The organism is Streptomyces sp. NPDC014991 (genome assembly GCF_043080665.1).
Classification (GTDB): Bacteria; Actinomycetota; Actinomycetes; order Streptomycetales; family Streptomycetaceae; genus Streptomyces.
Window position 1 is genome coordinate 56,971 of the sequence record NZ_JBIBVY010000003.1, and the last position, 57,671, is coordinate 114,641.

Here is a 57,671-nt window from a genome sequence, read left to right on the forward strand (position 1 = left end):
GTCGAGGGCCTGCCGGATCTGCTGGTCGCCTTCCTCAACGTCGGGCTGCTGCTCGCGGACGAGAACCCGCCCCGGCTCGCCGAGCGACTGGAGGCGGAGCTGCGCACGCTGGTCGACGCCTACGACAGCAAGGCGCTGGGCCGGCCCTATCCGGTGTTCGTCGAAGAGACCAAGAGGCTGTGCGGAGAACAGGCCATGGCTGGGTGACTCGGCCGGTGCCGGGATGCGCACGTAAGGACGAGAAAGGAGACCGGACATGGCGGATGTGGTCCTGCTGACCCCCCGGGAGATCCCCACCGGCGCCGCGAGCCTGAACAACCAGAACGTCCTGATCAACGACGAGGAATACCTGTCCCTCGACCCGGCGATGCGGCTGTTCTACAAGCGGGTCCGGGAGAACCTGGGCGTGGCCTGTATCGCGGGCCACCTGAGGTCCTGCGGATATTCGGTCCGGGCACTGAACCTGCACGGGCGCAACCCCGCCGACGAGGCGATCGTCGATCTGATCCGGCGTGAGCGGCCCCAGTTCGTCGGCATCAGCATCATGTACGACCTGCACATCATCGACGCGGTCCGGCTGCTGCGCTGCGTCCGCAAGGCCGACCCCTCGGTCTTCGTCGCCATCGGCGGGGCGTTCTGCACGTACAACGCCAAACTCATCGCCGAGCGCATCCCGGAAGCCGACTGCGTGGCCTTCGGCGAGGGCGAGCTCACCGTGGAAGGCGTCATGGAGTGCCTGGCCGCGGGCCGGGACTGGCGCGGTGTGCCCGGGCTGTGGTTCTGGCAGGACGGCCGGGTCCGCAGCAGCGGCGTGCCGAGGCTCCCCGACCTAGCCGAGGAGCCGTGGCCCGCCCGTGACCTGCTCGTCCACCACCGCAGGAACGGCATCCCCACGCCGCGCGCGTCGACGTACACCAGCCGCGGCTGCCACGCCAAGTGCACCTTCTGTTACGCACCGCGGCAGCCTGGAGTGGTGGACGGGTACTGGCGGGTACGGCCGGTGGGGGACGCGGTCGACGAGATCGAGTTCCTCCAGCGGGAGTTCGGCACCCGGTTCCTCTGGTTCAACGACGACAACTTCGGTGGTGCTTTCCAGGACGGCTACAACCACGCCGTCGGCTTCGCCGAGGAGATCCTCCGCCGCAACCTGGAGATCTCCTTCCACTGCGAGTTCCGCGTCGACACCGGTCTCATCGACCGGGAGGCGTTGCGCACCCTGCGCAGGGCCGGCATGGACCTGGCGCTCCTCGGCATGGAGACCGGGTCGCCCGGCATGATGAAGCGGTTCCGCAAGGGAACCACCGTGGAGTACAACTTCGACGCCGCCCGCATGTTCAAACAGGAGGGCATCGAGCTCGAACCCGGCTGGATCATGATCGAGCCGGGTACGACCCTCGACGAACTCTGGGAGAACCTGAAGTTCATCGTGGCCGCCCGGGTGCACGAGAGCGAGAACCCGTTCTTCCTGATCAACCGGGCCATCGCGCTCCGCGGAACCGAGATCTACGACAAGGCCACACGGTACGAGGAGCCGAACATCCCCGGAGTGGAGGGCGCCGCCTGGGAGGTGCTGCGCCACGCCCGCCGCGACTACCGCGTCGAGGACGAGCGTGTGGAACACCTGTGGACGGCCTGGAGCCGGGTCTCCTCGGAGATCAACGACCGCAAGGAGAACGAGGTCCCGTTCCTGGCGCAGAGCATCGCGGACGCCGTCCGTGCCCGGCGCGGCACCGGCGCCGAGTCCCTGCGCCCCCTGCTGGGCCGGCTGCGCCGGTGGGACCAGGGGCTCGCCGGGCTGCTCGTCGCCTTCCTCAACGCGGGGCTGCTGCTCGCGGACGAGAACCCGCCCGGGCTCTCCGACCGGCTGGAGACAGAGCTGCGGGCCATGATCGCCGCGTACGACCGCGAACACCTCGGCCACACCTTCCCGGACTTCGTCGTCGAGACGGCGAAGGCGTGCGGCGAGCACGCCCTCGCCCAGGTGAGGGGCTGACCGATGACCCGCGAGAGGATCCGATTCGCGGCCGTGGGCTGCGGAAGGGTGTTCCAGCGCTACCACCTGCCCTGCGTCGACGCCCGGGACGACATGGAACTGGTGGGTCTGGTGGACACCGACGTGGAGCGGGCCCGGGCACTGATGGCGGACCGCCCGCAGGTGTGGACCGGCACCTCCGTCGACCGGCTCGTCCGGGAGACGCGGCCGGACGTGATCAGCGTCTGTACGCCCAACGACGCTCACGCGCAGCCGGTTCTGGCGGCGCTGGACGCCGGCATCGCGGTGCTGTGCGAGAAGCCCCTCGCCGCCACGGTCGCGGAGGCGCGGCGGATGGTGGCCCATCCGGCGGCCGGGAAGCTGCTGGGGGTGAACATGCCGTTCCGCTTCCACCCGCTGCTGGAGGCGTTCGCCGACGTGGCACGGTCCGGCGCGCAGCGTGTCGACTTCACCATCGCCACGCCCGGCAACAGGGTGTGGCGGGCCTGCACGCCGTGGTACGGCGACGCGCAGCGGGCCGGCGGCGGCGCGCTCCTGGATCTGGGGCCGCATGCCATCGACCTGCTCATGACGGTCTTCGGCCGGCCGGACGTCGAGGCGTGCGAGGTGGACGCGCCGGGCGTGGAGGAGCGGGTCCGGCTGGAGCTGTCGTTCCAGGGCGTGCCGGCGACGCTGCGGATCGATCGGGCCGCGCGCAGACTGGAGACGTCGGTCACCGTCACCACCGCGGACGGTGACCATGTCCTGGATCTGCGCCGCAACGAACTGCGTCTGGCGGACGGCACGGTCCAGGCGGCCGGACAGCGACCGGAACTCGCGGCGATCTCGGCGTACTTCGACATGCTGGTGGGCACCGCCGCCCCGGACGGAAAGGTGACCGCCCAGGACGCCCTGAAGGTCCAGCTCGTCGTGGAGTCGGCCTACGAGCACGCCGGAGGCGCGAACGCTTCCCTCATGCAGGGCCGCTGAAGGGGGTCATCCGAGGAAGCGGGCCACCTCGCGGCAGAAGCGCTCAGGTTCGGTGCGATGCACGTAGTGGCCCGCGTCGATGGCCAGCAGCCGCCCCTGTGGCACCGCCTCGGCGACCTCGGCCAGCAGAGACCGGGGCACGGGGCTGGACAGCCCCCCGCTGATCACCAGCGTCTCGGCGGTGACCTCCCCGAGCCGCCGCCACCACCCGGGATCCGCCTTCCTGAGGCCGTCGATGACCGGGCGCACCGCGGCCCTGTCCAGTTCTCCCGCCCTGCGCAGCTCGCGGAACTCCTGGTACAGGGAGATGACCGGTGCCTGGTCACCGGCCGACCGTGACCGCGCCCGCAGCTCCGCCTCGGCCGCCGCGTCCCGAGGGGGCGGCGGCGTGTCCTCGATCACCAGCCTGCGGACCCTGGAGGGATGGTGCTGGGCGATGAGCCAGGCGACATGACCGCCCATGGAATGCCCTACCAGATCGACACGGCCCAGGCGGTGGCGGTCCAGCAGGGACATCACGTCCCGGTACATCGACTCGAAGGTGTAGACGTCGGCCCTGGGACTCTGCCCGTGTCCGCGAAGGTCCGGCACGAACAACCGGCGTCCCCGGGGCGCCAGCGCGGAGACGAGCCGGTCCCAGCTCCGTGCGGTGTTTCCCAGGGCGTGCAGCAGAACCGCCGGTCCGCCCGCCGGATCGCCGGTGATCCGGCAGTTCAACGTCAACGGTGCGTCAATGGTTGCACCCTGACCCAGCGTCTGATCCGCGTCCCGCAGCACGCCGCGATGCTATCCGTCGACGGCCCCGAGAGACAGAGGACCCCTTGCCGGTGATCCACCTCGCCACGGCCGACGTCGCCGCCCCCCACGGCCCTCACGAGCAGCACAGGGCCGGGCGTACGGCGGCAGCGGGCGCGCTGCGGCGAGCCGGGAGCACGACCGTGGAAGTGGGCCGGCGTTCCGACGGCGCGCCCGCATTCCCGGCCGGGTTCGTCGGCTCCATCGCGCACACCCGACGGCTGGCCGTCGCCGCCGTATGCCGGGCCGAAGAGGCTCGGGGCATCGGCGTCGATCTGGAGACGGACACCGTGCGGGAACACCTGCACCGCATCCTGTTGCGGGAGGGGGAACGCGAGAACCTGTGGATACCAGCCGACGAAGCCACGTTGAGGGGGCTCTTCGTCGCCAAGGAGGCCGCGTTCAAGGCGTTCTCGGCGTGCGAGGAGCGGGTGGCGCGGACGTTCTGGCGTGTCCGGCTGGAACGGCCCGTGTCCGGGGCCGGCGGTCTGCTGGCCCGGGCCGGCGACGAACGCGCATGGGTCCGGGTGCGGGCGGACGGCGACGGGGCCTGGGCGGTGGCCGTACTGCTGAGGCCGCAGCAGGCACCCGACCGGGGGCGGGCGGGGTGTGGGCGCGGCGGGACCGGAGCCCGGCCGGCCGGGCCGACGGCCCGGCCGACCGGAATCGGTTCCTTCTGTGACTCCTCCTGTGGCTCAGGAGCGTGTACTGGCCACGAGGTAGTCCACGATGGCCGTGACCGTCTGCTGATGCCAGACCAGATTGGCCGGGAGCTTGCGCTCCAGCAGCCGTTCCAGCCGACGGCGAATGACGATCGCCATCACGGAGTCCATGCCCGTCCTCAGCAGTGACCGGTCCGGATCGAGCTCCGCCGGATCCAGCTTCATCTCGCTGACGATGACGGAGACCGTCTGCTCGTGCAGCAGATCCCGGAGCGCGTCCTCGGACAGCTCCCCGAGATCCCGGGCCGCGACCGTGTCCTCCCGTACCGACGCCGTCGGTTCGTCATCGGCGATGTCGCGCAGCAGGCCCGGTCGGCGCGCGCCGTCCGGGAGCGGCACGGTGCGCAACACCGCGAGGGAGGCGGCACCGACCCGGCTGGCGTGTTCCCAGGCGCCGAAGGCCTCGGACGCCGTGATGTCACCGACCCCATGGGCCTCGAGCTCGGCGTCCACCGCCGCGTTGGCCGCCATGCCCATACCCCGCCAGGACGTCCACGCCAGACTCATGCTGCCGACGGCACCGAGGGTGTGGTCGTACGCGGCCATGGCGTCGAGGAACGCGTTGGCGGACGCGTAGGCGGCCTGGCCGGTGAGGCCCAGGAACTGCCCGCACGACGAGAAGTGCACCAGGAAATCCAGGGATCCCGGTGGGAAGAGCCGATGAAGGGTCAGGGCACCTCCGGCCTTCGGCCGCATCACCGCCGCCAGGGCGTCCACGCCGAGTCGGTCGACGAGCTGGTCCTCCAGCACTCCGGCGGCGTGAACGACCCCACGGATCGCAGGCATGCCCAGAGCGTCCGGGGTCAGGACGGCCGCCGCCGCCTCGGCGTCGGACAGGTCGACGGACACCACCCGTACGGTCGCCCCGGCGGCTTCGAGCCTGCGGACGGTCTCGATGCGGCGTGCCTGGACCCCGTCGGTGACGGCGTCCCACTCCGACCGGGGCGGCAGGGCACCGCGTCCGGCCAGCACGAGGCGACGTGCCCCCCGCTCCACCAGCCACCGGGCGATCTCGCCGCCCAGGCTGCCCAGACCGCCCGTGACGAGATAGGTGCCGTCCGGCCGGCACCGCAGCGGGGCATGGTCCGCGCCCGCACCGGAGCGGACCAGCCGGCTCGCCCGGGCCCCGCCCTCACGGATCGCGACGACGTCCTCGCCCGGGTTCCCGGCGATGACGCCCAGCGCGGTGACGAGGTCGTCCCCCGTGGGCCGCCGGCCGAGATCGAGCGTCCCGCCCCACAGCTCGGGGTGCTCGCCCCCGACGACCCGGCCGAGACCCCACCGGGCCGCCTGAGCCACGGCCTCGAGACGGTCCGCCTCGCGGACACCGGAGGTCACCGACCAGAGCCTCGCCGTACCCGGCGGCCATGCGCCGAGCCGCTGCGCCGCACACGCGAGCAGCCACGCCTCCCGCACGGCGCGCTCCCCGGCCTCCTGCGCCGGCCGGTCCGTCAGCGGCAGCAGGATCACGTCCACGGGTCCGGACAGCTGATCGCGCAGGGCTGCGAGACCGTCCGGATCCTCCGTCGCCAGGCACGGGATCCCCAGGCCGTCGGCCGTGGCCATGAGTGCCGCCGGCAGTTCTCCGTCCGCGCCGATCAGCACCAGCGGCCGGGGTGGCCGGGGGGCGCCGGAGCCGTCGAGGGGCAGGGGCTTCCAGTCCATCCCGAACAGCAGCTCCCCGGGTGCGCCCGGACGTGTCCCGGGCTCCGCGCCCGCGTACCGCACCCCGGCCAGTACGGCCACGGTCCGCCCGTTCTCCGCCGCGACACGCACGTTCACGGTGCCGCTGGCGTCGGTGACCGGGCCGTCGACGCGTGCCTCGAGGCGGGCGCGGGGCGGCGGCTCGCCCGTGGTCCACACCCGGCCCACGCCGGCCACCACCCGCAGGGCGGGGGGTCCGGGGAACGCGACGGCTCCCATGGACAGCGCGGCGTCGAACAGCGGGGCCCATGTGGTCGGGGCGGAGGCCGGCTCGTCACCGGCGACGACGTCCGCGCGCAGGCCCTCCCGGACGCGCTCCAGCCGCTCCACCCGCCAGGGGAAGGCCATGCCCGGCACGCCGACCGAGGCGAGGCCGGCGGCGATCCGGTCCGGGGGAAGCCTCGTCACCGGTCCGGCGTCGGCGGGTGGAAGGGGTGGCGGCAAGGGGCTGTCGGACACGGAGGCCACCGCGTGGGTCAGCCACGGCTGCCCGCCCGTGCCCGGATCGCCCGTGCCCGGATCGTCCGCGCCGGTGGTCCTGGACAGCAGGCGGACCACGCCGTCCTGCGCGATCACGTCGATGTCCCGGGCCGTGGCCAGGGTCAGCGGCAGGTCGAACGACACGTCGGTGAGGCCGTACGGTCCGTCGCCCCGGCCTGCGGCGTCCAGGAACGTCTGGAGGACGACCGCCGCCGGGATGATCTCCACGCCGTGGATGGCGTGGCTGCCCGGATACGGCCGGGACTCCATGTCGACACGGGTGCGCCAGAGGTCCAGCGGCGTGGTCCCCGACAGGGTGGTACGCGGTCCCAGCACGGTGCGGCTCGCCATGTCGTGCCGTCCGCGGTCGGCCCTGCGGACCGGCAGGTCGCGCCAGTACCGCTGGCGCCGCCAGCTCCGCACCGGAAGCGACAGGGGTTCCGCGTCCGGGTCCGAGGGCCGGTCGAGGGTGACGCCGTGGCAGTACAGCGCCCCCGCGTTCGCCAGCAGCTGCTCCCGCTCCCCGGTGTCACGGCGCAGGGACGCGGCGACACAGTGCCTTTCGGCCCCGACCGTGTCCAGCGTCTCCTGCACGGAGTGCTGGACCACCGGATGGGCCGACACCTCCAGGAAGGTCCTGAACCCGTCCTCTGCCGCCGCGGCCACCGCCCCGGACAGCCGTACCGGGCTGCGCAGATTGGTCGCCCAGTAGGCGCCGTCACGGTCAGCCGCGTCCCGCGGATCGTCCAGCGCGGTGCTGTAGACGGGGATCCGGGGGGCGTTGACGGTGAGCTCGGCCGCGGCCTCGGCGAGCTCCTTCGTCAAGGGCTCCATCTGCGGGCTGTGGAAGGCCACATCACTGTCGACCCGGCGCACGAGCAGGGCCGGGTCCCCCGCCAGCTCCCGCGCGAGGGCGTCGATCTCCGCCACCGCGCCGGCCACCACGGTCTGCGTGGGCGAGGCGAAGACCGCCGGCACCACGGCGTCGGTGCCCTCCAGCCGGGCGGCGGCCTCGTCGGCGGGCAGGCCGATCATCAGCATGCCGCCCGCGCCGGCCACCCGTCGCAGCAGGACACTGCGGCGGCACACCAGCCGGGCCCCGTCCTCCAGCGACAGGACTCCGGCCGTCGCGGCGGCCGCGATCTCCCCCATCGAATGGCCGATGACGGCCGCGGGCCTCACCCCGAGCGACTGCCAGACGGCGGCCAGACCCATCTGGACCGCGTAGATCATCGTCTGGGCGATGTCCACGCGGGTGACGTCACCCTCCTCGATCATCCGCCGGGCGGTCGTGCCGATCTCCTCGGCGAAGACCGGTCCGATCCTGTCGATCACCTCGGCGAAGACGGGATCCGTGGCGAGCAGTTCGCGGCCCATGCCCTTCCACTGGGCACCGGTTCCGGAGAAGACCCACACCACTTGGTCCCCGCCCTCGTCCGCCACCGTGCCCTCGGCGATGCCGGGTGCCGTGTCACCCGCGGTACCCGCGGCGAAGCGGCGCAGCCTGCTCTCCAGCTCCGCGTGGCCGGCGGCGACGACGGCGACACGGCGGTCCAGGTGGCTGCGCCGGGCCCCGAGGTTCTGCGCGAGCGAGGCGAGCGCAACGCCCGCGCCCGGTCCCTTCAGCCAGTCGGCGAGCCTGGCCGCGTCCTCCCGGAGGGTCGTCCCGGACCGACCGGAGAGCGGGAACAGGCGCGGCAGGGCCGGATCGTCCCCGGACGCGGTGGACGGCTCGGGGCGTGCCGGTGCCTCCTCCAGTACGACGTGGGCGATGGTGCCGCCGTAGCCGAAGCTGGAGACACCCGCCCGGCGGGGACGGCCGCCACGGCGCCACGGGGTGAGCTCCTGCGTCACCCGCAGCCGTGACTCCGCCCAGGGGATGCGCGGGTTGGGGGCGGAGAAGTGCACGCTGGGCGGGATCTCCTCGTGCACGAGGGCGAGGATCGTCTTGATCATCCCGGCGATCCCCGAGCCGGCCTCCAGGTGCCCGATGTTGCCCTTGACCGAGCCGATGAGGCAGGGGCTGCCCGCCGGCCGGCCCGCGCCGAAGACCTCGGCGAGCGCACCGGCCTCCAGCGGGTCGCCCGCGACGGTCCCGGTGCCGTGGGCCTCCACGTAGTCGACGGTGTCCGAGGCGATGCCGCACCGCGTGTACGTCCTGCGCAGCAGGTCCGCCTGAGCTTCGCCGTTGGGCGCCATGATGCCGGCGGTGCGCCCGTCCTGGCTCACCCCGCTGCCGCGGATCACCGCCAGAACGCGGTCTCCCGCCCGCTCGGCGTCCGACAGACGCCTGAGGACGAGTACGCCCGCTCCCTCCCCCCGGCCGTAGCCGTCCGCCGAGGCGTCGAACGGCTTGCTGCGGCCGTCCGGTGAGGTGGCGCCCGCACGGTCCAGGGTCACCGAGAGGCCGGGCGCGACCATGAGGTTCACCCCCGCGGCCAGGGCCACGCCGGACTCCCCGCAGAGCAGGCTCCGGCGGGCCAGGTGGACAGCGACCAGGGAGGCCGAGCACGCGGTGTCCACGGCGAGACTGGGGCCGCGCAGGTCGAGGCTGTGGGAGATGCGGTTGGCGGTGGCGCACAGGGCCGAGCCGATGCCGGTCCAGGCCTCGATCCGGGGCAGGTCCTCCAGCAGCCGGCGTCCGTAGTCGTCCGAACCGACGCCCACGAAGACGCCGCAGTCGCTGCCGCCCAGGCTGAGGGGCGGGATCCCCGCGTGTTCCAGGGCCTCCCACGCCAGCTCCAGCAGCAGCCGCTGCTGCGGGTCCATCAGCTCGGCCTCGCGCGGCGAGATACCGAAGAACTCCGCGTCGAAACCGGCGATGTCGGCGAGGAAGCCGCCGCGGCTCGTGGTGTTCCGTACGACGGCCGCGTGATCCTGCCCGGTGTCCGCGTACGGCGCCCAGCGCTCCGCTCCGTCGCCGGTGCCGTCCCGGCCCCGCACGAGCAGATCCCAGAAGGCGTCGGGGGAGTCGGCGTCACCGGGGTACCGGCAGCTCAGCCCGACGACGGCGACGGGCTCCTCGCGCCCGGCGGCACCTTCCTCCTTCGAGGCTCCCGGGCCCGTCACGCCTGGCTCCCTTCAGCGCCCGCAGCGCGCCAGGCGGGGGACTCCAGCACCGTGACCACCGCGGCGGTGAGCATCAGTCCGGGTCCGGCGCTCAGCAGGAGGAGGTGGTCGCCGGCGCCCACCTGCCCGTCCTCGACGAGGTGGTTCAGCTGGAGCCCGACGTCCGCGGCGCCCGCGTGACCCACGTCGCGGAAGAAGTCCACGGCGCCCAGCGACGCGTCCAGGCCCATCGGCCGCAGGTGGCTGTCGAGGAAGTCGGCGGTGCCCGCCCCGAGGTGGAGCACCTTCGACAGGTCCCCGACGGTGATTCCCGCCTCGTCCGTCACCTGGTCGATCAGCTTCGCCCCGCTCGCGGCGTACTTCTGACCGATCTCGGACGCCTTCGGGCCCAGTTCCTCGACCATCGCCTCCAGGTGCTCGTTCATGTCGAGCTTCCGCCCGGTGGTGACCGCCGGGGGAAAGATCGGGTCATGCCCGCGGTTGAGGATCTCGAACTGGGGGAGTGACACCGACTCGATGGAGCGCAGCGCGGCCCAGCCGGACCGCTTCGACAGGACGACCGCGGTGGCCGCGTCGGCGAGCACCGCGTCACGGTGTGCGTACCACCGGTCGACCGAGGGGGCGCCGAAGTTGTCCGCGCTGCTGACCACGGCGCCGTTGCGGGACGGCGCGCACAGCAGATACTGGGTCGCCATCTCCACGGCGGCGAGGAACGCGTTGCATCCCTGCTCCACCGTCAAAGCCGGAATGGGGGAGTCGAGGGTGGAGCGCAGGATGTAGTGCGGCGCCGACCAGCCGTCAGGGCCCTGGTGGTACGCGCAGGAGTGGACGAGGATGTCGATGTCGTCCCGGCCGAGGCCCGAGCGGTCCACCGCCTGCCGGACGGCCGCCACCGCCATGTCCGGCGCGGACGTGCCGTCGGCCACTGCGATGTTCCGCCACCCGCAGGCATCCATCCGTTCTCTGTCGTAGGCGCCGCGCCGGACCGCCCCGTCGACGCTGACCCTGGGCGGAATGTACGCCCCGGTCCCTGCCAGGAAGATGTTCTCGGTTCTCACTCTCACGGTTCCTTACTGACCGGTACGGGGCCTGAGGACCTTCCCAGTCTCGGTGGTCGGCAGTTCCGCCACGGAGGCGAAGGCATGGGGGACACAGGAGGGCGACAGCCGCTCCCGGCAGAAGCGCTCCAGCTTGTCGAGGTCCACGGTGTCGGGTGTCACCGTCGCGCTGATCCGCTGTCCGAGGACCGCGTCGTCCACCCCGGACACCAGACACGAGGCGACATCCGGGAAGGCGAGCAGAACGGCTTCGACCTCCTCGGGGCTGACCTTGGCGCCCGCGACGTTGATGCTGGTGGACAGGCGCCCGGCGAGGACGAGTTCCCGCCCTTCCCACCGGGCCAGGTCGCCCGTGGTGAATCCGTCCCGCAACGGCGTCGCGTCGACGGTCTCCCCGACGGCGTAACCGAGCATCATCGACGGCGAGGTGACGGTCACCAGCCCCGTCACGGCTTCCCCCGGCACCGCCGGGGAGCCGCCGGCACCGTCCCCGGCGACCCCCGGGACGGGGGACAGGCGGACCTCCACACCCGGCAGGGGCGAGCCGGGCCCGGAGGTGCCCGGCTGCCACGGGGCGGGGCTGCTCACGCAGATCGGCCCGGTCTCCGTGGTCCCGTAGACCTGGCCGACGTGCCCGCCCAGCCGGGTCGCGACCAGTTCGGCGGTGTGCGCGTCCAGCGCCATGCCGGCGGAGAGGAATCCGACCGTACGGCCGTCGTGCGGCAGGTCGCGGGCGGCCTTGGCGAGCAGGCGCAGCATGGGGGGCACCCCGACGAAGAGCGTCACGTTGCAGGAGGCGAGCTCGCGCAGCAGCAGGCGCGGCTTGTCGGGCGTCAGATAGCGGACAGGCGCACCCGCCAGGGTCGCGGCGAGGGCGCACAGCCCGAAGCCGTACGCGTGCTGGAGGGGTATGGGGCACAGCAGCCGGCTCTCCGGCCCCAGCCCCAGGACCGTACGGTAGCTCTCCGCCTCGGCCAGCAGGGCGGCGGCGGAGCGCAGCGCGACCTGGGGGTACCCGGTGGTTCCCGACGTGATCTGTGCCGTCGCTGCCTCGTCGAAGGCGTGGTGCCGCGCCGCTTCCCGGCCGGGTTCCCGGACGCCGCTCAGCGTCCGCGCGCCCCGGTCCCCGGCCGGGACCGGCAGGGTCAGCGGCGACTCGTACGGGGCCGAGAGGAAGTCGAGTGCGCAGCGTTCGCGGATCCGCCGGAGCTCCCACGGTGTCGTCCGGCGCGAGAGCGGAACGGCGACCGCCCCGGCGGAAATGATCGCGAACACGTCGCTGACGAACTCGGCCGCGGGCCAGGCGACGGTGCCCACGAGGGTGCCCGGTCCGACACCCGCCTCCTGCAGGGCACGGGTCCTGGCGTCCACGCTTCCGACCAGCTGCCCGGCGCTGGTGGTCCCGTAGGCGTCGCTGATCAGCGGCGTATCGCCCGGACGGGCGCCCTGTTCACGCAGCAGGGACAGCAGCTCGGCGCGCGCGGCGGTCATCCGAGGTCGGTCAGTGCGCGTCGCAGTGCCCCCGCCGCCTTGTCGAGGACGTCCCCGGTGTGCGCGGTGCTCAGGAACCAGGGTTCCAGCGCGTTGGGGTGGAAGTAGACGCCCTCCCTCTGGGCCAGTACCTGGAACCGGCGGTGCCGGGGGAAGTCGATGGCCTCGGCGAGGTCGCGCAGCGTGTCGCGCTTCTCCAGCGGCTTCTTCAGCAGGGCCACGCACATCAGGGTGCCGACCCGGTTGATGTGCACGAGCTGCTTCTCCGCGGCGAAGACCTCGCGCAGGGCGTCCTCCGCACCGGCGCCGATGCCCTCCAACTCGTCGTAGAGGCCGGGCAGCGCGCGGATCTTGGTCAGTGTGCTGACGACCGCGCGTAACGCCGCGTGGTTCCCGGCGTAGACGCCACCGTGGTACGCCTCGTTCGTGGCGAACATCCGCATCGCGGTCTTCCGTCCGCCGAAGGCGGCGACGGGGAACCCCCCGCCCATCACCTTGGACAGGACCGTGAGGTCGGGCTCGACGCCGTAGAGCTCCTGAGCGCCTCCTCGGGCGACCCGGAAGCCGGTGATCACCTCGTCGAAGATCAACGTCGCGCCGCTGCGAGAGGTGAGGTCGCGCAGCAGCTCGAGGAAGCCGGGTACCGGGGGGATCACACCGGCATTGGTCTGGACCGGCTCCAGGATGATCGCCGCGATTCGGCCGCCGTCGCGCGCGAAGAGCTCCTCGACGGCCTCGGCGTCGTTCCACGGAACCTGCACGGTGTGGGCGAGCGCCTGGGGGATCATTCCCGGCGCCCCCGGGATGACATCCGTCGGCCGGGTGCCCTCGGTCCGGAGCGTGGTCTTGCCCGCTCGCAGGATGGTCTCGCTCCAGCCGTGGTAGTGCCCTTCGAAGGTGACCACCAGTGAGCGGCCCGTGGTGGCACGGGCGAGCCGCAGCGCGGAGGCGACCGCCTCCGTGCCGGAATTGGCGAACCTGACCTGCTCCACGCCCGGCACCAGTTCGGCTACGAGGGATCCGGCCTCGGCGTCCAGCTCGTGCGGCAGGCCGGTCATATGGCCCTTGGTGAACTGGTCGGCCACGGCGTCGCCCACATCGCGGTCGGCATAACCGAAGAGGTGGGGACCGTAGCCCATGTTGAAGTCCACGAGCTCGTTGTCCTCGACATCCCGGAGCAAGCAGCCGTCGGCACGCCGCACGACGAGTGGCAGGGGGACGGCCGCCGCCCGCATGCTGCTGCTGACACCGCCGGCGATGACCTCCTTGATGCCCTCCAGGCAATCAGCATTCGTCCGACGTTCTGCGTCCATGGTACCCACTGAATACCTCCGGCTTCGTCGGCCTGATCCGGCACCACAGAATGCCTCAGGGCTTTCACGGCCAACAACGGTGATAGCCGGAATGGCCGGATCAAGGGGGTGATCGGCCTGTCTTGGATGGCAGGATCGAACGGGTGATCAATCCGTGCTCGGGAAGGGGAATATGATGTCGTCTCGGGGCGTCGCCGTGGTCACGGGGGCGGGTTCGGGCCTCGGCGCCGCCATCGCGGTACGGCTGGCCGCCACCCACGATCTGGTGCTGACGCATCTGACGCGGGACTCCGGGCTCGCCGACACCGCCGACCGGGTGTCAGAGGTCGGTGCGAACGTTTTCGCCACGGTGGTCGGAGACCTCACGCACGAGGGAACCATGGCTCGCCTGAGGGAATCCATGGCCGCGTGCGGTAAAAGGCTCGACGTCCTCGTGTGCAATGCCGGGGCGTACACATATGCGCCATGGCAGGACCTCACGTGGGACGACGTGCGCTCGGCCCTGGACGTCAATCTCCTCGCGCATATCGCCTGCGCACGGGCCGCCACACCCCATCTGGTGGCGCGCGGGACGGGCCGGATCGTGGCCGTTTCCACGGTGCTCACGCGGGTAGGGCGCGTGGAACTCGCCCCGTACATCGCGGCGAAAGGCGGCCTGGAGGCATTCGTCCGTGCCCTGTCTCGCGAACTCGGCCCGCACGGCATTACAGTGAATTCCGTCAGACCGGGTTCGATCGAGCTGAGTACCGAGCAGAGGTCTCACCCGGATTATCCGTCCTGGCGGGAACGGGAATTCGCCCGGCAATGCATCAAGCGGCATGGGCGTCCCGAAGACGTGGCCGCGGCGGTGGCGTTCCTGGCTTCTCCCGAAGCGGGTTTCGTCACAGGTCAGAGTCTGACCGTCGACGGCGGCTGGGACTTCAACTGACCTGCACGCGCAGGCCGATCCGAGGACCGTCACGCGAATGACGTACGAACATGAACAGAACTCCGTCACCCGTGTGTGGCTGGTGCGGCATGCGCAATCGCATGCCAGCGTGAAAAGACTGATCGCGGGTTCTCGTACGTGTCCCGGACTCACGGAACTGGGCCGGGAACAGGCCGCGCGGCTCACGGCACGACTGGAAGCCGAACCACTGCGGCCGCAAGCACTGTTGACCAGCCCGGTCCCCAGGGCCCGCGAGACGGCTGAGGTCCTGGCGAACGGCCTGGGACTCCAGGCGCCGGTCGTCGAGACGCGGCTGCGCGAGCTCGACTTCGGGACGGCCGACGGCCTGACCATTGACGAGTACCAGCGCGTCCACGGGGCGTTCGACATGACGGTCCATCCCGACCGGCCCTTCGCGCCCGGCGGGGAGACGTGGAACCAGTTCCAGAGCCGGGCCGGCCGTGTCGTCGGCGACCTGACCTCCCGTCATCGTGGCGGCACCGTCCTCGTGGTGTGCCATGCCGGGCTCATCGTCGCGGCGATGTCAGCGCTGTTGGACGTCGTCCCACCGGTGTTGTTCACGGACGCGACACCGGCGGCGACCTCGATCAACGAATTCGTCCACGACGGCTCCCGGTGGCACCTGCTCCGGTTCGACGACGCGAAGCATGTCGACGGGACCGAGTGAGGAGGCCGAGCCGGACGGAGACCAAACGAGCATGGACACAGACCACTTGACGTGCGTTGGCTCCCTCGGCCGACCTGTGACGACCAGGCTCCCCGCACGGCCGCGGCGGGCCACCGTCCGGAGGACGACGCGCCCCGACGCCCTGACCCAAGGCGTCGGCTTCAGTGCTGCGGGCCGCGCTTGCGTTCCATCATGTGGCGGCCCAGCGCCTTCTTCCGCTTCCAGTTCCGCAGGATCTCCTCGTTCAGCCGCGCATCGCTCCGGGCGGCGATCCGCTCGTTCTCGCGGAGCAACTTGTGATAGTTCTCGAGCCGTCGCAGGGGCAGGGTCCCCTCCTCGGCCGCCGCGAGCACCGCGCACCCGGGCTCCGTCCGGTGCGAGCAGTCGTGGAAACGGCAGTCCCGGGCAAGGGCCTCGACATCGCTGAAGGCCCGGGCCACGCCGCTGTCGGCCTCCCACAGTCCCACTCCGCGCAGCCCCGGTGTGTCGATCAGGACACCGCCACCCGGCAACGGCAGGAGATCGCGGGTCGTCGTCGTGTGCCGCCCTTTGCCGTCGCTGTCGCGCGTGACGTCGACCCGTTGCACGTCCGCTCCCGTGAGCGCGTTGGCGAGAGTGGACTTGCCGGCACCGGACATACCGAGGAGAGCGGCCGTCCCGCCGCCCTCTCCGTCTCCTCCACCTCCGCCGCCGATGAGGCTCGCGAGGGTGTCCATGCCCTGCCCCGTGGCCGCGCTGACGGACAGCACACGCGCTCCGGGGGCCACCCTCCGGGTGTCCTCGGCGAGATAGGAGAGAGTCACCGGGTCGGGGACGAGGTCCGCCTTGGTGAGGATCACCACCGGCTGCCCGCCGCTCTCCCACGCCAGGGAGAGGAAACGCTCGACGCGCCCGAGATCCAACTCGTCGGCGAGTGAGACGGCGACGAGTACCTGGTCGATGTTGGCGGCCAGGACCTGGCCGTCGGACCGTCGCGAGGAGACGGCCCGTACGAACGTGGTGCGCCGTGGCAGCAGCGCCCGGACGACCCTCTGGTCCAGGTCGAGGGCCACCCAGTCGCCGGTGCAGGGATTCCGCACGGGATCGGGCGAGGCCACGGGCCCCGTGCCCGCCCGTACGGACGTCACCTGTCCGTCCTGGGCGACGACGGCCTCGCAGCTGCCGCGGTCGACCCGCACGACCCGGCCGGGCCGGAGGCCGTCGGCCTCGTAGGGGGCGAAGCCGGCCGCGAACGCGTCGTTCCAGCCGTAGCGGTGGAGGGGATGTGAGGCGGTGGGTGGGGTCACGCTCGCCCCCTCACGGGGTGCCGGGGCAACGGAACCGGCCACGCATGTTGGCGTACCGGCGGCTCAGGCCGGCAGTCTAGCCCCGAACAGCGCGCGGAGGGTGCGGGCCGGACTACCCGTCAGGCGTGGCCGCACGGCCCGAGTATGCGTGGCGGACGACGTGTGATCTTCGTATATGCAGTGCGTGCTAGCCTGCCCGCGGTCACGATCGGATGTGTACGGGGGAGGCACGGTGGGCTCGGACGGCTACCAGGTAAAGGCAGGCATGACCGGGCAGGCCCAGCAACTCGACGACGCCGGCACGGACATGGACGGCGTCAGCTCGGCCGTCAAGTCCCGCACGAGTTACTCCTACGACGATGCCGGCGGCGACGACGCCGCGTCGGCGCTGAACGCGTTCGTCAAGGCCTGGGAGGCGGAGGCCAGGACACTGGCGTCGGCGTTGCACGAGCTCGGTGGCAAGGTGCAGTTGGCCAAGAAGACCTACCACGGCACCGACGGTCTGGTGAAGACGCACGCGGACAGCGTCCACGTCGGCGGCACGAGCAGCCTCACCGACACATCGACGCAGGGCGGGCGCACCTCGGCCCTGTCCGGTTACTGAGGAACGGGCCGGTGTCGTTCTTCTCCTCTCCCCTCGACTCCCCTTCCTTCCGCCTCGCGTGGCTCGCCGGACTGTCCAAGAAAATGCTCGGTGCCGGGAGCAAGAACGAGCTCCTCGACCTGATCGACGACGCCCTCTCGGTGCCCGAGCCGGGCGGCGACCAGGCCGTGCTGGAGGGCCTGGCAGGGCTCTACCGCGGCCAGGTCGACCATGTCGGCAGCGTCTTCGACCAGGTCGACCGGGTGGGCCGCAAGGGTCTTCCGGAGGTGTGGGTCGGCGACACGAGCGTCCTCGCCTCCGACGTGGTGAACGCCGCCGGGCGGTCCGTGACCCAGATGAGCGAGGCGTTCCGGAGTGGTGCGACGGTGCTGCTGACGCTGGCCGACGCGATCGGCGCCGCGCAGCGCAAGGACGAGCAGGGCCGCGGGCAGCTGCTGGAGCAGAAGAAGACGCTCGGCGGCAAGGACGGTTTCTTCGACGACCTGCACGAGAACGACGAGGAGGAGTGGGACCGCAAGAACGCCGCCCACTTCGGCTCCTACGCGGTCGACCTGATGCACGCCGCCGTGGCCGACGCGCAGGAGGCCACCCGCGTCGCGGCCCGGGACCTGAACAAGTGGGCCGCCGAGGCACGGGCCGGGAAGATGGAGACCAGCGAACTCACCGCCGTCGACAAGCTGATGCTCGCCGACACCGGCGTCGCGGGCGCCGACACCGAGCTGAACGAGATCCTCACGGCCGGTGACCTGGCGCGCGCGTCGACGCGTATGGACCAGCTGAGTCTCGACGACGAGACGGCCATGGAACGGATGCTGGCGAAGTCGGACAGCCCGCAGGAGCGGGCCTACCTCATGAAGGCCCTGGCCGCCGGCCACAGCGTCGCCGAGATCGGCACGTTCCAGGGCAAGATCCACGGCAAGGACCCCGACTGGATGCGCCGGCACCTCACTCCGGTGGTCACCGCCGCGGACAGCATGAACGACGAGGGCCTGGCGCCGAACGGCTCGAACAACAACACGGACTACGTCAGCTTCGACGGCCAGCGGTGGATCCAGGGCGGCGACGGCCGCGAGGGCACCTGCGTGGCCTCGTCCACCGTCACGTCCCGCGCCATGGTCGACCCCCTCTACGCGCTCGACCTCACCGGCGGCCCCGACGGGCAGCAGGACGACCCCAACGCCTTCAAGGAGCGCCTGGTGGCCGAACAGCACCGGCTGCACACCGAAGGCGACGGCGGTAAGAACTGGGGCGGCATGGGGCCCGAGGGGCAGGAACGGATCAACGACGCCGTCGTAGGCAGTGCCACCGGCAGTGACTACCAGCGCCAGGACCTGAACAGCGACGCCGACCGCAGGGCGGTCCTCACCGAGGTCGAGAACTCGGTGGCGCAGGGGCGGCCGGTGCCGGTCGACGTCTCGGGCAAGGAGGGCGCCCACGCCATGACCATCATCGCCCAGGAGGGTGACATGCTTCAGGTGTACAACCCCTGGGGCTCGACCACCTGGGTCAGCGAGGACGACTTCATCAACGGCCACATGGGCAAGGCTTCCACCAGTGATCTCCCCAACGCGTACAGCGTCTATCTTCCGCGGTAGCAGGGGCGGTGCCGCGATCGCGGCGGCCGCGCTCCTCGCTCTCGCCACGGGGTGCGGCTCGGGCACCGGCGAACCGGCCGGTGGCTCCACGAGCACCACGAGCCGCACGACGAGCCACTCCGTGAAGGACACCAGCATCACCGCCGAGCCGGGCGAGCGCTTCACGCTCACCGTCGACCAGAACGCCTCCACCCGCGAGTACTGGTACCTGGTCGACCCCCGGCCCGACAGCTCGGTGCTGGTCAGCCGCGGCCGGCACTACGCCTCGCACTCCGGCGACGAGCCGGTGGACGGTGCCGGCGGCCGGCTCACCTTCACCTTCGAGGCCAAGGGCGAGGGGACCACCCGGTTCACGCTGCTGCACTGCACGTTCACCACCTGCCAGGGCAACACCTCCACCCTGCCCCCCGAGACGACCGGACCGTCCGCCACCCCGACCACCGGGGCGGCCACTCCCTCCCAGGCCCCCGAGCGCATCACCTACACCGTCACCGTCGGCTGAGCCGCAGCGGACCAGTCAGATGAGACGAGACACCCGAGGCCCCGCCATGAACGACGACGCCCCGTACCCGCCGGACCGCACGGACGACGAGCTGGCCCGGCTCGACATCACCGTCCTGCTGCGTTACGGCCTCGCCGCCGAGCCCGGCCCCCGGCGCACCGCCCTGTTCGGCGACGGCGCCGCGGCCGCGGCCGTCATCCTCGACCGCCTCGGCACCGAGCCGCGCTCGGTCGCCTTCCTCGCCGACATCGTGCGCGCCGGCGGACTGGCCCGCGCCGCGGAGCTGCCCGAGCCCCTGCCCCGCCGGGAGGCGGCCGTCCTCGTACGGGAGTGGCTGCGGGCCGGCACCGAACTCGCAGGGGGGATCGCCGCCGACGACACCGCGGCCACCTGGCTGCGCGCCGTCGCGACGATCATCGAACTGAAGCAGCTGACCCGGGCGCGGGGCGGGAGTACGTGATCTGAACAGCCGGTCCGAGTACGGCGGCGGGTGCGGGGCCACCGGGCGGCTGCCTGGGCAATGGGCAGCGGGGCTCAGGACGTTCCCCGGCCGTCCCAACGGTCCCGGAACCACGTCAGTGTCTCCGTGAGCAACTTGCGGTTGCGGTCCTTCTCCAGCAGGGCCAGCGGGATGTTGGGGCGCAGCTCCAGCTTGCCCTCCGGGATGTCGACGCCGTCCAGCGTGTTGAGACGGGCGAGGAACTCGGCGCGCAGTGTGCGTTCGATGAACGGCTCCCGAGCGGCGAGGTACTGGAACACCACCTCCGCCGTGCCTCCGCGTCCCGTGCCGGGGTAGAGCGTCAGCGGCCAGATGCCGCGGCCCGGGCCGCCTGCCTCGCCGAGCATGAGGTACGCGCTGGTGGTGACGTGCCCCGCGCCGTGGCCGATCCAGCCGCCGAGTCCCTCCCAGTGGGCGAGGACTGCGCGTACGGCTTCGACCGTTTCGGGGGAGTCGTCCGCGCTGAGCTGGCGGAAGAACCGTTCGGCGCGCGTCTCCTCGCCCGGTGCCGCCACGGTGTTGTTGTGAGCGGTGTTCTCGCCGTCCGTGTCGTCGTCGTCCGTACCCGCGAGCAGCGCGGCGAGGTCGTCGGCGGTGAGCCGCTGGGCGGGGTCGGCCGCTCCGGTGGCCGTGAAGCGGACGCCGTCGGCGGCCAGTCGGGCGCGGACGTCGTCGCTTTCCGCGTTCTGGGGAGTCGCCCAGCGGAAACCGTCGGAGACCTTGCCCTCGGAGGTGAGGACCCGGTACGCGTACGCCACGCCGGGGGTGTTGGCCAGGTGGTTGCCCACGGCCTGGGCGCCGGAGCCGAGGAACGCGGCGAGGTCGCCGTAGGAGGTCCAGGTGCCCTGGGGAAGTGCGGCGAGGACCTGGTGGGCGAGCTGCCAGTCGCGGCTGCGTTCCGCGCGGCCGACCCCCCGCAGTGGTGCCGGCCACAGAGCGATCGCGCGGTCGGCGAACTCATCGGCGCGGGCCAGGATCTCGCGCACGCCCCAGCGTTCGGTGGCGGCGATGCGGCGGTTCATCTCCAGGTGGCTGCCGTTCAGCAGATCCTGCTTGCGCTCGAAGGGGTGGTTGGACAGCTCCGAGTTGACCGCGGTGAGCGTCAGGTTGCCGAGGGTGTGCTGGAAGAGGGCGTGCAACTCCTCCGCGGTCTCGTCCTCGGCCGCCTCCTCACCCAGCTCGCGCAGCCACTCGTCACTGGGCGACTGCGGCATGACGTGTTCGATGGTGAGTTGCGCGACGGCGAAGTCGACCGGTTCGGGATGCTCGTAGCTCTCCTCCAGCCGTTGCAGCACCAACTTGCGCTGCTGCCACCGGCCGTACTGGTAGAACGGCGCCTTTCGGATCTTGTCGCGCAGTTCGGCGTCATCGGGCCAGAAGCGGTTCTCGGAGGAAAGGAGCTGGTGCAGCCCCTCGGCGACGGGCACGTCGCGCGGGAGTTGTCCGGGCACGGCCTGGAAGATTCGGTTGAGGTTGTTGGTCGGGACCCGGCAGATCATCCGGCGCACGAGGAAGCTCTCGATGTACGCCAGGGCGCGGACGGTCTCGGAGGAGTCCAGCTCGCCGCGCTCGCGCCGGTCGAGCAGCAGCATCAGGGCGGGGTAGGTGACGGCCGCCTGCCACGCGTCCAGGCGGCGGAGCGCGGCCCGGACCGGGGGACTGGGTTCCTCCTCGGGGTGCAGCAGTCGGCGGAAGAGGGCGCTTCGGCGGTGGAGTTCCCTGATGTACGCCTCGATCTCCCCCTCACCCGTCCTCGGGTTCTCGAAGCGCTTCTGCTGGGCGGCGTACAGGTCCTGACGGCGGACCCGGTCGTCCCCGTCGAGCACGAGCTGCAGCCACATGAGCTGTTCCAGCTCGTCATTGCTGAGACTGTCCTGCAGCGGCAGCCAGTAGGTCTCGTAGACGTGTTCGCCGCGCGTCCGAAGCCGCATGAAGAGGTAGTTGCGCAGCAGGTCGGCCTGGCTCAGCTTGAGGCCGGTGTTGTTGAGCGACTCGAAGATGCGGTGCACGTTGTCGCCGGGTTCGGCGGTCACCGCCACCAGGGTGAGCCGGGAGGTGATCGCCTGCTCGATGCGGAACACGTCCTGGGGGGCCGCCGGATCGTCCACCTCGACGAGCTTCTTGCGGAAGAAGGCGTAGGCGGTGGCGACACCGCTGCCGACGACCTGATCGGTGAGGGTGCCGCGGACGCGGGCGGCGAACTGGGGGCGGTCCGCCTGCGTCGGCAGCAGGCGGAGATGGTCGTTGCCGCTCTTCCGCTTGTTGATCAGGTATTCCTCGTTGATGCGCTCGGCCTCGTCCGGCTGGGTGTCCGCGACGTGGTCGCGGATGGCGGCCAGGGCGAGTGACAGGGTGGTCAGCCGCTGCTGGCCGTCGACGACGAGCCAGCGGGGGAACGTCGCCTCGTTCTGCGGTGAGGGCGCGAGCACGATTGAGCCGAGGAAGTGCGTGCTCGCTTTCTCCTCCTGCGACTCGAGCAGTCCGGCCTGCTCCAGGATGTCGCTCCACAGCTGCTTGAGGTGTTTCTCGGTCCAGGAGTACGTCCGCTGGTAGAGAGGCACCTGGAACTGCTGGGCCCGCCCCTGCACGAGATCGGCGAACAACGTTTCCTTGGCCTGCACAGGGCCCCCCTTGCTCCTCGGTCGTCCGCCGCCGATTACATCAGGCGCGACCGGCCTCCGTATCGGAAAAGCCCCATGATGTGTGGAACCACCGGAGATCCGGTCACACCACCGTCCGTGAGCGGAGTCGACACGTGTGCCCCGCGTCGACGTCGACGCGAGTGAGGCCGCGTGCTGTTTCAGGCCGACGATGCGGCCCGTGGACGGCCCGGAGCCCGGCAGTCGGTACCTGAGCGGCAGCGACCGCCGCCTCGGTGCTCCTGCGGTCGGTGACTCCTGCCGTGGGTAGGGTGACCGGCGTGGACATGCTGCACCTGCGCTACTTCGTCGCCGTGGCCGAGGAACTCAACTTCTCGCAGGCGGCGCGCAGACTGCACATGGCGGCTTCTCCGCTCAGCCAGCGGATCAAGGACCTCGAACGCGAACTCGGTCATGAGCTCTTCGAGCGCACCACCCATCATGTCGCTCTGACCCCGGCGGGCGCCGCGCTGCTCCCGATGGCGCGCGACGCGTTGGAGCGCGTCAACTCGATCCCGTGGCGGCTGAGCGAGGCTGTGCGCCCACGGCTGGAGAGGCTGTTCATCGGGATGCCCGCGGGAGTGCACCCGCTGCTGCGGGAGCGGGTCAGGCTGCTGGAGGAGGCGTGCTGCGAGGTGTGCGAGCTCAAGCGCTGGCCCGGCACGTCGGCGGACCTGGCGGACGCGGTTCGCGACGGCAGGCTGGCCATGGCGCTGGCCCGGCTGCCGGTCTCCGACCCTGCGTTGAAGATCATCGAGGTGATGCACGAGGTGCTGGGTGCCGCGGTGCCGGCCGACCGGTTCGGGGGGCGGTCGTCCGTCACTCTGGAGGAGCTGGCCGACCTGTCGTACGTGGCCACGCCGAACGACGCCACCCCGGCCTATTTCGAGGAGATCGACGCCCGTCTCAATTCGGTCGGCGTCAAAAAGAGAATCCGCATCAAAATGGCGGACTATTCCGGCAGCTCGGAACTGATCTCCTCCGGCCTCGCGTTCTCGATGACCATGCTCTCGCCGGAGAGCCCCATGCATCTGTACCGGTTGGACAACGTGGCTGTGCTGCCGGTGGAGGACTTCCGACCCACCCTGATCACGGGCCTGTTGATGCGCGCTGATCGGGCGGACGCCGACGGCGACCTGGGCGAGGTCGCTGTCCGGGCCCGCCGGATCTTCAACGAGGTCATCACCGTCTGACTGATTTCCGGATTCCCTTTCTGGGGAATTCCGTATTCGGTGTGACCGCTGTGGTCATACCCTTGTTCGGCACTTGATCATTCCCTTCCGGTCCGTTCACGCATAACGTCGTCGGTGGAAACATTCGACATGAAATTACTGCGTGAACAGGAGTGATGATGGACATCACGGCCGCCGGCACCACAGGTCCGCTGGACGGGGTGCGGGTGATCGATCTGTCAACGGTGGTGATGGGGCCCTACGCGGCGCAGATCCTGGGCGACCTCGGTGCCGACGTCATCAGGATCGAGTCCCCGTCCGACACGGTTCGGGTGGGTCCGTACCGCACCACGCCCGGAATGACCCCGCTCAACCTCAACGTCAACCGCAACAAGCGCAGCGTGACGTTGAACCTCAAGGAAGACGCCGACCGCGCACGGGCCCTGGAACTGATCGACAGCGCCGACGTGTTGGTCACCAACATGCGCCCGGGCGCGCTCGCCCGCCTCGGCCTCGGCCACACCGACGTCGCCGCCCGCAACCCCGGCCTGGTCTATGCCCACGCCCAGGGCTTCCGCAGCGACTCCGACCGGGCCGGCAACGCGGCCTACGACGAGACCGTGCAGGCCGCCTCCGGTCTGGTGGACGTGACGAACCGGGCGCTGGGCACCCCGGCGTACCTGCCGACGATCATCGGCGACAAGGTATGTGCGCTGACCATCGTGTACTCGGTGCTCGCCGCGCTGGTCCACCGTGACCGCACCGGCGCCGGCCAGTACGTCGAGATCCCGATGACCGACACGCTCATCGCGTTCAACCTCGTCGAGCACCTGGCGGGCCATGTCTTCGAACCGCCCGAGGGGCCGACCGGGTTCCCGCTGTCCATGAAGAGGGGGCACCGCGCGGTGCCCACCCAGGACGGCCTCGCCTGCGTCATCCCGTACAACCCGCAGAACTTCCGGGACTTCTTCCTCGCCGCCGACCGCGCCGATCTCGCCGCGGACCGGCGTGTCAACGGCGAGTCCATCGCCGATGACGACGTCGATGCCCTGATGGAGCTGGTGGCGGAGTGCTCGCCGAGCCTGACCACCGAGGAGTGGGAGCGGGTCTGCGCCGAGCACAGCATCCCGATGGCGCCCGTGCTCGAACTCGACCGGGCCGCCGAGGACCCGTACGTGAGCAGTGGCCGACTGCTCGACGTGGTGGAGCACCCCAGTGAGGGCGCCATCCGCTCGGTCGGCATCCCGGTGCGGTTCTCCGCCACTCCGGGTTCGGTCCGCCGGCTCGCCCCGCTGCCCGGCCAGCACACCGAAGAGGTCCTCCAGGAACTCGCCGCCGGCCGCCGACCGGCCGTCTAGCAAGGACGCACACCATGCACAGCACCACCGAGGTGCGGACCGAGACCATCGGTTCCGCACTGCTCATCACCATCGACCGGCCGAAGGCGCGCAACGCGGTCAACGCGGCCGTCGCCGCCGGACTGTCCACCGCCCTCGACCAGCTGGAGGGGGACCCCGGCCTGCGGGTCGGCGTGCTCACCGGCGCCGGCGGCACATTCAGCGCCGGAATGGACCTCAAGACCGCGCTGGCCGGTGAGTCGCCCGAGATCCCGGGGCGCGGCTTCGGCGGCCTGACCCAGGCCCGCACGACCAAGCCGCTGATCGCCGCGGTCGAGGGCTGGGCCATGGGAGGCGGCTTCGAACTGGCCCTGGGCTGCGATCTGATCGTCGCCGCGGTCGATGCCAGGTTCGGGCTCCCCGAGGTCAGCCGCGGGCTGATCGCGGCGGGCGGCGGAGTGATCCGGCTGCCCAAACGCATCCCCTACCACCTGGCCATGGAACTGCTGCTGACCGGCGAGCCGGTCACCGGCGAGCGGGCCGGGCGGCTCGGCATCGCCAACCGGGTGGTGCCGGCCGGGGAAACCGTCGCTGCCGCCCTTGAGTCGGCCGAGCGGATCGCGCGGAACGCCCCGCTGGCACTGGCCGCCGTCAAGGAACTCGTCCGCGCCGCCGACGGCGCGCCCGAGGAGGAGGCGTTCGCCGTACAGGCGCGGCAGATGGCCCGGCTTGCCGCCTCCGCCGACGTACGCGAGGGCATGACCGCCTTCACCGAGCGCCGTTCCCCGGTCTGGCAGGGCCTGTAGGCCCCGAGGGAGACACGATGCATCAGTTCGACGTACCCCGGCACATCGCGGCGCCGCTCACCAACCCGGCCTATCCGCCGGTCGTGCCGCGGTTCACCGACCGCGAGTACCTCAACATCGTCTACCGCACCGACCACGAGGCGCTGCGCGCCGTCGTGCCCGAACCGCTGGAGATCGACGAGCCACTGGTGCGCTTCGAGGTCATGCACATGGGTGACGTCAGCGGCTACGGGCCGTACACCGAGTCCGGCCAGGCGATCCCGGTCCGCCACGAGGGCGAGCGGGGCGAGTACCTGCACGCCATGTACCTGGACAACCTTCCGGCCATCACGTCCGGCCGCGAGGCCAGTGCCTATCCCAAGACCGCCGGATCGCCCGCCCTCTACGTCGACCACGGAGCGCTGGTCGGTGTCCTCGACGTGGGCACGCTGCGGGTGGCGACCGCCACGATGGGCTACAAGCACCACGAGCTGTCGGTCGAGGAGGCCGTGGACCAGGTCGGTGTGCCGACCTACATGCTGAAGCTGGTCCCCGGGTTCGACGGAGCGCCGCAGGTGGCGCAGTTGGTGCGCACCGAGATCACCGACATCACGGTGAAGGGCGCCTGGACCGGCCCCGCCCGGCTGCAGCTCTTCGAGCATGTGCTGGCACCGCTGGCCGATCTGCCCGTGCGCGAGATCGTCTCCGCCACCCACATCCTGACCGACCTGACCCTGGCGCCGGTCAAGCCCGTCCACGACTACCTGGCCCACCCCGCCCACCCCGTGCGGTGAGCACGGCCACGCGGTCAGAAGGAAGAGCAGAAGGAAGACATGTGATGACCGAGTCATTCACCACCGCCGCAGTGGTCGGCGCCGGGACGATCGGCCTGTCCTGGGCCGCGCTCTTCGCCGGCCACGGCATGCAGGTACGCGTCACCGACCCGCGGCCGGACCTGGCCGAGGCGGTCGCCGAGGCGCTCGACCGGGCGGCCGGGCAGCTGGCCGCGCAGGGCCTGGATGTGCGCGGCCTCGCCGAGCGGGTGCACATCGCCGACGATCTCACCGACGCGGTGCGCGACGCCGACATCGTCCAGGAGAACGGGCCGGAGAACGCCGGCTTCAAGCGGGAGTTGTTCACCACTCTGGTCGGCGCGGCCCCCGCACACGCGCTGCTGCTCAGCTCCTCCTCGGCGATCCCCGCCACGGTGTTCACCGACACCGTCGAGGAGGCCGACCGGATCCTGATCGGCCACCCCTTCAATCCGCCGCACCTGGTACCGCTGGTGGAGGTGGTGCCGGGGGAGCGCACCTCCGAGGAGAGCGTGGCGCGGGCCGTGGATTTCTACCGCTTCGTCGGCCGGGTCCCGGTCGTCGAACGCAAGGAGATGCCCGGCTTCGTCGGCAACCGCCTGCAGAACGCCCTCACCCGGGAGGCGATCTACCTGATCGAGCAGGGCGTCGTCAGCCCGGCGGAGCTGGACACCGTGATGGTGAACTCGCTCGGCCTGCGCTGGGCGACGGTCGGACCGTTCCTCGGGGCGCACCTCGGCGGCGGCCCCGGCGGCTACCGGCACATGGCCGAGCACATCGGCGTGTCGATGCAGAGGATGTGGGACTCGCTAGGCCGCCCGGAGCAGAGCCCCGAACAGACCGAACGGCTCGTCGCGGCCGTCGAGGAGGCCTACGGCTCTCGTTCCTACGCCGACCTCAGCCAGGAACGCGACACCAAGCAGATCGCCGTGCTGTCCGCCCGGGGACAGCGCCACCGGCCTGGAGAAGGAGACCCGGTCATGACCGTCCTGCTGCCCGAGGAGGCATCGGAGAAGGCGTCCGTCGACGAGCGGCCGGCCGCGGACTTCTACGACTTCGAGTCGCTGCTGCCGCCGCACGAGCACGAACTGCTGCTGCGCGCACGGTCGTTCATGCGCACCGAGGTCAAGCCGCTGGTCAACGAGTACTGGGCGAAGGGCGAGTTCCCCCGCGAGCTCATCCGCGGTTTCCGCGGGCTGGGACTCGCCGGCGTCCCCTACGAGGGCTACGGCGACCCCCTGCCCGCCGGAAGCAATCTGCTGGTCGGCATGCTCTCGATGGAGTACACCCGCACCGACGCCTCCAGCGCCACCTTCTTCGGCGTGCACAGCGGACTGGCGATGTACAGCATCTACCGCGGTGGCGACCAGGAACAGCGGGACCGCTGGCTGCCCTCGATGGCCGCGTTGGACACCATCGGCGCCTTCGCGATGACCGAGCCGCTCGGCGGCTCCGACGTGGCCGGGGGCATGCGCACCACGGCCCGCTGGGACGGCGAGCACTGGGTGCTCAACGGCGCCAAGCGGTGGATCGGCAACGCGACCTTCGCCGACCTGGTGGTGGTCTGGGCCCGCGACGAGGCGGACGACAAGGTCAAGGGCTTCGTGGTGGAGAAGGGCACCCCGGGGTTCTCCCCGGTGAAGATCGAGAACAAGATCGCCTTCAGGATCGTGGAGAACGCCGAGATCACCCTGACCGACGTCAAGGTGCCCGAGGCCAACCGGCTGCAGAAGATCAACTCCTTCCGTGACGTGGCGGAGATCCTGCGCGCCACCCGCAGCGGGGTCGCCTGGCAGGCCCTCGGCGTGATGATCGGCGCCTACGAGCTGGCGCTCCACCACGCCAAGGAACGCAGGCAGTTCGGCCGCCCGATCGCACGGTTCCAGATGGTGCAGGACCTGCTGGTCAAGAGCCTCGGCAACATCACCGCCTGCTGGGGCATGCTGGTCCGGCTCGCACGGCTGCAGGACGCCGGGGTCTTCCGCGACGAGCACTCGGCACTGGCGAAGGCGTACGTCACCTCGCGGATGCGCGAGGTGGTCGCGTGGTGCCGGGAGATCTTCGGTGGCAACGGCATCGTGCTCGACTACGACATCGCCCGGTTCTTCGCCGACGCCGAGGCGATCTACTCGTTCGAAGGCACCCGCGAGATGAACACCCTCATCGTCGGCAAGGCGGTAACCGGCGAGAGCGCCTTCGTCTGACCCGGACACCCCACGACCCCGCGCCGGCCCCGAGTGAAGCGTGCCTCGGCGCCGGCGCGGACCAGTGCGGGCGTGCCGCCCCGACTTCGTGCGCCGCGCACAAGTCCGGCCGCGAGCGTCGTCGTCCGCGCCCATGGGCCGCAGGCCCCGCCGATTCGTACCGTCTCTCCTCATGCACCGGACATCCGTCCCGCCCCGGGACGGGCACCCCCGGCCGCCCGACGTCCGTCGACGTACCACGAGGAGCCGACATGCACATCGCGGAACTGCCAGATCTGCGGGCCCGACGGGACGCGGAAGCTCCCTGCCTGACTGACGACACGTCAGTCGTGCACAACGCGGCGTTCGCCCGCCGGGTCCGCCGGGCCGCGGCGGCCCTGCGGGCGCGGGGGGCCGGGCGCGGGGACGTGGTGGCACTGCTGCTGCCCAACACGGTGGACTTCGTCGTCGCGCTCTTCGCCGCCTGGCGACTCGGCGCGGCGGTGACCCCGGTCAACCCGGCGCTCACCGAGGACGAGGTGCGGTACCAGCTCGGCGACGCGGGTGCCGCGATGGTCGTCACCGCGGAGCCGTCGCCACTCGGGACGCTCACGGTGGCCGAACTGGGCGCCGCGGCCGAGGACACGGCCGTACCGGAGACGGACGCGGACGCGCTTGCCCTGCTGATCTACACCAGCGGCAGCACCGGGCGCCCCAAGGGTGTCATGCTCGACCACGCCAACCTCGCCGCCATGACGGGCATGATGATCGAGGCCGCCCGGCTCTCCGAGGCCGACCACAGCCTGCTCGTCCTGCCGCTCTTCCACGTCAACGGGATCGTGGTCGGCGCGCTGTCCCCGCTGCTGGCCGGTGGGCGGGTCACGGTGGCCGGGCGGTTCCAGGCCGCAACCTTCTTCGACGTGGTCGCCGCCGCACGCCCGACCTTCTTCTCCGCGGTCCCGGCGATCTACTCGATGCTCGCCGAACTGCCGCAGCAGGTACGGCCGGACACCTCGTCGGTGCGGTTCGCCGCCTGCGGGGCGGCCCCGATGCCGCCCGCACTCGTCGAGCGCTTCGAGCGCCGCTACGGCATCCCGGTACTGGAGGGCTACGGCCTCTCCGAGGGCACCTGCGCCTCCACCACCAACCCGCTGGACGGCCCGCGCAGGCCCGGCACGGTCGGACGGCCGCTGCCCGGCCAGCAGGTCGCCGTGATGGACTCCCAGGGCCGGATCGTCCCGGCGGGGGAGACCGGTGAAGTGGTCGTCCGCGGACCCAACGTGATGCGTGGCTACGTGGGCCGTCCGGAGGAGACCGCCCGCGCCGTGGTCGACGGCTGGCTGCACACGGGTGATGTCGGCCGTTTCGACGAGCACGGCTATCTGGTGCTGGTCGACCGCATCAAGGACGTGATCATCCGAGGTGGCGAGAACATCTCTCCCAAGGAGGTCGAGACCGTCCTCGGCGATCACCCAGAAGTGCTCGAAGCCGCCGTGGTGGGCGCCGCCGACCGGCGGCTCGGCGAAGTACCGGTGGCGTTCGTGGCGTTGCGCCCGGGCGCGGCGACCGACGCGGGCGAACTGCTCGACCATTGCCGGGCCCGGCTGGCCAGGTTCAAGGTGCCCACCGGGATCACCTTCGTCGACCGGCTGCCCAGGAATCCCGTCGGCAAGACGGACAAGCCCGCGCTGCGGGCCAGGGCCACCGCCGTCACCGTGGCCGGCTGAGCAGGGGGGCGGGAGAGCAGTCATGGGATTTCTCGCACCGAACACGGCGGACGTCGACATACAGCAGTGGCGCAGCCGCCCCTACCAGCAACGCATCAGGCCGCTGGCCGAGCACTGGACCATGCACGGCTTCGGCACCCCCGGCATCGTGCACCTGCTGTACCTGGTGAAGATCACCGCGTACGCGCTCGGCGGCATCGCGGTCGTCTCCGCCACCCCCGGCGCGGGCGGCATCGCGCACTTCGACTCCTGGTGGGCGGAACCGGTCGTCTATCAGAAACTCGTCGTCTGGACACTGCTGTGGGAGGTGCTGGGCCTCGGCTGCGGCTCGGGCCCGCTCAGCTCACACTTCCTGCCGCCGGTAGGAGCCTTTCTGCACTGGCTGCGCCCCGGCACGATACGGCTCCCTCCCTGGCCCGGCCGCATCCCGTTCACCGCCGGGACCCGGCGCACGGTGGCCGATGTGGCCCTGTACGGGGCGCTGCTGGGGACGGCGGTGTGGCTGCTGTGCTCACCGGGCGAGGGAGGCGACCCGGGCGCGTCCGGCGTACTGGCTCCGTGGCGCGTCGCCGTCCTCGCCGCGCTGCTCGCGCTGCTCGGGCTGCGCGACAAGACCGTCTTCCTCGCCGCTCGCGCGGAGCACTACGGTCTGACGCTGGTGATCTTCCTCTTCCCGGTGAGCGACACGACCGCCGCGCTGAAACTGGTCATGCTCGCCCTGTGGTGGGGCGCCGCCTCCTCCAAGCTCAACCGCCACTTCCCGTTCGTGGTCGCGGTGATGATCAGCAACAGCCCGCTGCGCCCGGCCTGGTTCAAACGCCGGCTGTACCGCCACCACCCCGACGATCTCAGGCCGTCCCGATTCGCCGCCGCGGCCGCGCACGGCGGCACGGTCATCGAATACGTGGTGCCGCTGGTCCTGGTGCTCTCGCACGGCGGACCCGTCACCACGATCGCTCTGGCCGTGATGGTCGTCTTCCATCTGCACATCATGTCCACCTTCCCGATGGGCGTACCGCTGGAGTGGAACGTCTTCTTCATCTACTCGGCGCTCGTCCTCTTCGGCCACGACGCGGCGGTCGGCGCCTTCGCCCTGCACTCCCCGCTGCTGGCCGCGGTGCTGGTGCTGAGCCTGGCCGTGGTCCCGCTCCTCGGGCACGTCCGCCCCGACCTGGTGTCGTTCCTGCCCTCGATGCGCTACTACGCCGGCAACTGGGCCACCAGCCTGTGGTGCTTCCGCAAGGGCACCGAGCCCCGGCTGGGCGAGCACGTGGTGAAGGCGTCCGGTCTGCCCGTGGACCAGCTCACCCGCCTGTACGGAGCCGAGGCCGCCGAGCTGGTGCTGCACCAGGGGCTCGCCTGGCGGGCGATGCACAGCCACGGCCGTGCGCTGGCCGGTCTGCTGCCGCGGGCCGTGGACGACGTGGAGTCCTACGATGTGCGGGAGGGCGAGACCGTGGCGGGAGCAGTCCTCGGCTGGAACTTCGGCGACGGCCATCTGCACAACGAGCAGCTGGTGGCCGCCGTACAGCAGCGGTGCGGTTTCGCACCGGGCGACCTGCGCGTCGTCGTGCTGGAGTCCCAGCCGACCCACCGGCAGCGCCAGCACTACCGCATCGTGGACGCGGCGAGCGGCCTGATCGAGGAGGGACATGTGAACGTAGGGGAGATGGTGACCCGGCAGCCCTGGCTCGACGACGAGAGCCCCGCGATCCCCGTCGAGCCCGTCGCGCGCCCGCGACCGCCGATCGAGGCGGCGGCCGCACATGACTGACGCGATCGTGGTGGGGGCCGGCCCGAACGGCCTGGCCGCCGCCGTCGCCCTGGCCCAGCGGGGGCTGAAGGTGACCGTCCTGGAGGCCGCCGACGAGATCGGCGGCGGCACCCGAAGCAGCGAACTGACCCTCCCCGGCCTCCTGCACGACCACTGCTCCGCGGTCCACCCGCTGGGCGTCGGCTCGCCGTTCCTGCGTACCCTCGGCCTGGAGCGGTACGGCCTCGACTGGGCGTGGCCCGAGGTCGATCTGGCTCACCCGCTGGACGGCGGGCGGGCCGGGGTGCTGCTCCGTTCCATGGAGCGGACCGTGCGCGGGCTCGGCCCGGACGGCCCCGCATGGGAGCGGCTGTTCGCCCCACTGACCGACGACTTCGACGCGCTCACCGAGGATGTCCTGCGCCCGGTGCCTCATCTGCCCGCCCACCCGGTGGCGCTGGCCAGGTTCGGGCTCAGGGCACTCCAGCCCGCCACAGCGGTGGCCCGGCGCTGGCACACCGAGGAAGCCAGGGCGCTGTTCGCGGGAGCGGCGGCACATCTGATGTATTCACTGACCGGGCCGGCCGGTTCCGCGGTCGGGCTGATGCTCGTCGGCGCCGCACACCGCTTCGGCTGGCCGGTCGCCCGCGGCGGGTCGCGGACCGTCACAGATGCGCTGGCCGCACTGCTCGCCCAGCTCGGCGGGACCATCGAGACGGGGGTGCGGGTCGACTCGCTGGCCGGACTTGCCCCCGCCCGGATCGTCATGCTCGACACCGCACCCGGAGCCGCGGCACGCATCTGCGGCGACCGGCTGCCCAGCCGGGTGCGCCGGGCCTACCGCGGCTGGCGCCACGGCCCGGCGGCGTTCAAGGTCGACCTCGCCGTCCAGGACGGCATCCCATGGACCCACGAGGCATGCCGTCGCGCGGGCACCGTGCACCTGGGCGGCACCCTGGAGGAGGTCGTCCGTACGGAGGCGCAGACCGCCGCCGGGCGGATGCCCGAGCGTCCGTTCGTCCTGGTCGGCCAGCAGTACCTCGCCGACCCCGGCCGCTCCCGCGGCGACATCCACCCCGTCTGGGCGTACGCCCACGTCCCGCACGGCCACCCCGGTGACGCCACCGAGGCGGTGCTGCGCCAGATCGAGCGGTTCGCGCCGGGGGCCCGTGAGCGGATCGTGGGACTCTCGGCGCGCTCGGCCACCGAACTGGCGCGGTACAACGCGAACTTCGTCGGTGGCGACATCGTCGCCGGTGCCAACACCGCACGGCAGGTCGCGCTGCGCCCCCGGATGTCCCTCGACCCCTACAGCACCGGCATCCCCGGCGTGTACCTGTGCTCGGCGGCCACCCCACCCGGTGCGGGGGTCCACGGCATGTGCGGTGCGAACGCCGCCCGCTCCGCACTGCGGTACCTGGACCGGTGAACGGTCCCGCGCAGCGGCCGGAGGGGGCACCGGATCCGGTCGTTCTCGCGGCCCAGGTGATACAGGCCGACCGGGACGACGTCATCGCCAGGCTTGTCGCCACCACCGAGGCGGAGATCGCCCAACTCGAACACGACGAACTGCTGCACGGGCTCCTGGAAGCCAGCATCACCGAGAACATCGTCACGGCTCTGCACGTGATCATCAATCGCATAGACCCGCAGACCGTGGACGCGCCGGCCTCAGCCGTCTCCTACGCCCGCAGGCTCGCCCAGCGCGACGTTCCGCTCTCAGCCTTGCTGCGCGCCTACCGGCTCGGCCATGCGCAGAGTCTGGACCTCGTCCTCGGCGAGGCGGTCCGGCTGGGGCTGCCGGACCCGGCCGGCACCGTCATCACCCTGGTCGGCCTCAGCTCCGCCTATGTGGACCGGGTCTGCGACCAGATCGGCCGTGTCTACGAGGAGGAGCGCGAACGCTGGGTGGGCACCCGCGGCATGCTGCGCCAGTACTGGGTCAACCAGCTCCTCGACAACCCCCGCGTCGACCTGCGGCAGGCCGAGGCCGCCCTGTGCTACCGGTTGTCCGGCAACCACATGGCCGTCGAGGGTTGGTGCCACGGCGCCACGGCGACCACCGACCCCACCGCCGTCTTCGACCGGCTGTCGTCGCTGCTGCACACCGTCCTGCGTGCGCACGGGCGCCCCCTGCTGGTCCACACCGACGAGGCCGCCGCCCGTATCTGGCTGGCCGTCAGGCCCGGCTGCCCGGTGGACCCCGACACGGTCGCCGCCGAACTGGCCGAGGCAGCACTACCGGTGCGTGTCGCCCTCGGCATCGTCCGCCCGGGCCTCGACGGCTTCCGGCGCAGCACCCGCGCTGCCGCCCGCGCCAAGGCCCTCGCGCTCTCCGCGGGGGCCGGCACCCCCGAAGTGGTTGCCTTCACCCGCGTCGCCCCCGTCGCCCTCCTGGTCGAGGAGCCCCGCGAACTGGCCGACTTCGTCCACGACACCCTCGGCGACCTCGCCGTGGACGACCGCCGCCGCGAACTCCTCCGCGAGACGCTCCGCGTCTTCCTCGCCACCCATCGCAGCTACGCCGCCACCGCGGACCAGCTGATGGTGCACCGCAACACCGTCCACTACCGCGTCCAGCGCGCCGTCGACCACTACCACCTCGACCTCGACGCCAACGCCTTCGACCTCCAGTTCGCTCTCACGATCTGCCGCTGGCACGGGTCGAAGGTCCTGCGCAGCGAGTGAAGCTGAGGTGGGACGGCTCTGCGGGTGGGACAAGCAGGCTGACGTCCGCACCGAGCCCATGTCGTGCATCGGGAAGTCACCAGGGACATCGTGGAGGGGCAGTGCGGTCCGCGGAAGCGGCGAGGCTTCCTGACGGGGGATCGGGACGTACGACGTGATGCGGGCCCCGACGAACGCTGCTCACCGCACGGACGGCCGAGGCCGGTGCCGACAACCCGAACCGGGTGGTCTCGCTGTCGAACAACGCCGCACCCGGGTCGGCAGGGTGTCCTCGGCGAGGGGGTCGTCGCGGAGGGAAGTGCCTGCGGGGACCCGCGGAGCCTCGCGGGGCCGGTGAACGACCGTACGGGCTGCGTCTGTCGGAGCGACGCCGCCCGCGCATGGCCCAACACTGACGTCAGGCCCTCGTCCTGCTGATCCGGATCGGCATGGGCGCGGCGACCGTGCACGGCACGCACGCGGCACCCATGGAGGGTTTCGTAACGCGGTTGCCTCGTGGGTCGTCCGTGCGATCCCGTGAGCCGTCCCAGGCGTCATGCTCACGCCATGACTGACACCCCCCGCCACAACACCGCGGAACCGCAGCGCGGCCCCCAGCCGTCGGCCGTTCCGGCAGATGCCACCCGCAGGTCCGTCATAGCCGCCCTGGGCGGCGCCACCCTAGGGGTTGCCGCGCTGGGTCTCGCCGCCACGCAGGCGACCGCCGGCACCGAGCACCGGGACGCGGCCCGGCCGGCTCCCGCCTGCGTCCTCACACCCGAGCAGACCGAGGGGCCGTACTACCTGGACCTGGAGACGGTCCGCAAGGACGTCACAGAAGGGAAGGCGGGTGTTCCGCTGACCCTCCGCGTGACCGTGGTCGACGCGGCGACCTGCGCACCGCTGCCCCGGACGGCGGTCGACATCTGGCACTGCGACGCCCTCGGGGTCTACTCCGGTTACGTCGCCGGCGGCTCCACCCCGGACACCACCTTCCTGCGCGGCGTGCAGCTGACCGACTCCGCCGGTGTCGCGGAGTTCACCACCGTCTACCCCGGCTGGTACGTCGGCCGGGCCCTCCACATCCACGTCAAGACGCATGTGGGAGGCACCGTGTCCAACGGGACGTACCACGGCGGCCACGTGTCCCATACGGGCCAGCTCTACTTCCCGGAGGCGTACAACACCAGGATCGCTGCCCTGTCCCCGTACCGGAACAACACGGCCGCCCGCACGCGGAACGCGCGGGACGGCATCTACCGCAACGGCGGGTCCTCGACCGTGCTGACCCTCACCCAGGCAGGCAGTGACCTCGGCAAGGGAGTCACCGGAACCGTCGTGCTCGGCATCGACCCCGCCGCCACACCCTGACGCACCTGGATGCCTGCAGTGGCCGGCCCCGCCACGGCGCCGGCCGCCGCACGCGTGACCGGGGCCGCACCGCTCCTGCCGGAGCCGACCGGCGCAGCCTTCGCAGAGACACATGGCTGAAGGCGATGGTTTCGTTCCGAGGCGGTGCGGCCAGGAGTCCGGGATGAGCCGGAGTCGAGCGTGTGATGTGTGCGGCGCGACGTTGATCGTGAGGCCGCACGGGGGCCGGCCGGCTCGATACTGCTCCAGCGCCTGCCGGCAGCGGGCGCTGCGGCGACGGGCGGCTCCGGGTGTCACGCCTGCGGTCTCGACGGCCGGTGGGAGCGTCCTGCCGTCGGCACTCGACTCCTTCGTCGGCCGCAGGCGCGAACTGTCGGGCCTGCGTACCCTCCTGAGGACCTCGCGCCTTCTCACGCTGACCGGTGCGGGCGGTGTGGGCAAGACCCGGCTGGCGCTGGAGTTCGCCAGGGGGTTACCGAGACGGTTCGCACGAGTCGACCTCGTGGAACTCGCCTCGCTCCAGGACGGCGCGCTGGCGACGCAGTCCCTGGCCGCCGCGCTGGGGGTGGGCGAACGAGCGGGCCGGACCGGCATCGACGTGCTGGTCCAGGCGATCGGTGACGCCTCCCGGGTGCTGATCCTGGACAACTGCGAACATCTGGCCGAACCGTGCGCCCGGCTGGCGGCGACCCTGTTGGGCCGCTGCCCGTGTCTGCGGATCCTGGCCACCAGCCGGGAGGCCCTGAGGGTGCCCGGAGAGACCGTGTTCCGCCTCGGCGAACTGTCCCTGCCGCCGGCCGACGCCCAAGACGATGTGACGGCCCTCATGCAGTCCGATGCCGTACGGCTCTTCGCCGACCGCGCCGCGAGCAACTCCCCAGGGTTCACGCTCCATCGCGGCAACGGCCATCTGGTGGCCGAGATCTGCCGGCGCCTGGACGGCCTGGCGCTCGCAGTCGAACTCGCGGCCCGCCACGTCGGTGCGCTCGCGCTGAGCGACATCCTGGCAGGGCTGGACGACCAGCTCTGCCAGGTGGACCTCCTGACCGGGGGAAGCAGAGCCGGACCCGCACGCCACAGCGGGTTCGCCGCAGCTGTCGACTGGAGCCATCGACTGCTGGATCCCGCCGAGCAGGCGGTCTTCCGGCGCCTTTCGGTGCTGGTCGGCGGGTTCGACGCGACCGCTGCGCAATCAGTCTGCGCCGGTGACGGCATAGGCCGGCGGCAGGTGTTCCGCATCCTGTGCGCCCTGGAGGCGAAGTCGCTCGTCGTACGTCTGCCGGGAGAGACGGCACCCACACGCTTCAGGCAGTTGAGTGCCATCCGTGCCTGCGCCCTGGACCGTCTGCGTGCGTCCGGCGAACTTCACGCCACCTTGCGCCGGGCGCTCGCGTGGCTGACCGAGCTGGCCGGGCGGGAGCGCGGGGAGGTGTTCGCCGACCAGGCCGGCAGCCCGCTCGCGGCGGAACGGGACAATCTCGCCTCGGTACTGGCCTGCAGCGCCGGCCACGGCGACGCCGTACCGGTGCGGCTGACACTGGAGCTGGCACGTGTGCACTACCAGCAGGAGCAGCCGTCGGCCGCCCGTGGGCTGCTCACCGGACTCCTGCGGGGAGTCGGGAGCCGGGCGCTGGGTGGGCAGGTGCCGGCGCTCGCCGCACGCGTGGCCTGCCAGCAGGCCCACCTGGACGAGGCGCTGCGCCTGGGTGAGCAGGCCGTGCAGAGCGAACGGATGCGCGGTGACGCCGCCGGACTGGCCAACGCCCTGGACGCCCGGGCGGCGGCGCGCCTGTGCCGCGGTGAGTTCGCCGAGGCCGTCGCGGATCTGAGGGAGTGCCTGGAGGTCGTCGCGTCCCCCGGCACGCCGCAGGACATTGCCTGGTGCACCCAGCACCTGGCCTGGGCGCTGCTTCAGTCCGGCGGGGCGCTGGAGGCCGACGAACTGATGACACGGTGCCTGCCCGTGCTGAGGCAACAAGCGCCGTGGCCCCGGATCGCGGCCGCGCTGCACACCGCGGGCGCCGTACGGCTGGCCTTGGGGCGTCTGCGCAGTGCGGAGATCCTGTTCGCCGAGGTGCTGCGGATCGCTCCCGGGGCCAGTTTCCATGCCCTGTACCCCGTGGAGGGCCTGGCCCTCGTGGCCGCGGAGAGCGGCGACATGCAGCGTGCGCTGAGGCTGTACGAGGCGAGTGTGCAGGCGCGGCGCCGCCTGGACACCGAGCCCGAGGCTCCCTGGCGGCACAGGATGGAACAGGCGGCGGCCCGTGCCCGGACACGGCTGTCGGCTGCGGCGCAGGAGGCTGCCGTCGCCGGTGCCCGTGGGCTGCGCGGAGAACGGCTGGTCGCCTACGCGCTCGGCGCGGGGAGCGGCGAGGACCGGTCGAGGCACGAGGGCCGCGCCACCGACGAGCGGCTCCGGCTCACCGTGAGGGAGTCCACGGTGGCCGAACTCGTCGCCGAAGGGCTGACCAACCGGCAGATCGCGGACCGGCTCGGCCTTTCGATCCACACGGTCGCCACGCACCTGGACAAGGTCCGCGACAAGCTGGGCCTGCGCTCGCGCACGCAGATCGCACTGTGGGCAGCCGCACGGACCGAGGGCGGGCGCGCAGCCCGGCGGTGAGCACCTGGAAGCAGGAGAAGCCCGGCCGACGGAAGGCCGGACCACTAGGACTTAGCGCCCGCCCTCGCGGGTAGCGAACCTCAGGCCGTCTCACAGAGACACGCTCTAGCTCGGTGCCGCGCCCCCGCCCCGGTGAGATCACCGGGTGCTGCCTGCAGCCGCGCGGTGAACCCGGATCGCATCCGAGGCCGAGATCGACTTCTTCATCAACGGCAACCGTCACGCGCCCACCGGCACGGACTGGTCAAGATCCCCCGCCCTCTCACCTCCGCTCCGCTCGCCCATGTTCCGCAACATGCCGCCCGCCCCCCCGGCGGCCAACCGCACCACCCAGACGTACGCGCAGACGGACGCGAGCCGGGCCAGACAGTTCCACTGCGAGCTGCAGCAGACCGCCGCACGGAAGCTCCTGGACCTGCTCGGAGGCCGCCGCCAGGGCCGACGTGAGGGCGTGAAAGCGCCTTTCCAGAGAGGCGCCCCTTCGGTTTCGTCTCTTCAGTGATGCCGTCGATCAATGGGGTGGGAATAAATATGTACGACTATGTCATCGTCGGCGCGGGATCCGCGGGCTGTGTGCTGGCGGCACGCCTCTCGGAGGACCCAGCGGCCCAGGTCGCGTTGATCGAGGCGGGCGGCCCGGACTCCGCGCAGGAGGTGCACATTCCGGCCGCGTTCCCCCAGCTCTTCAAGTCCGACCTCGACTGGGACCTCGACACCGAACCGGAACCCGGGATCGGCGGGCGGCGGGCCTACCTGCCCCGGGGCAGGATGTTCGGCGGCTGCAGCTCGATGAACGCGATGATCTACATCCGGGGCAGCCGCGCCGACTACGACGGCTGGGCAGCGGCCGGGGCCACGGGCTGGTCGTACGACGAGGTGCTGCCGTACTTCCGGCGTTCCGAGGACAACGAGCGCGGCGAAGACGCCTTCCACGGCGTGGGCGGACCGCTGACGGTCAGCGACGGCCGGTCCGAGCACCCGCTCGCCTCGGCCTTCGTGCAGGCCGCGGTGCAGGCCGGGCACAAGGCGAACGACGACTTCAACGGTCAGACGCAGTTCGGTGTCGGACGCTACCAGCTGACGCAGCGCGGCGGCATGCGCTGCAGCGCTGCGGTCGCCTATCTGCACCCCGTGCTCGAACGCCCGAACCTCAGCGTGCTCTCCTCGGCCCGCGCCCACCGTGTGGTGATCGAGGGCGGCCGCGCGAGAGGCGTGGAGGTGGAGCGGGCCGGCACCGTCGAGGTCGTCCGCGCCGAGCGCGAGGTCATCTTGTCCGCGGGTACCTACGAGTCCCCGAAGCTGTTGATGCTGTCCGGGATCGGACCCGCCGCCACCCTGTCCGCGTTCGGCATCGGCGTCGTGCGCGATCTGCCGGTCGGCGAGGGCCTGCAGGACCACTACATGACGCTGCTGAACTTCCGCACCGACGTCGAGTCGCTGATCAGCGCGGCGAGCCCGGAGAACGCCGCGCTGTTGCAGGACGACGGGCGCGGCCCGCTGACCTCCAACATCGGCGAGACCGGCGGCTTCTTCCGCAGCCGCGACGGCCTGGACGCCCCGGATCTGCAGTTCCACGCGGCCCCCGTGCTCTTCCACCAGGAGGGGCTCGGCCCGGTCACCGAGCACGGCTTCGCCTTCGGCCCGTGCGTGCTCGCCCCGACCAGCCGCGGCGCCGTGTCCCTGCGCTCCCCGCGCCCGGACGTCGCGCCCCGGATCGTGCACAACTACCTCACGACCGCTGCGGACCTGGACGTCATCGTCGCCGGTCTACGGATCGCCCTGGAGATCGCCGCGCAGCGGGCGGTGACCGATCTGGTCACGGGAGCGTACGGCGACGCGCCGGCCTCGCACTCGGACGCGGACCTGCTCGCCTGGGCGCGGCGTTCCGGGCAGACGCTGTACCACCCGACGTCGACCTGTGCCATCGGCGCGGTGGTCGACCCCGAGCTGCGGGTGCTCGACGTGGCGGGCCTGCGGGTCGTCGACGCCTCCGTCTTCCCGACGGTGACGCGCGGGAACACCAACGCGCCCACGATCATGGCTGCGGAGAAGGCGGCCGACCTCATCAAGGGAACCGGGCGATGACGAGCCCCCTGCGGGCCACCGACCATGCCCGGGCGGCCTCGCCGCGCGCTGGTGGAGCAGGGGCACCAGCCACTGCCGAGCACGGCGCGGGCGTGGGTGCGCGCGGCCGTCGCGTACAGGTAGCGCCGCGGCCCGAACCGAGGGATTGCTCTCTGTGCTCCAGGACTGCGGAAACGGTGGAACCGCGGACGCCCGGAGAACGTGGGATGAGTCGCCGGGCCACGGCCTCGGGGGCCACCGGCTCACGCCTCACAAGGAGTCCGCATGGCTCGCATGACGAATGGCGGACGATGAGATGCCGGGAAGGAAGACTGAGGCGATTGCGATGGCCATGCCCGTCCGGCGCCACCGCGGTGGCGGCCTGCAGAAAAGGCCCGTCTGGGCACCCACCCCTGTCAATCATCAGAAAAGTCGGCAACGGGTCGGTGTGAGTCCTCGAACACCTGGCGACAGCTGACCGAACGTGCGAAACGATGTAACCTCCGAAGACCGCCCTTGACCTGCAATAGCAGGCAGGGAGCAGACGAATCGGGAGTTTCTTCGTGCTTCGTACAGTATTCAAGTCCAAGATCCACCGCGCCACAGTCACCCAGGCCGACCTGCACTACGTGGGATCGGTGACCATCGACGCCGATCTCCTCGACGCCGCCGACCTGCTGCCCGGTGAGCTGGTGCACATCGTCGACATCACCAACGGCGCCCGGCTGGAGACGTACGTCATCGAGGGTGAACGCGGTTCCGGGGTCATCGGGATCAACGGGGCGGCGGCCCACCTCGTCCAGCCCGGCGACCTGGTGATCATCATCAGCTACGCTCAGGTCACCGACGCCGAAGCACGCGAGCTGCGGCCCCGGGTCGTGCACGTCGACGCCCGCAACCGGATCGTGTCCCTCGGCGCCGACCCGTCGGAGCCGGTGCCGGGATCCGACCAGCAGCGCAGCCCCCAGGCCGTCCCGGCCTGACCGGCGGCGAGGACCAGGACCAGGAGCGTGCTCATGAGCGACACCGAGATCCGCGACGACCGGGCGGCCGGCCGTCTGGAGGCCCTCGACGGCGGCGAAGTCGTCGGCCGCATCGAGTACTTCGTCCTGGAGTCGCCCGCGCGCGCCCTGGTCCCGGTCCACACCGTCGTCGAGCCCGCCCACGAGGGCAAGGGCATCGCCGGATCGCTCGCCCGTGAGCTGTACGCCCTCGCCGAGCGCGAGGGCGTCCCGGTGGCCCCGCTGTGCCCGTACGTCGTCAAGTGGGCCGAACGCCACCCCGATGTCGCCCCGCCGGCCGACCCGGAACTCCTGGCGGCCGCGAAGGACTGGCTGCGCGCGCACCCGGGACGGTTCTGAGCCGACGGAAGGGTCGCCTTCTCCCGGCCACCCGCCTGGACCCGTCCGGTGCTGCCGTCGGGTGAGTGCCGGGGCGGTCGTCGGGTAGGCGGGGGACAAGTCCAGAGGCGACGCTTCGTGACTGCCGGAGGACAGCACCCATGACGAACCCGTATCCCGACCCGGTTCCGCCCGGCCCGACACCCGGTCCGGGCCCGACCCCGCCGGATCCGTATCCCAGCCCGGTCCCGCCGCCGGAACCCGGCCCACAGCCCGCCCCACCGGGCCCTGGTCCCCAGCCGGCACCGCCGGCCCCGGGCCCCGACCCGACCCCGCCGCCGGTTCCGCCCCACCCGGGGCCGCCCGGACCGCCTGAGCCCTCCCCGTCCCCGATCCCGCCGGGTCCGGAACCGGTGCCGAACCCCGAACCCGGCCCACCCCTCACCTGACGACACCGGCATGCGTGGGCGCCCCGCAGGGGCGCGGGCAACCGAGCGGCCCGCCGCGAGGCGGGCCGCCGGGCTCCGCGCCGGAGAGCTGTCCGCCGTCGGCCTGCCGTGGAACAAGCCGCCGGCCCGCCGTGGGGCGTACCCCGAGACCGCGCCCCTCGCTGACGCGCCCCCGTGTCGCCCAGGGTCTTTCGTTCGGATCAGGCCCGCGAGCCCGGCATGATCCGAACGAGAGGGCCTAGGCCGACACCTCGGACCGGTCGCCGCCCCACAACGTGTGGAACGCGCCCTCCCGGTCCACCCGGCGGTACGTGTGTGCGCCGAAGAAGTCGCGCTGGCCCTGGGTCAGGGCGGCCGGCAGGCGCTCGGCGCGCAGGGCGTCGTAGTAGGCCAGCGCCGCCGCGAACCCCGGCGTCGGCACGCCCTGCCGTGTCGCCGCGACGAGCACCTCGCGCCAGTCGTCCTGCGCGGCGGCGATCTCCCGGGCGAACGTCTCGTCCGACAGCAGGCTCGGCAGGTCGGGCCGGGCGTCGTACGCGGCGCGGATGCGGTCCAGGAAGGCCGCACGGATGATGCAGCCGCCGCGCCAGATGGAGGCGACCTCGCCCAGGTCGATGTCCCAGCCGTACTCCTCGCTGCCCGCGGCGATCTCGTGGAAGCCCTGCGTGTACGACACGATCTTGGACGCGTACAGCGCCTGCTCGACCCGGTCGGCGAAGGCCGCGGCCTCCGACTCGTCGAGGGGCGACGGCTTCGGCCCGGCCAGACCCCGCGAGGCCTCCCGGAGCGCCGCGTGGCCCGACAGCGAGCGGGCGAACACCGCCTCCGCGATACCCGACACCGGCACGCCCAGGTCCAGGGCGATCTGCACGGTCCAGCGGCCGGTGCCCTTCTGCTCGGCCTGGTCGACGACGACGTCCACGAACGGCTTGCCGCCGGCGTCCACGTGGGACAGCACCTCGGCGGTGATCTCGATCAGGTAGGAGTCGAGCCGGCCGGTGTTCCAGGTGCGGAAGATGTCGGCGATCTGCGCGGGGGAGTACCCGGCGACGTCGCGCAGCAGCTGGTACGCCTCGCCGATCAGCTGCATGTCCGCGTACTCGATGCCGTTGTGCACCATCTTCACGAAGTGCCCGGCACCGTCCGGACCCACGTGGGTGACGCACGGCGCCCCGTCGGCGGCCTTCGCGGAGATCTTCTCCAGCATCGGGCCCAGCGAGCCGTACGACTCCACCGACCCGCCCGGCATGATGCTCGGCCCGTGCAGCGCGCCCTCCTCGCCGCCGGAGATGCCCGTGCCGACGAAGTGGATGCCGTGCTCGCGCAGTTCCCGCTCCCGGCGGCGGGTGTCCGCGAAGTGCGCGTTGCCACCGTCGATGATCATGTCGCCGGGCTCCAGCAGCGGAGCGAACTCCTCGATGACGGCGTCCGTCGGCTCGCCCGCCTTGACCATGACGACCAGGCGGCGCGGGCGCTCCAGGGCCGCCACGAAGTCCTTCGCGGTCTCGGCCGCGACGAAGTCGCCCTCGTGCCCGAACTCCTCCAACAGCGCCCGGGTGCGCGACACCGTACGGTTGTGCACGGCGACCGTGTAGCCGTTGCGCGCGAAGTTCCGGGCGAGGTTGCGGCCCATGACCGCCAGGCCCGTGACACCGATCTGCGCTGAAGTGCTCATACCGCCTGCTCCCTGGTTGCCTTGTGACTACGGCTCCGTCAGTACGGGCCCTCGCTCATCCTGACGTGCCGCCACGGCGAGCGCACTTGCGACCCGCCACGCATGTGTACGCGGCGACGGCGCCTTCCGCCTCACTCACCGGCCCGTCTGTCCGGGCAGGGGGCGTTACCGGCCACTCTCCGGAACCCGGCGGCCGAAATACCGTCTTGTCATGGCCAGTTCGCCGCGCTTACTTTTGCCCCTCCTGACGCATGCCGAGGGGAATTCGGACATGGCCGTACGCGGCCGGCACCGCCGGTACCAGCCGAACAGGATCAACCGCGCATCACTCACCGTCACGGCGGGCGGTGCCGGCCTCGCGCTCCCGCTGGTCGCCGCCGGCACCGCGAGCGCCGCCGACGTGGCCACCTGGAACAAGGTCGCCGCGTGCGAGTCCAGCGGCAACTGGAGCATCAACACCGGCAACGGCTTCTACGGCGGCCTGCAGTTCACCCGCTCCACCTGGGAGGCGTACGGCGGCGCCCGGTACGCGCCGCGCGCCGACCTCGCCACCCGGGATCAGCAGATCGCCGTCGCCGAGAAGGTCCTGGACGGACAGGGTCCGGGCGCCTGGCCGGTGTGTTCCGGTACCGCCGGGCTCACCCGCGGCGGCGGCAGTCCCGACGTGCACACGGAGCCCGCGTCCGCCCACCCCGCCCACACCCGCCCCGCCACGTCCGGCTCCGTGCGGGACGTACGGCCGCAGACCACTCCGCAGTCCCGCGCGGGCCGCGCCGAGATGTACACGGTGGTGCACGGCGACACGCTCTCCGGCATCGCCGGCGACCACCAGGTGCGGGGCGGCTGGCGCACGCTGTACGCGGGCAACCGCACGACGATCGGCACCGATCCCGACCTGATCGTGCCGGGCCAGCGGCTCAGCCTCAGCGGTACCCACACCATGACCGCGCCGCCCGAGGCCCCGGGGAAGAAGGCGCCTCCGCGGCACCGCACCACGCACCCCGGCACGCCCCCGGCCCGGCACGCGCTCGTCGCCCCGGTGACCGCGTCCGTCGGCACGGGCTACCACGTGGCCGGCTCCCACTGGTCGAAGGGCTACCACACCGGCGTCGACTTCCTGGTGCCGACCGGCACCTCCGTGAAGGCGGCGGCGGCCGGGCACGTGGTGTCCGCGGGCTGGGGCGGGTCGTACGGCTACCAGGTGGTGCTCCGGCACGCCGACGGCCGCTACACGCAGTACGCCCATCTGTCGGCGATCTCCGTGCGGGCCGGCCAGAGCGTCACCGCGGGCCAGCGCCTCGGCCGCTCCGGCGCCACCGGCAACGTCACGGGCCCGCACCTGCACTTCGAGGTGCGGACGGGGCCGGGCTTCGGCTCGGACATCGACCCGCTCGCCTACCTCCGGGCCGGAGGAGTGAGGATCTGACACACCGGGCGCGTGGCACCGCTCCGTCGATCCGCCGCACCGTCCGCGCGGCAACGGTGGTCCGACCTACCCACCGCGCGCACGTCAGGAACCGACGCGCGTGCGGTGCCGGTCCAGCACCGGCAGTGGCAGCGGCACATGTGCGCCCGCGGGCAGCGGGGCGTACGACGCGGGCAGCGCACCGCCGGTGTCCGCCCCGCTGTCGCCCGGGCCCGCCCCGAGCAGCTCACGCGGAGGCGGTCCGGCCGGTCCGGCGCCGGGTTCCGCCGTGCGCTGCCGCGGTACGACGAAAAGCCCTTCCGCCGTGTCCCGAACCGACGCGCCCGCAGTGTACGACGCCGCGGCAAACGCCCCCGCACCCGGAGCCGCCCCACCGGACGGCGCCACGGCCGGAGCCACCTCGGCAAGTGCCGCCCCGCCCCGCACCGGTGTGCCTCCCATCCGTTCCGTCGTCAGCATGACCAGGCCGCCCGCCGCCACCACCGCGCAGGCCAGCGCGAGCACCGTGCCCGTGCTGCCGTGGCGGAACGCCTCGCCGAACATGAGGACGCCCACCGCGGCGGCCAGCACCGGGTTGACGACCGTCAGCGTGGCCAGTGGGGCGGTGAGTCCACCGCCGCGGTAGGAGGCCTGGGACAGCAGGACGCCGGCGACCGCGAACAGGCAGATCGCCGTGAGCGAGGCCAGGTCGGCCAGGCCGACGCCCAGGGTCCAGTCCACGGCGACGGTCTTGGTGAACACCGACGACATGCCGAACGCGATGCCGGACGCCGTGGCGAGCAGGACGCTGCGTACCGCCGGATGCCGGTGCGCGGCCAGGCCCGCGCACATCAGCGCCACCACCGCCCCGCCGGTGACCAGGGCGGCCACCACCCGCTGGGCCGGGGTGAGGGAGTGCGCGCCGGAGGTGCCGACCAGGGACAGCAGTCCGGCGAGGCCCACCGTGGCCATGAGGGCGCCACGCCAGGCCGTCGCGCCGGCCCGGCGGCCGACGCACAGCGCCGCCAGGGGCAGCGCGAAGACGATGGTCAGCGCGCCCAGTGGCTGGACGAGGCTGAGCGGACCGCAGGCCAGCGCCACGACGTGGAGCACGCCGCCGAGACCGTTGAGCGCCAGCGCGCCCCACCAGCCCGGACGGCGCAGCGGCAGATACGCCTCGTGCTGGGCGGACACCGCGACCTGCTCCTGCACGATGGCCCCGCCCGCGTAGGCGACGGCGGAGACGAGGGACAGGAGCACGGACAGCGCCAGGGCGCTCATCGGCGTCTTTCCTGCGTACGGCGGGGGTTGCGCACCCGGCGTGACGGACGGTCGGCTTCCATGACGAACACTCTGCCGGGCGGCGCGGGCCCCGTCGTCGTACCTGAGGCCTCAATACGTCCTACTGCCGATGGAGTAGGCACCCGGCCGGTCGTCCTCTGGCAGGGTGAGGCAGGATCCGGCCCCGCGCGGCCGGCCCGGGAACGCGCCTGGTAGTAGTGCCTGTCGTGGACCTCGACCCCGACCTCGCCGCGCTCCGCTCCCTCGGCGGCTTCTTCGTCCTGCGCACCCTCCCGTCCCCGCCTCCGCCCCCGGCCGCGGCCGGGGGCGGCCCGCACCGGCTGCCGACCCTCGCCGAGGCCTACGAGGGGGTGGCGTGTGACGGCCGCCGTGACGCGCTGACCCTGCGTGTCGCCACCGTCGGGGCCCGGCTGCGGACCGCCGAGCCGCGGGTCGCCGCCTCCCTCGCCCAGCAGGGGCTGGCCGCCCGGCTGTGGTCGGCCGCGCTGGGCTGCGCCGTGCTGTACGGCCGGCTGCCCGGCCTGGACCCGCGGCTGCTGCGCTGGGACGCCCTCGCCGCCGCCCCCGACGACCTGTGGCTCACCGGGACGCGCGCGCTGCCCGGCGCCGCCGCCAACGCCGCCGCCGTCGCCGCCGCCGTCCTCGACGCCCACCTGGAGCCCCTGGGCGCCGTCCTGCGCGCCCGTTACGGCGTCGCCACGGGTCTGCTGTGGGGCAACGCCGGCTCCGCGCTCGCCGCGACGGCCCGCGAACTGGGGCGCTGGGCCCGCGTCCAGGACCGTACCGACGTCGCGGAACGGGCCCGCGCGCTGACGGACGAACTGTTCACCCACCCCCTGCTGCGCGCCACCGGTGCCCGCACCGGGACGGGCTTCCGCCGCCGCAGCTGCTGCCTGTACTACCGCGTCCCCGGCGGCGGACTGTGCGGTGACTGCTGCCTCACCCGCCTCCCGCGCCCTTCCCCGCGCGCCGCATCTGGGTGACCATGGGGGAGAACGTGCCACCGAGACCAGGGGGTTGTCGGGTGCGAGTGGGACTGCTGAGCCGGGAGTACCCCCCGGACGTGTACGGCGGCGCCGGTGTCCATGTGGAGTTCCTCGCCCGCGAGCTGGCCTCGCTGGTGGACCTGGAGGTGCACTGCTGGGGCGAGGGGCGCGGCGCCGGTGTCGTACGCCACCGTCCCTGGTCCGCCCTCGACGGCGCCAACGACGCGCTGCGCACCTTCTCCGTGGACCTCGCCATCGCCGCCGCCCTCGAAGGCCGCGAACTCGTCCACTCGCACACCTGGTACGCCAATCTGGCCGGCCATGTCGCCAAGCTGCTGTACGGCGTCCCGCACGTCGTCACCGCCCACTCGCTGGAGCCGTTGCGCCCCTGGAAGGCGGAGCAACTCGGCGGAGGATACGCCCTGTCGGGCTGGGCCGAGCGCACCGCGATCGAGGCCGCCGACGCGGTGATCGCCGTCTCGGGCGCCATGCGGCAGGACATCCTGGCCTGTTATCCGGCGCTGGACCCGGCCCGGGTCCATGTGGTGCACAACGGCATCGACACCCGGCTCTACCGCCCCGACCACGGCACCGACGCCCTCACCCGGCACGGCATCGACCCCGCGCGTCCCTACGTCCTGTTCGTCGGCCGGATCACCCGGCAGAAGGGCGTGCCCCATCTGCTGCGCGCCGTGCGGGACATCGACCCCGGCGTCCAGGTGGTGCTGTGCGCCGGCGCGCCCGACACCCCGGAGATCGACCGGGAGTTCCGCGAGCTGTTCGAGGAGGTGCGCCGGGTCCGGTCGGGCGTCTTCTGGATCCCGCAGATGCTGCCGCGCCCGGAGGTGATCCAACTCCTCACCCGGGCGGCCGTGTTCGCCTGCCCCTCGGTGTACGAGCCGCTCGGCATCGTCAACCTGGAGGCGATGGCCTGCGGCACGCCGGTCGTCGCGTCCCGGGTGGGCGGCATCCCCGAGGTCGTGGACGACGGCCGCACCGGCCTCCTGGTCGACGTGGACGACGCTTTCGAGTCCGGACTCGCCAGGGCGCTGGACACCGTGCTGGGTGATCCGGCGGCGGCCCGGCGGATGGGGGAGGCCGGACGGGCCCGCGCCGTGGGCGAGTTCGGCTGGGACGCGGTGGCCCGCCGCACGGCCGGACTGTACGAGGAGATCCTCAAGGAGGCTTAGTCCGGCCCGCTCGGGGCAACCATGGTTCAACCAGGGGTGAGGGGAGCGGGCATGCGTCGTGGAGGGCCTTCCGTGCTCGGGATCGTGCTGGCGGGCGGCGAGGGCAAGCGCCTGATGCCGCTCACCGCGGACCGCGCCAAACCGGCGGTCACCTTCGGCGGCACGTACCGCCTGGTCGACTTCGTCCTGTCCAATCTGGTCAACGCCGACGTGCTGCGCATCTGTGTGCTGACCCAGTACAAGTCGCACTCGCTGGACCGGCACATCACCACCACCTGGCGGATGTCCAGCCTGCTCGGCAACTACGTCACCCCGGTCCCGGCCCAGCAGCGGCTCGGCCCGCGCTGGTACCTGGGCAGCGCCGACGCGCTCCTGCAGTCGCTGAACCTGGTGCACGACGAACAGCCCGAGTACGTGGCCGTGTTCGGCGCCGACCACGTCTACCGCATGGACCCGCGGCAGATGCTCGCGCAGCACATCGAGGGCGGCGCGGGGGTGACGGTGGCCGGCATCCGGGTGCCGCGCGCCCAGTCCCCGTCGTTCGGGGTGATCACGACGGGCTCGGACGGCCTCACGGTGGAACGCTTCCTGGAGAAGCCCGCCGATCCGCCGGGACTGCCGGACGACCCGGAGTGCGTGTTCGCCTCGATGGGCAACTACATCTTCACCACCAAGGCGCTGATCGAGGCGCTGCACCGGGACGCCGAGGACACGCAGTCCGTGCACGACATGGGCGGTTCGATCCTTCCCCAGCTCACGGCGCGCGGCGAGGCCCAGCTGTACGACTTCGGTGACAACCACGTGCCCGGCGAGACCACCCGCGACCAGGGCTACTGGCGGGACGTGGGCACCCTGGACGCCTATTACGAGGCGCACATGGACCTGATCGCCGAGCGCCCCGCCTTCAACCTGTACAACCGCCAGTGGCCCATCTACACCCACTCGTACCAGCTCTCCCCGGCCCGGTTCAACGCGGGCGGCATCACGAGCGAGTCCATCATCAGCGCGGGCTGCCTGATCCGTGGCCAGGTCAGCCGTTCGGTGCTCTCACCCGGTGTACGGGTCGACCCGGGCGCGGTCGTCCAGGGCTCGGTGCTGCACGACAACGTGCGTGTCGGCCGGGGCGCGGTGGTCCGTGGCGCGGTCCTCGACAAGAACGTGGAGGTCCCGCCGGGCGCGACGATCGGCGTCAACCCGGAGCGGGACGCCGAGTTGTACACGGTCTCCAAGGGGGGCGTCATCGCGCTGGGCAAGGGGCAGCGGGTCCCCTGACGGACGCCCCGTCAGGCCGCGCGTCCGCGACGCGTTCCGCGCCGTCCTGACGGCAATGCCCGGGTTCACGCCGTTCGCCCTTCACGATGCAGGCAACGACGTCGAACCTTCGGAGGTCATCCGACATGAGAGGGACCCGGCGCACGCGGCTTTGTCTGGCCGGGGTGATGGCGGCGTCCGCGCTGGTCGCCACCCCCGCCGCACGGGCCGCCGAGCCGACCGACCGCCACCTCACCGGCCTGGTGAACCCCTTCATCGGGACCCAGAACGAGGGCAACACCTTCCCCGGCGCGGCCGTGCCCTTCGGCATGGTGCAGCTCTCGCCGGACACCGGGCACAGCACCGGCTACGACTACGCGCACCACCACGTCCGCGGCTTCTCCCTGGTCCACCTCTCCGGCGTCGGCTGCCGCATCGGCGGCGACCTGCCCGTGCTGCCCACCACAGGCGACGTCACCGAGACGGACTACGGCCGGTACGCGGCGGCCTTCTCCCACGACGACGAGGAGGCGACCCCCGGCTACTACCGGGTGGGGCTCGCCTCCGGCATCCGCGCCGAACTGACCGCGACCGCCCGCACCGGGGTGCAGCGCTACACCTTCCCGGCCACCCGCAAGGCCAACGTCCTGCTGAACGCCGCCCAGTCGCTGCACAGGGCCGTCGGCAGCGCGGTGGAGATCCTCGACGACCACACCGTGCGCACGGAGATCACCGGCCACGGCTTCTGCCGGGACACCGGCCCGTACACCGTCTACACGGTCACCCGGTTCAGCCGGCCCTTCACCGCCTACGGCACCTGGGACGGCCAGGCCGTCACCCCGGGCGCCCGCACCGGACACGGCGGCGCCTACGTCCGCTTCGACACCACCGGGGACCGTACCGTCGAGGCGACCACCGCGCTGTCGTACGTCGACGCGCGCGGAGCCGCCGGGAATCTGCGGGCGGAGGGCGGCCGGTCCTTCGACGCCGTACGCGAGCGAGCCCGCGAGGAGTGGGAGGAGCGGCTCGCGGCCGTCCGCGTGCGGGGCGGCACACCCACGCTCCGCCGGACCTTCTACTCCTCGCTGTACCGGGCGTACCTCGCGCCGAACGTCGGCGGCGACGCCGACGGCCGCTACTTCGGCTGGGACCGCCGCACCCACCGCGCCCGGGGCTTCACGTACTACCAGAACTGGTCGCTGTGGGACACCTACCGCACCCAGGCCCAGCTCCTCGCCCTGCTCGCCCCGCGCGAGGCCCGCGACATGGCCCGGTCGGTGGTCGCGGTCGACGAGGACGGCGGCTGGCTGCCCAAGTGGGGGTACGGCCCGGTCGAGACGAACATCATGACCGGTGACCCGGTCACCCCGTTCCTGACCACCGCCTACCACATGGGGCTGCTGAAGGGCTTCGAGGAGCGGGCCTACCGTGCCCTGCGGAAGAACGCCGACGGAGTGCCGCCCGCCGCGTACCCGGGCGTCGGCCGGGAGGCCAACGCCGAGTACCTCGCCCACGGGTTCGCGCCCTACGTCAAGGGCCGCCCGTACGCCAAGATGGGCGACTCCGACTACCACCACGGTGCCTCCGTCACCCTGGAGTACGCCCTCGCCGACGCCATGCTCGCCCAGATGGCCCGCGGTCTCGGCCACGACGACGACGCCGCCCGCTACGCGGCCCGCTCGCGGAACTACCGCGCCGTCTTCGACCCGGCCACCGGCTTCTTCCGCGCCCGCGACGCCGCCGGCGCCTTCACCGGCCCGCCCGACCCCGCCCGCGGCACCGGCTTCCACGAGGGCACCGCCTGGCAGTACCAGTGGCTCGTCCCGCAGGACCTGCCCGGCATGACCGGCCTGATCGGCGGCACCCGCGCGGCCAACGACCGCCTGGACGCCTTCTTCGCCTACGACCGGCTGCTCGCCGACCCGGAGCGGACCGCCCGCGAGGTCTGGGTGCACGGCGACCCGTACGCCTACTACAACGCGGCCACCTACAACCCGCAGAACGAACCGGACCTGATCGCTCCGTACACCTACCTCTCCACCGGGCAGCCCTGGAAGACCACGGACGTGGTGCACGCGGCGCTGACCCTGTTCACCGACAGCCCCACCGGCATCACCGGCAACGACGACCTCGGCACGATGTCCGCCTGGAACGTCCTGTCGTCCATCGGGCTCTTCCCGGTCCAGCCCGGCTACGACACCTGGGGCCTGACCACCCCGGTGTTCGACCGGGTCGACCTGACCCTGGACCGCCGCTACTGGCCGGGCGGCCGGCTGACCGTGCGCGCGCCCGGCACCTCGGCCACCGACCGCTACGTCCAGGCCGTCCGCACCGACGGCACACCCCACCGCCGGACCTATCTGACGACCGGAGCGCTGCGCTCGCTGCGCGCCCTCGCGTTCACGGTCGGCCCGCACCCGTCGGAGTGGGGTACGTCACCCGGTGCGGCGCCGCCCGTCCTGAGGTGACCCCGGTGTGTCCTGCGGCTCGTCCCTTCCGGGAGGGCGAGCCGGCACCCGACGGTCACGTTAAGTGATGTGATCGTGTTTGACCGTAATCGTCCGCCGGGGTTTGACTTCTGGTCACCCGTCGCCGACGCGTGAGGAAAGCCCGTGACGCCCGACCTGCTCGCCCCCCTCGATCTGGCTTTCTGGAACATGGAGTCCGACCGGCACCCCATGCACCTCGGCGCGCTCGGCCTCTTCGCCGCGCACTCGCCCACCGCCGGCGCCCACGCCGCCGACCTGCTCGCCGCCCGCGCCGCCGCCGTGCCGGGCCTGCGCCTGCGCATCCGCGACGTCTGGCAGCCGCTCGGCTTCGGCGGCGCCACCCGCGAGAGCGCCCCGGACTTCGACCCGCTCGACCACGTACGGCTGCACGCCCCGACCCCCGACTTCCACGCCGCCGCGGGCCGGCTGATGGAGCGCCCGCTGGAGCGCGGCCGGCCGCCCTGGGAAGCGCACGTGCTGCCCGGCGCGGACGGGGTGTCCTTCGCGGTGCTGTTCAAGTTCCACCACGCCCTCGCCGACGGACTGCGCGCGCTGAAGCTCGCCGCCGGCATCCTCGACCCCGTTGAGCCGCCCGAGCGCGCGCCCCGCGCCGTCGAGCCGCCGCACGACCTGCTGTCCGACGTGCGCAGGCTGCCCGCACTCGTCCCCGAGCTGGTCAAGGGCGCGCTGTCCGACGTGGGGCGGGCGCTGGACATCGGGGCCTCGCTGGCCCGCTCCACCTTCGGCATGCGGCCGACCTCCGCGCTGGCCTCCGCACCCAGCGGCACCCGCCGCACCGCCGGGGTCGTCCTCGACATCGACGACGTGCACCGGGTGCGCAAGAGCGCCGGCGGCACCGTGAACGACGTCCTCATCGCCGTCGTCGCCGGGGCCCTGCGCCGCTGGCTGGACGAGCGCGGCGACGACAGCAAGGGGGTGGCGCCCCGCGCGCTGATCCCCGTCTCCCGGCGCCGGCCGCGCGCCGCGCATCCGCAGGGCAACCGGCTCTCCGGGTACCTGATACCGCTTCCGGTCCACGACCCCGATCCGCTCGGCCGTCTCGACACCGTGCGCACCGCGATGGTCCGCAACAAGGACGCGGGCCCCAACCGGGGCGCCGGCGCGGTGGCGCTGCTCGCCGACCACGTTCCCGCGCTCGGGCACCGGCTCGGCGGGCCACTGCTCGGCCAGGCGGCCCGGCTGTGGTTCGACATCCTCGTCACCAGCGTGCCGCTGCCCGGGCTCGGGCTGCGGCTCGGCGGTCACGAGCTGACCGAGGTGTACCCGCTGGCTCCGCTGCCGCCCGGACAGGCGCTGGCGGTGGCGATCTCGACGTACCGGGGGCGCGTGCACTACGGGCTGGTCGCCGACGCCGAGGCCGTGCCGGATCTGACCCGGTTCGCCCACGCGGTGTCGGCCGAGCTGGAGACGTTGCTGAGGGTCTGCGGCCACTGAGGCCCGGGCCCGCGGCCGGCAGCCGGGGGCGGGCCATTTGGTGCTGGGGCCGTGCCTCCGTAACATTTCCCGTTCGAAAGCGGGCGCGAGTCGGAGCGCCGCGCGGGTGATCAGGGAAACGGCAGCGCGATGACGGTGACAGAGGACGGGTCCGCGTCCATGGAGGTCCCCCTGGACGTCCCCACGGACGCCTCCATGGACGAAGTGGTCTACGGCCCCGGTGTCGACCCCGAGCGGCTGGCCGTCTGCCTGAGCGTGCTCGAGGAGCTGGACCGGCTCGACGTCGACCACCCCGACGCCATCAGGGTGCGCCGGGCCACCTCGCACATCTACCGCACGGTCAAGCAGCGCCGCCGCCAGGAGCGCCGGGCCGCCAAGACCGCGCACGACCGTGCCGTCACCGAAGCCACCGCCACCGGCTCCGCCGAGCGCATCGACGACGAGACCGAGGGCGTCCTGCCCTCCTCCAAGGTCGACGAGGGCCGGATCGCGGGCATACTCCAGCGCCCGCGCTCCTGCTACATCTGCAAGCAGCGCTACGTCGAGGTCGACTACTTCTACCACCAGCTCTGCCAGCGGTGCGCCGACGAGAACCGCGCCAGGCGGGACGCCCGCGCCGACCTCACCGGCAAGCGCGCCCTGCTCACCGGCGGCCGGGCCAAGATCGGCATGTACATCGCGCTGCGCCTGCTGCGCGACGGCGCGCACACCACGATCACGACGCGCTTCCCGAAGGACGCCGTCCGCCGATTCAAGGCCCAGCCCGACAGCGACGAGTGGATCCACCGGCTGAAGATCGTCGGCATCGACCTGCGCGACCCCGCCCAGGTCGTCGCCCTCGCCGACTCCGTCACCGCCGAGGGCCCGCTCGACATCCTGATCAACAACGCGGCCCAGACGGTACGGCGTTCCCCGCAGGCGTACAGCGAGCTGCTCGCCGCCGAGTCCGCCCCGCTGCCCGCCGGTGAACTCCCGGCCGCCGAGGTGATCGGCACCTTCGGCTCCGGCGCGGTCGCCCAGCTGCCGGTCGCCGGCGGCGGCGCGCTGACCGCCGAGGACGTCACCGGTCTCGCGCTGGTCTCCGGCTCGGCGTCGCTGGATCGGATCGCGGCCGGTACGGCCATCGACGCCGGCGGCCTGGTGCCCGACCTGCACGACACGAACAGCTGGGTGCAGACCGTGGAGGAGGTGACCCCGGTCGAGCTGCTCGAGGTCCAGCTCTGCAACTCCACCGCCCCGTTCATCCTCATCAGCCGCCTGCGCCCGGCGATGGCGGCGTCGAAGTCGCCCCGGACCTACATCGTGAACGTCTCCGCCATGGAGGGTGTCTTCGACCGCGGTTACAAGGGCGCCGGCCACCCGCACACCAACATGGCCAAGGCCGCCCTGAACATGCTCACGCGCACCAGCGCCCAGGAGATGTTCGAGAAGGACGGCATCCTGATGACGGCCGTGGACACGGGCTGGATCACCGACGAGCGCCCGCACCCGGACAAGGTGCGCCTTGCCGAGGCCGGCTTCCACGCCCCCCTCGACCTGGTCGACGGCGCCGCCCGCGTCTACGACCCGATCGTGCGCGGAGAGGCGGGCGAGGACCTGTACGGCGTCTTCATGAAGGACTACGCGCCCGGTAAGTGGTGACCGGCGCGGGTGACGTGCCCGGCACCGGAACACGTCACCCGGACGGCGGTCACCGTGACGGCGGTCACCGCGACGGCCGTCGCCCGGACGGCGGCCGTCGGTCGACCGCGCCGGGCCGCGGGTGCCGGGCCGCCACGAGTTCCAGCACCGTGCGCCAGTCCTCCAGTACGCCGGCGTCGAAGCCCGCCGTCCGGGCCTCCTCGGCCGCCTGACGCAGCCGCGGCACGTCCTCGTCGGCGGGGGACGCGTCCCCGCGCACCAGCCGGCCGGTACACCCGTTCCCCGAGCAGGGAGCGCACCGCCCAGGCCGCCCCGCGGGCCCGCGCCGCCTCGTCGCCCGGGCCCAGCAACGGCCCGATGCCGTGCACCAGGGCCGCCACCTGAAGCTCCTTGTCGGCGGGACGGGCGCGCCGCAGCAGCGCCGCGGTCCGCAGCGCGTGCCGGTGCGGACCGGCGTACAGCAGATCCATCAGCTCCTCGACGCTGCGCAGCTCCATGCGTCAGTCCTCTCGCGAGCCGGCCCGTTGCCGCGCCAGCAGATCATGGGGAGCTTGCCACCCGGCCAACGGCGCCTGAACTGCGCCAGGTCCGGACGGGCGGTCGCCGGCCGCCTCGGCGACGCGTTCACCGATATAGGCCGAGTGAGTGATTGACCGCGTCGCACGAGTGATGCGCTTTGTTCCAAAAAGCCTCATATTGAGGGGCATTGGGAGCCGGACGAAGCGTATTGGTTACACCATGTTTCCACTCCCTATCGAGCGGATGGCTGCTCATTTGGTTAATCTGGGGTGGACGGACAGCATCAAGGGGTCCCACCCACACCCATCGTCCGTCCTGGGGCGAGCCGGCCGACAACGGCCTGCTCCGTCTTGGGATACCGGCGCCACCGCGTCCGAACTGGCCTTCCATCCAGACCCGAACGGGCGTCGAACGCCGGAGCGCAGACCGTCCGGTACGCCCCGAGGGTGACCGACACATAAGGAGTGCGCGGTGACACCGGAGAAGACGAATCGCGAACAGCGCCCCAAGGAACGCCCGGAGCGCGCGGGCCGGCGGCCCGGAGAACTCGGCAGCCTGGACGTGTGGGCCCGGTCCGCCCCGATCCGCCTCGCGGGTTACGAGGACGACCTCGCCGAGCCCCACATCCTGCCGAGCGTGGACTGACCCCCGGGCCGGACCCGTCGCGATCGCCGCACGCATGGGCGTGCCAGACTCACGCCCATGCCGATCAGAGAAGCCGTGGCCGCGGACTGGCCGCTCATCTGGCCTTTCTGGCACCGGATCGTCGCCGGCGCCGAAACCTACACCTGGGACCCGGACACCACCGAGGAAGCCGCCCGCGCCCTGTGGATGAACCCGGCCAAGCGGGTCTACGTCGCCGAGGACCCGGCCGGAACCGTGGTCGGCTCCGCCTACCTCACCCCCAACTACGGCGGTCCCGCCGCCCGCGTGGCCAACGCCGGGTTCATGGTCGACCCGGACCACGCCGGCCGGGGCACCGGCCGTGCCCTCGCCGAGCACGTCCTGGCCGAGGCCAGGATCCACGGCTACCGTGCGATGGTCTTCAACGCCGTGGTCGAGACGAACCCCGCCGTCGGGCTCTGGATCTCCCTCGGCTTCACCGTCCTCGGCACCGTCCCGGAGGCGTACGAACACCCC

Annotated in this window: 41 protein-coding genes and 3 pseudogenes (2 of these 44 only partly in view); 34 read left to right on the plus strand and 10 right to left on the minus strand. The window is 72.1% G+C overall.

All coding sequences use genetic code 11. The features are described from left to right. The 3 genes in view from ACF1BE_RS06765 to ACF1BE_RS06775 are tightly spaced (at most 49 nt apart) and all read left to right on the plus strand, a layout consistent with a single transcriptional unit that may run on beyond the window. Window positions 1-207, plus strand: partial view of a B12-binding domain-containing radical SAM protein gene (locus ACF1BE_RS06765; protein ID WP_392197898.1) — the 3' portion only. 1,521 nt of this gene lie to the left of the window's left edge; only the last 207 of its 1,728 coding nucleotides appear in the window; the start codon falls outside the window, past its left edge; its stop codon occupies window positions 205-207. Window positions 208-256: 49 nt separating this feature from the next. Then, window positions 257-1,993, plus strand: coding sequence for a B12-binding domain-containing radical SAM protein (locus ACF1BE_RS06770; protein WP_392197899.1), 1,737 nt, complete (start codon window positions 257-259; stop codon window positions 1,991-1,993). Window positions 1,994-1,996: 3 nt separating this feature from the next. Continuing rightward, window positions 1,997-2,962 carry a Gfo/Idh/MocA family protein gene (locus ACF1BE_RS06775; protein ID WP_392197900.1) on the plus strand — a complete coding sequence of 322 codons (966 nt, stop codon included), beginning with the start codon at window positions 1,997-1,999 and terminating at the stop codon, window positions 2,960-2,962. Window positions 2,963-2,968: 6 nt separating this feature from the next. Here the strand turns inward: ACF1BE_RS06775 and ACF1BE_RS06780 are convergent, their stop codons facing one another. Next, complete coding sequence (locus ACF1BE_RS06780) at window positions 2,969-3,685, minus strand: alpha/beta fold hydrolase (RefSeq protein ID WP_392197901.1); 717 nt, start codon at window positions 3,683-3,685, stop codon at window positions 2,969-2,971. Window positions 3,686-3,789: 104 nt separating this feature from the next. Between ACF1BE_RS06780 and ACF1BE_RS06785 the strand changes: the two are divergent. Continuing rightward, a pseudogene (locus ACF1BE_RS06785) lies at window positions 3,790-3,984 on the plus strand (hypothetical protein); the annotation flags it as partial. A gap of 468 nt (window positions 3,985-4,452) precedes the next feature. Here the strand turns inward: ACF1BE_RS06785 and ACF1BE_RS06790 are convergent. From ACF1BE_RS06790 to ACF1BE_RS06805, 4 genes are read right to left on the minus strand one after another with little or no spacing between them, the layout of a single operon-like run. Next, window positions 4,453-9,732, minus strand: coding sequence for a type I polyketide synthase (locus ACF1BE_RS06790; protein ID WP_392197902.1), 5,280 nt, complete (start codon window positions 9,730-9,732; stop codon window positions 4,453-4,455). Further along, window positions 9,729-10,790: a ketoacyl-ACP synthase III family protein gene (locus ACF1BE_RS06795; RefSeq protein ID WP_392197903.1), complete on the minus strand. Its 1,062-nt coding sequence runs from the start codon at window positions 10,788-10,790 to the stop codon at window positions 9,729-9,731. Before ACF1BE_RS06795 ends, ACF1BE_RS06790 begins: the two co-directional genes overlap by 4 nt. Before the next feature lie 12 nt (window positions 10,791-10,802). Beyond that, window positions 10,803-12,281 (minus strand): class I adenylate-forming enzyme family protein, encoded by a 1,479-nt coding sequence (locus ACF1BE_RS06800; protein WP_392197904.1) that lies wholly within the window; start codon window positions 12,279-12,281, stop codon window positions 10,803-10,805. Next, complete coding sequence (locus ACF1BE_RS06805) at window positions 12,278-13,594, minus strand: aspartate aminotransferase family protein (protein WP_392197905.1); 1,317 nt, start codon at window positions 13,592-13,594, stop codon at window positions 12,278-12,280. Before ACF1BE_RS06805 ends, ACF1BE_RS06800 begins: the two co-directional genes overlap by 4 nt. 175 nt (window positions 13,595-13,769) lie before the next feature. On the opposite strand from ACF1BE_RS06805, the gene ACF1BE_RS06810 reads away from it, so the two are divergent. Continuing rightward, on the plus strand, window positions 13,770-14,522 hold the full coding sequence (locus tag ACF1BE_RS06810; RefSeq protein WP_392197906.1) for an SDR family NAD(P)-dependent oxidoreductase: 753 nt from the start codon (window positions 13,770-13,772) through the stop codon (window positions 14,520-14,522). A gap of 37 nt (window positions 14,523-14,559) precedes the next feature. Continuing rightward, entirely contained in the window at window positions 14,560-15,210 is a 651-nt protein-coding gene (locus tag ACF1BE_RS06815) for a histidine phosphatase family protein (RefSeq protein ID WP_392197907.1), read from the plus strand. A 161-nt stretch (window positions 15,211-15,371) separates the two neighbouring features. On the opposite strand, the gene rsgA is transcribed toward ACF1BE_RS06815, so the two are convergent. Further along, a complete protein-coding gene (gene rsgA / locus ACF1BE_RS06820; RefSeq protein ID WP_392197908.1) occupies window positions 15,372-16,496 on the minus strand; it encodes a ribosome small subunit-dependent GTPase A in 1,125 nt (374 codons plus the stop codon). A gap of 265 nt (window positions 16,497-16,761) precedes the next feature. Between rsgA and ACF1BE_RS06825 the strand changes: the two genes are divergently transcribed. The 4 genes from ACF1BE_RS06825 to ACF1BE_RS06840 all read left to right on the plus strand — a co-directional run bounded on the left by ACF1BE_RS06825 (window position 16,762) and on the right by ACF1BE_RS06840 (window position 19,657). Beyond that, window positions 16,762-17,100: a hypothetical protein gene (locus ACF1BE_RS06825; protein ID WP_392197909.1), complete on the plus strand. Its 339-nt coding sequence runs from the start codon at window positions 16,762-16,764 to the stop codon at window positions 17,098-17,100. 11 nt (window positions 17,101-17,111) lie between these two features. Further along, window positions 17,112-18,695, plus strand: coding sequence for a peptidoglycan-binding protein (locus ACF1BE_RS06830; protein WP_392197910.1), 1,584 nt, complete (start codon window positions 17,112-17,114; stop codon window positions 18,693-18,695). A gap of 121 nt (window positions 18,696-18,816) precedes the next feature. Beyond that, complete coding sequence (locus ACF1BE_RS06835) at window positions 18,817-19,197, plus strand: protease inhibitor I42 family protein (protein WP_392197911.1); 381 nt, start codon at window positions 18,817-18,819, stop codon at window positions 19,195-19,197. Between the two features lie 46 nt (window positions 19,198-19,243). Further along, window positions 19,244-19,657 carry a hypothetical protein gene (locus ACF1BE_RS06840; RefSeq protein WP_392197912.1) on the plus strand — a complete coding sequence of 138 codons (414 nt, stop codon included), beginning with the start codon at window positions 19,244-19,246 and terminating at the stop codon, window positions 19,655-19,657. A 74-nt stretch (window positions 19,658-19,731) separates the two neighbouring features. Here the strand turns inward: ACF1BE_RS06840 and ACF1BE_RS06845 are convergent, their stop codons facing one another. Next, complete coding sequence (locus ACF1BE_RS06845; protein WP_392197913.1) at window positions 19,732-22,317, minus strand: DUF262 domain-containing protein; 2,586 nt, start codon at window positions 22,315-22,317, stop codon at window positions 19,732-19,734. A 305-nt stretch (window positions 22,318-22,622) separates the two neighbouring features. Here ACF1BE_RS06845 and ACF1BE_RS06850 point away from each other — a divergent pair, with 305 nt between their 5' ends. From ACF1BE_RS06850 to ACF1BE_RS06920, 15 genes and pseudogenes are all read left to right on the plus strand, one after another. Next, a complete protein-coding gene (locus tag ACF1BE_RS06850; protein ID WP_392198218.1) occupies window positions 22,623-23,528 on the plus strand; it encodes a LysR family transcriptional regulator in 906 nt (301 codons plus the stop codon). Between the two features lie 155 nt (window positions 23,529-23,683). Then, a complete protein-coding gene (locus ACF1BE_RS06855; protein ID WP_392197914.1) occupies window positions 23,684-24,865 on the plus strand; it encodes a CaiB/BaiF CoA transferase family protein in 1,182 nt (393 codons plus the stop codon). A gap of 14 nt (window positions 24,866-24,879) precedes the next feature. Further along, window positions 24,880-25,650, plus strand: a complete 771-nt coding sequence (locus tag ACF1BE_RS06860; RefSeq protein WP_392197915.1) for a crotonase/enoyl-CoA hydratase family protein — start codon at window positions 24,880-24,882, stop codon at window positions 25,648-25,650. A gap of 17 nt (window positions 25,651-25,667) precedes the next feature. Continuing rightward, entirely contained in the window at window positions 25,668-26,423 is a 756-nt protein-coding gene (locus ACF1BE_RS06865) for an acetoacetate decarboxylase (RefSeq protein WP_392197916.1), read from the plus strand. A gap of 44 nt (window positions 26,424-26,467) precedes the next feature. Next, window positions 26,468-27,178, plus strand: a pseudogene (locus ACF1BE_RS06870) (3-hydroxyacyl-CoA dehydrogenase NAD-binding domain-containing protein); the annotation flags it as partial. 243 nt (window positions 27,179-27,421) lie between these two features. After that, entirely contained in the window at window positions 27,422-28,645 is a 1,224-nt protein-coding gene (locus tag ACF1BE_RS06875; RefSeq protein ID WP_392198219.1) for an acyl-CoA dehydrogenase family protein, read from the plus strand. A gap of 251 nt (window positions 28,646-28,896) precedes the next feature. Beyond that, window positions 28,897-30,351, plus strand: coding sequence for a class I adenylate-forming enzyme family protein (locus tag ACF1BE_RS06880; RefSeq protein ID WP_392197917.1), 1,455 nt, complete (start codon window positions 28,897-28,899; stop codon window positions 30,349-30,351). A gap of 22 nt (window positions 30,352-30,373) precedes the next feature. Continuing rightward, entirely contained in the window at window positions 30,374-32,125 is a 1,752-nt protein-coding gene (locus ACF1BE_RS06885; RefSeq protein WP_392197918.1) for a DUF3556 domain-containing protein, read from the plus strand. After that, complete coding sequence (locus ACF1BE_RS06890; protein WP_392197919.1) at window positions 32,118-33,533, plus strand: phytoene desaturase family protein; 1,416 nt, start codon at window positions 32,118-32,120, stop codon at window positions 33,531-33,533. The genes ACF1BE_RS06885 and ACF1BE_RS06890 overlap by 8 nt, the downstream gene beginning before the upstream one ends. Then, entirely contained in the window at window positions 33,530-34,792 is a 1,263-nt protein-coding gene (locus ACF1BE_RS06895; protein ID WP_392197920.1) for a PucR family transcriptional regulator, read from the plus strand. Before ACF1BE_RS06890 ends, ACF1BE_RS06895 begins: the two co-directional genes overlap by 4 nt. 546 nt (window positions 34,793-35,338) lie before the next feature. Beyond that, entirely contained in the window at window positions 35,339-36,142 is an 804-nt protein-coding gene (locus tag ACF1BE_RS06900) for an intradiol ring-cleavage dioxygenase (RefSeq protein WP_392197921.1), read from the plus strand. A 163-nt stretch (window positions 36,143-36,305) separates the two neighbouring features. Beyond that, window positions 36,306-38,765, plus strand: coding sequence for an ATP-binding protein (locus tag ACF1BE_RS06905; RefSeq protein WP_392197922.1), 2,460 nt, complete (start codon window positions 36,306-36,308; stop codon window positions 38,763-38,765). Between the two features lie 501 nt (window positions 38,766-39,266). Then, window positions 39,267-40,850, plus strand: coding sequence for a GMC family oxidoreductase (locus tag ACF1BE_RS06910; RefSeq protein ID WP_392197923.1), 1,584 nt, complete (start codon window positions 39,267-39,269; stop codon window positions 40,848-40,850). Between the two features lie 542 nt (window positions 40,851-41,392). Continuing rightward, window positions 41,393-41,812, plus strand: a complete 420-nt coding sequence (panD, locus tag ACF1BE_RS06915) for an aspartate 1-decarboxylase (RefSeq protein WP_392197924.1) — start codon at window positions 41,393-41,395, stop codon at window positions 41,810-41,812. A 33-nt stretch (window positions 41,813-41,845) separates the two neighbouring features. Further along, window positions 41,846-42,190: a GNAT family N-acetyltransferase gene (locus ACF1BE_RS06920; RefSeq protein ID WP_392197925.1), complete on the plus strand. Its 345-nt coding sequence runs from the start codon at window positions 41,846-41,848 to the stop codon at window positions 42,188-42,190. A 666-nt stretch (window positions 42,191-42,856) separates the two neighbouring features. Here ACF1BE_RS06920 and gndA read toward each other — a convergent pair. Continuing rightward, window positions 42,857-44,293, minus strand: a complete 1,437-nt coding sequence (gene gndA / locus ACF1BE_RS06925) for an NADP-dependent phosphogluconate dehydrogenase (protein WP_392197926.1) — start codon at window positions 44,291-44,293, stop codon at window positions 42,857-42,859. A 271-nt stretch (window positions 44,294-44,564) separates the two neighbouring features. Here gndA and ACF1BE_RS06930 point away from each other — a divergent pair, with 271 nt between their 5' ends. Continuing rightward, on the plus strand, window positions 44,565-45,719 hold the full coding sequence (locus tag ACF1BE_RS06930) for a transglycosylase family protein (RefSeq protein ID WP_392197927.1): 1,155 nt from the start codon (window positions 44,565-44,567) through the stop codon (window positions 45,717-45,719). 84 nt (window positions 45,720-45,803) lie between these two features. Here the strand turns inward: ACF1BE_RS06930 and ACF1BE_RS06935 are convergent, their stop codons facing one another. Further along, window positions 45,804-46,979 (minus strand): DMT family transporter, encoded by a 1,176-nt coding sequence (locus ACF1BE_RS06935; protein WP_392197928.1) that lies wholly within the window; start codon window positions 46,977-46,979, stop codon window positions 45,804-45,806. A 227-nt stretch (window positions 46,980-47,206) separates the two neighbouring features. Between ACF1BE_RS06935 and ACF1BE_RS06940 the strand changes: the two genes are divergently transcribed. The 6 genes from ACF1BE_RS06940 (at window position 47,207) to ACF1BE_RS06965 (ending at window position 56,012) form a co-directional block, all read left to right on the plus strand. Next, window positions 47,207-47,983 (plus strand): (2Fe-2S)-binding protein, encoded by a 777-nt coding sequence (locus ACF1BE_RS06940; RefSeq protein ID WP_392197929.1) that lies wholly within the window; start codon window positions 47,207-47,209, stop codon window positions 47,981-47,983. A 41-nt stretch (window positions 47,984-48,024) separates the two neighbouring features. Beyond that, window positions 48,025-49,176: a glycogen synthase gene (gene glgA / locus ACF1BE_RS06945; RefSeq protein WP_392197930.1), complete on the plus strand. Its 1,152-nt coding sequence runs from the start codon at window positions 48,025-48,027 to the stop codon at window positions 49,174-49,176. Between the two features lie 51 nt (window positions 49,177-49,227). Then, entirely contained in the window at window positions 49,228-50,448 is a 1,221-nt protein-coding gene (gene glgC / locus ACF1BE_RS06950) for a glucose-1-phosphate adenylyltransferase (RefSeq protein ID WP_392197931.1), read from the plus strand. A 125-nt stretch (window positions 50,449-50,573) separates the two neighbouring features. Further along, complete coding sequence (locus ACF1BE_RS06955) at window positions 50,574-52,895, plus strand: GH92 family glycosyl hydrolase (protein ID WP_392197932.1); 2,322 nt, start codon at window positions 50,574-50,576, stop codon at window positions 52,893-52,895. A 144-nt stretch (window positions 52,896-53,039) separates the two neighbouring features. Continuing rightward, complete coding sequence (locus tag ACF1BE_RS06960) at window positions 53,040-54,371, plus strand: wax ester/triacylglycerol synthase family O-acyltransferase (RefSeq protein WP_392197933.1); 1,332 nt, start codon at window positions 53,040-53,042, stop codon at window positions 54,369-54,371. 129 nt (window positions 54,372-54,500) lie between these two features. Then, window positions 54,501-56,012 carry an SDR family NAD(P)-dependent oxidoreductase gene (locus ACF1BE_RS06965; RefSeq protein WP_392197934.1) on the plus strand — a complete coding sequence of 504 codons (1,512 nt, stop codon included), beginning with the start codon at window positions 54,501-54,503 and terminating at the stop codon, window positions 56,010-56,012. A 64-nt stretch (window positions 56,013-56,076) separates the two neighbouring features. On the opposite strand, the pseudogene ACF1BE_RS06970 reads toward ACF1BE_RS06965, so the two are convergent. Then, window positions 56,077-56,509 (minus strand): annotated as a pseudogene (locus ACF1BE_RS06970) (hypothetical protein). 493 nt (window positions 56,510-57,002) lie between these two features. Between ACF1BE_RS06970 and ACF1BE_RS06975 the strand changes: the two are divergent. Continuing rightward, window positions 57,003-57,176 (plus strand): hypothetical protein, encoded by a 174-nt coding sequence (locus tag ACF1BE_RS06975; protein ID WP_184826938.1) that lies wholly within the window; start codon window positions 57,003-57,005, stop codon window positions 57,174-57,176. A 57-nt stretch (window positions 57,177-57,233) separates the two neighbouring features. Continuing rightward, window positions 57,234-57,671: the 5' portion of a GNAT family N-acetyltransferase gene (locus ACF1BE_RS06980; protein ID WP_392197935.1), read on the plus strand. Its footprint extends 48 nt past the window's final position; 438 of the gene's 486 nt are visible here — the first part of the coding sequence; its start codon is at window positions 57,234-57,236; its stop codon lies off the right edge, out of view.

Bases quoted from the DNA above. Each gene is read 5' to 3' on its own strand.
- ACF1BE_RS06770 (WP_392197899.1), top strand. From the start codon at position 257: ATGGCGGATGTGGTCCTGCTGACCCCCCGGGAGATCCCCACCGGCGCC.
- ACF1BE_RS06775 (WP_392197900.1), top strand. From the start codon at position 1,997: ATGACCCGCGAGAGGATCCGATTCGCGGCCGTGGGCTGCGGAAGGGTG.
- ACF1BE_RS06800 (WP_392197904.1), bottom strand. From the start codon at position 12,281: ATGACCGCCGCGCGCGCCGAGCTGCTGTCCCTGCTGCGTGAACAGGGC.
- ACF1BE_RS06805 (WP_392197905.1), bottom strand. From the start codon at position 13,594: ATGGACGCAGAACGTCGGACGAATGCTGATTGCCTGGAGGGCATCAAG.
- ACF1BE_RS06810 (WP_392197906.1), top strand. From the start codon at position 13,770: ATGTCGTCTCGGGGCGTCGCCGTGGTCACGGGGGCGGGTTCGGGCCTC.
- ACF1BE_RS06815 (WP_392197907.1), top strand. From the start codon at position 14,560: ATGACGTACGAACATGAACAGAACTCCGTCACCCGTGTGTGGCTGGTG.
- ACF1BE_RS06825 (WP_392197909.1), top strand. From the start codon at position 16,762: ATGACCGGGCAGGCCCAGCAACTCGACGACGCCGGCACGGACATGGAC.
- ACF1BE_RS06840 (WP_392197912.1), top strand. From the start codon at position 19,244: ATGAACGACGACGCCCCGTACCCGCCGGACCGCACGGACGACGAGCTG.
- ACF1BE_RS06850 (WP_392198218.1), top strand. From the start codon at position 22,623: ATGCTGCACCTGCGCTACTTCGTCGCCGTGGCCGAGGAACTCAACTTC.
- ACF1BE_RS06855 (WP_392197914.1), top strand. From the start codon at position 23,684: ATGATGGACATCACGGCCGCCGGCACCACAGGTCCGCTGGACGGGGTG.
- ACF1BE_RS06860 (WP_392197915.1), top strand. From the start codon at position 24,880: ATGCACAGCACCACCGAGGTGCGGACCGAGACCATCGGTTCCGCACTG.
- ACF1BE_RS06865 (WP_392197916.1), top strand. From the start codon at position 25,668: ATGCATCAGTTCGACGTACCCCGGCACATCGCGGCGCCGCTCACCAAC.
- ACF1BE_RS06875 (WP_392198219.1), top strand. From the start codon at position 27,422: ATGACCGTCCTGCTGCCCGAGGAGGCATCGGAGAAGGCGTCCGTCGAC.
- ACF1BE_RS06880 (WP_392197917.1), top strand. From the start codon at position 28,897: ATGCACATCGCGGAACTGCCAGATCTGCGGGCCCGACGGGACGCGGAA.
- ACF1BE_RS06885 (WP_392197918.1), top strand. From the start codon at position 30,374: ATGGGATTTCTCGCACCGAACACGGCGGACGTCGACATACAGCAGTGG.
- ACF1BE_RS06890 (WP_392197919.1), top strand. From the start codon at position 32,118: ATGACTGACGCGATCGTGGTGGGGGCCGGCCCGAACGGCCTGGCCGCC.
- ACF1BE_RS06900 (WP_392197921.1), top strand. From the start codon at position 35,339: ATGACTGACACCCCCCGCCACAACACCGCGGAACCGCAGCGCGGCCCC.
- ACF1BE_RS06905 (WP_392197922.1), top strand. From the start codon at position 36,306: ATGAGCCGGAGTCGAGCGTGTGATGTGTGCGGCGCGACGTTGATCGTG.
- ACF1BE_RS06910 (WP_392197923.1), top strand. From the start codon at position 39,267: ATGCCGTCGATCAATGGGGTGGGAATAAATATGTACGACTATGTCATC.
- ACF1BE_RS06920 (WP_392197925.1), top strand. From the start codon at position 41,846: ATGAGCGACACCGAGATCCGCGACGACCGGGCGGCCGGCCGTCTGGAG.
- gndA (WP_392197926.1), bottom strand. From the start codon at position 44,293: ATGAGCACTTCAGCGCAGATCGGTGTCACGGGCCTGGCGGTCATGGGC.
- ACF1BE_RS06930 (WP_392197927.1), top strand. From the start codon at position 44,565: ATGGCCGTACGCGGCCGGCACCGCCGGTACCAGCCGAACAGGATCAAC.
- ACF1BE_RS06935 (WP_392197928.1), bottom strand. From the start codon at position 46,979: ATGAGCGCCCTGGCGCTGTCCGTGCTCCTGTCCCTCGTCTCCGCCGTC.
- glgC (WP_392197931.1), top strand. From the start codon at position 49,228: ATGCGTCGTGGAGGGCCTTCCGTGCTCGGGATCGTGCTGGCGGGCGGC.
- ACF1BE_RS06955 (WP_392197932.1), top strand. From the start codon at position 50,574: ATGAGAGGGACCCGGCGCACGCGGCTTTGTCTGGCCGGGGTGATGGCG.
- ACF1BE_RS06965 (WP_392197934.1), top strand. From the start codon at position 54,501: ATGACGGTGACAGAGGACGGGTCCGCGTCCATGGAGGTCCCCCTGGAC.